This is a genomic window from Caballeronia sp. 11_S32 (assembly GCF_056930355.1).
This window is the reverse complement of sequence record NZ_JBXOWH010000006.1, coordinates 343,762-401,432: the sequence shown is the minus strand read 5'-3', so window position 1 is coordinate 401,432 and position 57,671 is coordinate 343,762. Positions and strand designations below refer to the sequence as shown.

The 57,671-nt window shown below is 59.5% G+C and carries 45 protein-coding genes and 3 pseudogenes (1 of these 48 running past the window's edge); 15 read left to right on the top strand and 33 right to left on the bottom strand.

Translation table 11 applies throughout. From position 1 onward, the window contains the following. Both AC1Z32_RS40580 and AC1Z32_RS40575 read right to left on the bottom strand, forming a co-directional pair. A protein-coding gene (locus tag AC1Z32_RS40580; protein WP_483484480.1) for an acyl-CoA dehydrogenase crosses the window boundary here: on the bottom strand, positions 1 to 960 show its 5' portion. The gene continues 843 nt to the left of window position 1, outside the view; 960 of the gene's 1,803 nt are visible here — the first part of the coding sequence; it begins with the start codon at positions 958 to 960; the stop codon falls past the left edge of the window. A gap of 169 nt (positions 961 to 1,129) precedes the next feature. Next, the gene (locus AC1Z32_RS40575; RefSeq protein ID WP_483484479.1) at positions 1,130 to 2,134 is read right to left on the bottom strand and encodes an AraC family transcriptional regulator; all 1,005 of its coding nucleotides are present in this window, start codon (positions 2,132 to 2,134) and stop codon (positions 1,130 to 1,132) included. Positions 2,135 to 2,607: 473 nt separating this feature from the next. Between AC1Z32_RS40575 and AC1Z32_RS40570 the strand changes: the two genes are divergently transcribed. From AC1Z32_RS40570 to AC1Z32_RS40550, 5 genes and pseudogenes are all read left to right on the top strand, one after another. Next, complete coding sequence (locus tag AC1Z32_RS40570; RefSeq protein WP_483484478.1) at positions 2,608 to 3,282, top strand: histidine phosphatase family protein; 675 nt, start codon at positions 2,608 to 2,610, stop codon at positions 3,280 to 3,282. Between the two features lie 24 nt (positions 3,283 to 3,306). Further along, on the top strand, positions 3,307 to 4,335 hold the full coding sequence (locus AC1Z32_RS40565) for a phosphotransferase (protein ID WP_483484477.1): 1,029 nt from the start codon (positions 3,307 to 3,309) through the stop codon (positions 4,333 to 4,335). A gap of 41 nt (positions 4,336 to 4,376) precedes the next feature. Beyond that, positions 4,377 to 5,135, top strand: a pseudogene (locus AC1Z32_RS40560) (SDR family oxidoreductase); the annotation flags it as partial. Between the two features lie 24 nt (positions 5,136 to 5,159). Then, entirely contained in the window at positions 5,160 to 6,410 is a 1,251-nt protein-coding gene (locus tag AC1Z32_RS40555) for an acyl-CoA dehydrogenase family protein (RefSeq protein WP_483484476.1), read from the top strand. A gap of 75 nt (positions 6,411 to 6,485) precedes the next feature. Continuing rightward, positions 6,486 to 7,385 carry a LysR family transcriptional regulator gene (locus AC1Z32_RS40550; protein ID WP_483484475.1) on the top strand — a complete coding sequence of 300 codons (900 nt, stop codon included), beginning with the start codon at positions 6,486 to 6,488 and terminating at the stop codon, positions 7,383 to 7,385. Positions 7,386 to 7,429: 44 nt separating this feature from the next. Here the strand turns inward: AC1Z32_RS40550 and AC1Z32_RS40545 are convergent, their stop codons facing one another. The 8 genes from AC1Z32_RS40545 to AC1Z32_RS40510 all read right to left on the bottom strand — a co-directional run bounded on the left by AC1Z32_RS40545 (position 7,430) and on the right by AC1Z32_RS40510 (position 16,382). Further along, positions 7,430 to 8,098, bottom strand: coding sequence for a TetR/AcrR family transcriptional regulator (locus tag AC1Z32_RS40545; RefSeq protein WP_483484474.1), 669 nt, complete (start codon positions 8,096 to 8,098; stop codon positions 7,430 to 7,432). A gap of 549 nt (positions 8,099 to 8,647) precedes the next feature. Then, positions 8,648 to 9,334 carry a TetR/AcrR family transcriptional regulator gene (locus AC1Z32_RS40540; RefSeq protein ID WP_062257220.1) on the bottom strand — a complete coding sequence of 229 codons (687 nt, stop codon included), beginning with the start codon at positions 9,332 to 9,334 and terminating at the stop codon, positions 8,648 to 8,650. A 718-nt stretch (positions 9,335 to 10,052) separates the two neighbouring features. Next, positions 10,053 to 11,984 (bottom strand): acyl CoA:acetate/3-ketoacid CoA transferase, encoded by a 1,932-nt coding sequence (locus tag AC1Z32_RS40535; protein ID WP_483484473.1) that lies wholly within the window; start codon positions 11,982 to 11,984, stop codon positions 10,053 to 10,055. Positions 11,985 to 12,035: 51 nt separating this feature from the next. Continuing rightward, positions 12,036 to 12,887, bottom strand: coding sequence for a 3-hydroxybutyryl-CoA dehydrogenase (locus AC1Z32_RS40530; protein WP_483484523.1), 852 nt, complete (start codon positions 12,885 to 12,887; stop codon positions 12,036 to 12,038). 34 nt (positions 12,888 to 12,921) lie between these two features. After that, on the bottom strand, positions 12,922 to 14,106 hold the full coding sequence (locus AC1Z32_RS40525) for an acetyl-CoA C-acyltransferase family protein (RefSeq protein ID WP_483484472.1): 1,185 nt from the start codon (positions 14,104 to 14,106) through the stop codon (positions 12,922 to 12,924). A 111-nt stretch (positions 14,107 to 14,217) separates the two neighbouring features. Beyond that, the gene (locus tag AC1Z32_RS40520; RefSeq protein WP_483484471.1) at positions 14,218 to 14,445 is read right to left on the bottom strand and encodes a hypothetical protein; all 228 of its coding nucleotides are present in this window, start codon (positions 14,443 to 14,445) and stop codon (positions 14,218 to 14,220) included. Between the two features lie 6 nt (positions 14,446 to 14,451). Further along, complete coding sequence (locus AC1Z32_RS40515; RefSeq protein ID WP_483484470.1) at positions 14,452 to 14,622, bottom strand: hypothetical protein; 171 nt, start codon at positions 14,620 to 14,622, stop codon at positions 14,452 to 14,454. A gap of 47 nt (positions 14,623 to 14,669) precedes the next feature. After that, the gene (locus tag AC1Z32_RS40510; RefSeq protein ID WP_483484468.1) at positions 14,670 to 16,382 is read right to left on the bottom strand and encodes an alpha/beta fold hydrolase; all 1,713 of its coding nucleotides are present in this window, start codon (positions 16,380 to 16,382) and stop codon (positions 14,670 to 14,672) included. A gap of 550 nt (positions 16,383 to 16,932) precedes the next feature. Here AC1Z32_RS40510 and AC1Z32_RS40505 point away from each other — a divergent pair. Further along, positions 16,933 to 17,043 (top strand): annotated as a pseudogene (locus tag AC1Z32_RS40505) (IS5/IS1182 family transposase); the annotation flags it as partial. 80 nt (positions 17,044 to 17,123) lie between these two features. Here the strand turns inward: AC1Z32_RS40505 and AC1Z32_RS40500 are convergent. From AC1Z32_RS40500 to AC1Z32_RS40435, 14 genes and pseudogenes are all read right to left on the bottom strand, one after another. Further along, positions 17,124 to 17,477: a BON domain-containing protein gene (locus tag AC1Z32_RS40500; protein WP_483484467.1), complete on the bottom strand. Its 354-nt coding sequence runs from the start codon at positions 17,475 to 17,477 to the stop codon at positions 17,124 to 17,126. A gap of 310 nt (positions 17,478 to 17,787) precedes the next feature. After that, entirely contained in the window at positions 17,788 to 18,729 is a 942-nt protein-coding gene (locus tag AC1Z32_RS40495) for a LysR family transcriptional regulator (RefSeq protein WP_483484522.1), read from the bottom strand. Positions 18,730 to 19,143: 414 nt separating this feature from the next. Beyond that, a complete protein-coding gene (locus AC1Z32_RS40490; protein ID WP_483484466.1) occupies positions 19,144 to 20,199 on the bottom strand; it encodes an MsnO8 family LLM class oxidoreductase in 1,056 nt (351 codons plus the stop codon). 21 nt (positions 20,200 to 20,220) lie between these two features. After that, positions 20,221 to 21,207 (bottom strand): MsnO8 family LLM class oxidoreductase, encoded by a 987-nt coding sequence (locus tag AC1Z32_RS40485; RefSeq protein WP_483484465.1) that lies wholly within the window; start codon positions 21,205 to 21,207, stop codon positions 20,221 to 20,223. A gap of 299 nt (positions 21,208 to 21,506) precedes the next feature. Further along, positions 21,507 to 21,926 carry a nuclear transport factor 2 family protein gene (locus AC1Z32_RS40480; protein ID WP_483484464.1) on the bottom strand — a complete coding sequence of 140 codons (420 nt, stop codon included), beginning with the start codon at positions 21,924 to 21,926 and terminating at the stop codon, positions 21,507 to 21,509. Between the two features lie 86 nt (positions 21,927 to 22,012). Then, positions 22,013 to 22,891 (bottom strand): glyoxalase III HchA, encoded by an 879-nt coding sequence (gene hchA, locus AC1Z32_RS40475; protein ID WP_483484463.1) that lies wholly within the window; start codon positions 22,889 to 22,891, stop codon positions 22,013 to 22,015. Between the two features lie 751 nt (positions 22,892 to 23,642). Continuing rightward, a pseudogene (locus tag AC1Z32_RS40470) lies at positions 23,643 to 23,864 on the bottom strand (UBP-type zinc finger domain-containing protein); the annotation flags it as partial. A 1-nt stretch (position 23,865) separates the two neighbouring features. Continuing rightward, the gene (locus tag AC1Z32_RS40465) at positions 23,866 to 25,725 is read right to left on the bottom strand and encodes a GMC family oxidoreductase (RefSeq protein WP_483484462.1); all 1,860 of its coding nucleotides are present in this window, start codon (positions 25,723 to 25,725) and stop codon (positions 23,866 to 23,868) included. A gap of 547 nt (positions 25,726 to 26,272) precedes the next feature. After that, the gene (gene phaZ, locus AC1Z32_RS40460; protein ID WP_483484461.1) at positions 26,273 to 27,139 is read right to left on the bottom strand and encodes a poly(3-hydroxyalkanoate) depolymerase; all 867 of its coding nucleotides are present in this window, start codon (positions 27,137 to 27,139) and stop codon (positions 26,273 to 26,275) included. Positions 27,140 to 27,508: 369 nt separating this feature from the next. Next, positions 27,509 to 27,970 carry a MaoC family dehydratase gene (locus tag AC1Z32_RS40455; protein ID WP_483484521.1) on the bottom strand — a complete coding sequence of 154 codons (462 nt, stop codon included), beginning with the start codon at positions 27,968 to 27,970 and terminating at the stop codon, positions 27,509 to 27,511. 13 nt (positions 27,971 to 27,983) lie between these two features. Beyond that, the gene (locus AC1Z32_RS40450) at positions 27,984 to 29,618 is read right to left on the bottom strand and encodes a cation acetate symporter (RefSeq protein WP_483484460.1); all 1,635 of its coding nucleotides are present in this window, start codon (positions 29,616 to 29,618) and stop codon (positions 27,984 to 27,986) included. A gap of 38 nt (positions 29,619 to 29,656) precedes the next feature. Further along, positions 29,657 to 29,971: a DUF485 domain-containing protein gene (locus tag AC1Z32_RS40445; protein ID WP_483484459.1), complete on the bottom strand. Its 315-nt coding sequence runs from the start codon at positions 29,969 to 29,971 to the stop codon at positions 29,657 to 29,659. A gap of 51 nt (positions 29,972 to 30,022) precedes the next feature. Then, positions 30,023 to 31,687 (bottom strand): fatty acid--CoA ligase, encoded by a 1,665-nt coding sequence (locus AC1Z32_RS40440; RefSeq protein ID WP_483484458.1) that lies wholly within the window; start codon positions 31,685 to 31,687, stop codon positions 30,023 to 30,025. A 34-nt stretch (positions 31,688 to 31,721) separates the two neighbouring features. Next, positions 31,722 to 33,515, bottom strand: a complete 1,794-nt coding sequence (locus AC1Z32_RS40435; protein ID WP_483484457.1) for an acyl-CoA dehydrogenase — start codon at positions 33,513 to 33,515, stop codon at positions 31,722 to 31,724. A 379-nt stretch (positions 33,516 to 33,894) separates the two neighbouring features. On the opposite strand from AC1Z32_RS40435, the gene AC1Z32_RS40430 reads away from it, so the two are divergent. After that, complete coding sequence (locus tag AC1Z32_RS40430) at positions 33,895 to 36,543, top strand: winged helix-turn-helix domain-containing protein (RefSeq protein WP_483484456.1); 2,649 nt, start codon at positions 33,895 to 33,897, stop codon at positions 36,541 to 36,543. Positions 36,544 to 37,171: 628 nt separating this feature from the next. Further along, the gene (locus tag AC1Z32_RS40425) at positions 37,172 to 37,528 is read left to right on the top strand and encodes a BON domain-containing protein (RefSeq protein ID WP_483484455.1); all 357 of its coding nucleotides are present in this window, start codon (positions 37,172 to 37,174) and stop codon (positions 37,526 to 37,528) included. 655 nt (positions 37,529 to 38,183) lie between these two features. On the opposite strand, the gene AC1Z32_RS40420 is transcribed toward AC1Z32_RS40425, so the two are convergent. The 7 genes from AC1Z32_RS40420 to AC1Z32_RS40390 form a co-directional block, all read right to left on the bottom strand. Continuing rightward, positions 38,184 to 38,489, bottom strand: coding sequence for a DUF4148 domain-containing protein (locus AC1Z32_RS40420; protein WP_483484454.1), 306 nt, complete (start codon positions 38,487 to 38,489; stop codon positions 38,184 to 38,186). 427 nt (positions 38,490 to 38,916) lie between these two features. Further along, positions 38,917 to 41,718 carry a winged helix-turn-helix domain-containing protein gene (locus AC1Z32_RS40415; RefSeq protein WP_483484453.1) on the bottom strand — a complete coding sequence of 934 codons (2,802 nt, stop codon included), beginning with the start codon at positions 41,716 to 41,718 and terminating at the stop codon, positions 38,917 to 38,919. A 20-nt stretch (positions 41,719 to 41,738) separates the two neighbouring features. Further along, entirely contained in the window at positions 41,739 to 42,704 is a 966-nt protein-coding gene (locus AC1Z32_RS40410) for a LysR family transcriptional regulator (RefSeq protein ID WP_483484452.1), read from the bottom strand. Positions 42,705 to 43,176: 472 nt separating this feature from the next. After that, complete coding sequence (locus AC1Z32_RS40405; RefSeq protein WP_483484451.1) at positions 43,177 to 44,856, bottom strand: fatty acid--CoA ligase; 1,680 nt, start codon at positions 44,854 to 44,856, stop codon at positions 43,177 to 43,179. A 50-nt stretch (positions 44,857 to 44,906) separates the two neighbouring features. After that, positions 44,907 to 46,112 (bottom strand): acyl-CoA dehydrogenase family protein, encoded by a 1,206-nt coding sequence (locus AC1Z32_RS40400; protein WP_483484450.1) that lies wholly within the window; start codon positions 46,110 to 46,112, stop codon positions 44,907 to 44,909. A gap of 58 nt (positions 46,113 to 46,170) precedes the next feature. Beyond that, positions 46,171 to 47,205, bottom strand: coding sequence for a phosphotransferase (locus AC1Z32_RS40395; protein WP_483484449.1), 1,035 nt, complete (start codon positions 47,203 to 47,205; stop codon positions 46,171 to 46,173). A 15-nt stretch (positions 47,206 to 47,220) separates the two neighbouring features. Beyond that, positions 47,221 to 47,991 carry an SDR family NAD(P)-dependent oxidoreductase gene (locus AC1Z32_RS40390; protein WP_483484448.1) on the bottom strand — a complete coding sequence of 257 codons (771 nt, stop codon included), beginning with the start codon at positions 47,989 to 47,991 and terminating at the stop codon, positions 47,221 to 47,223. A 499-nt stretch (positions 47,992 to 48,490) separates the two neighbouring features. Here AC1Z32_RS40390 and AC1Z32_RS40385 point away from each other — a divergent pair, with 499 nt between their 5' ends. Then, positions 48,491 to 49,948, top strand: a complete 1,458-nt coding sequence (locus AC1Z32_RS40385; protein WP_483484447.1) for a flavin-containing monooxygenase — start codon at positions 48,491 to 48,493, stop codon at positions 49,946 to 49,948. Further along, entirely contained in the window at positions 49,948 to 50,787 is an 840-nt protein-coding gene (locus tag AC1Z32_RS40380; protein ID WP_483484446.1) for a patatin-like phospholipase family protein, read from the top strand. The genes AC1Z32_RS40385 and AC1Z32_RS40380 overlap by 1 nt, the downstream gene beginning before the upstream one ends. A 158-nt stretch (positions 50,788 to 50,945) precedes the next feature. On the opposite strand, the gene AC1Z32_RS40375 is transcribed toward AC1Z32_RS40380, so the two are convergent. Together AC1Z32_RS40375 and AC1Z32_RS40370 are read right to left on the bottom strand one after the other, a co-directional pair. Continuing rightward, on the bottom strand, positions 50,946 to 51,104 hold the full coding sequence (locus AC1Z32_RS40375) for a hypothetical protein (protein ID WP_483484445.1): 159 nt from the start codon (positions 51,102 to 51,104) through the stop codon (positions 50,946 to 50,948). An 84-nt stretch (positions 51,105 to 51,188) separates the two neighbouring features. Continuing rightward, positions 51,189 to 51,650 carry a GTP-binding protein gene (locus AC1Z32_RS40370; protein WP_483484444.1) on the bottom strand — a complete coding sequence of 154 codons (462 nt, stop codon included), beginning with the start codon at positions 51,648 to 51,650 and terminating at the stop codon, positions 51,189 to 51,191. A gap of 260 nt (positions 51,651 to 51,910) precedes the next feature. Between AC1Z32_RS40370 and AC1Z32_RS40365 the strand changes: the two genes are divergently transcribed. The 5 genes from AC1Z32_RS40365 to AC1Z32_RS40345 all read left to right on the top strand — a co-directional run bounded on the left by AC1Z32_RS40365 (position 51,911) and on the right by AC1Z32_RS40345 (position 57,606). Then, on the top strand, positions 51,911 to 52,942 hold the full coding sequence (locus AC1Z32_RS40365; RefSeq protein WP_483484443.1) for an NADP-dependent oxidoreductase: 1,032 nt from the start codon (positions 51,911 to 51,913) through the stop codon (positions 52,940 to 52,942). A 244-nt stretch (positions 52,943 to 53,186) separates the two neighbouring features. Continuing rightward, positions 53,187 to 53,432, top strand: coding sequence for a hypothetical protein (locus AC1Z32_RS40360; protein WP_483484442.1), 246 nt, complete (start codon positions 53,187 to 53,189; stop codon positions 53,430 to 53,432). Positions 53,433 to 53,778: 346 nt separating this feature from the next. Then, positions 53,779 to 54,438, top strand: coding sequence for a gluconate 2-dehydrogenase subunit 3 family protein (locus AC1Z32_RS40355; protein WP_483484441.1), 660 nt, complete (start codon positions 53,779 to 53,781; stop codon positions 54,436 to 54,438). A gap of 7 nt (positions 54,439 to 54,445) precedes the next feature. Next, the gene (locus tag AC1Z32_RS40350) at positions 54,446 to 56,224 is read left to right on the top strand and encodes a GMC family oxidoreductase (protein WP_483484520.1); all 1,779 of its coding nucleotides are present in this window, start codon (positions 54,446 to 54,448) and stop codon (positions 56,222 to 56,224) included. A gap of 209 nt (positions 56,225 to 56,433) precedes the next feature. Then, positions 56,434 to 57,606 carry a c-type cytochrome gene (locus AC1Z32_RS40345; protein ID WP_483484440.1) on the top strand — a complete coding sequence of 391 codons (1,173 nt, stop codon included), beginning with the start codon at positions 56,434 to 56,436 and terminating at the stop codon, positions 57,604 to 57,606. Positions 57,607 to 57,671: the final 65 nt, after the last annotated feature.

Genomic DNA, 57,671 nt, shown 5'->3' with positions numbered 1-57,671 from the left:
CTTCGCATACGCGGCGGCCTTCTGATAAGCCGCGTCGGACAGCGCGATGCCCTGCAGACCGACGCCGAAGCGCGCCGCGTTCATCATGATGAACATGTACTCGAGACCGCGATTCTCCTCGCCAACGAGATAGCCGGTTGCGCCGCCCTTGTCGCCGTACTGGAGCACGGCCGTCGGACTCGCCTTGATCCCGAGCTTGTGCTCGATGGACACGCAGTGGACGTCATTGCGCGCGCCGAGGCTGCCGTCGTCGTTCAGCAGGAATTTGGGCACGAGGAACAGCGAGATGCCCTTTACGCCTTCTGGCGCATCCGGCGTGCGGGCAAGCACGAGATGGACGATGTTCTCGACCATGTCGTGCTCGCCCCAGGTGATGAAGATCTTGGTGCCGGACACCTTGTAGGTGCCATCGCCCTGCGGTACGGCGCGCGAACGCACGAGCGACAGATCGGAGCCCGCCTGCGGCTCGGTCAGATTCATCGTGCCGGTCCACGCGCCCTCGACCAGCTTCGGCAGAAAGCGCGCCTTCAACTCCGCCGAGCCCGCGGTCAGCAATGCCTCGATGGCGCCGTCGGTGAGCAGCGGGCACAGCGCGAAGGAAAGGTTGGACGCGTTGAGCATCTCGATGCACGGCGACGCGACCAGCTTAGCGAGCCCCTGACCGCCGAATTCCACCGGATGGCTGATGCCTTGCCAGCCGCCCTCGGTGTATTGGCGGTAGGCATCGCCGAAACCGGCCGTCGCCGCGACCTCGCCGTCATGCCACGTGCTCGGGCGCTGGTCGCCCTGCGCGTTCAGTGGCGCGATGACTTCGGCGGCAAGCTTCGCCCCTTCGTCGAGAACGGCTTGCGCGGTATCGGCATTCGAATCGCCGAGACCGCTGAGCTGACGGACGCTTGCAATATCTGCCAGCTCTTCGAGTACGAACATCATGTCCTTGACGGGGGCTGCATAAGTCATCGCCGACTCCAGGTGCATGGCCCGTCAACTGGCAGGCCAAATGGCAACAAATACGGATGTTGCCGCGCATGGTATCAACGGGTCTGCATTTCCCCGTTATCTGAAACTGCCCTTTTATTGACAAAATCTGCCAAACAGAAAATCGACGCCAGCCGATCCACGGCCGCGCTCAGCCGGCTTTCTTCTGTCTGTAGGCGGCCGGCGTGCTGCCGGTCCAGTGACGGAAAGCGCGATGGAACGCGGTCGGATTGTCGAACCCGACATCGAAGGCGATCGCCGCGATCGCATCGTCCGAACGGGTGAGGCGCTGAATGGCGATGTCGCGGCGCACTTCGTCCTTGATCGCCTGGAAGGACGTTCCCTCCACGCCGAGACGCCTGCACAGCGTCCGCACCGAGTAGTGCAGCTGCTGCGCGACGGCGTCGACGGTCGGTGTCTTCGGCAGGGCGGCGGCGATGCATTGGCGCACCTGATGACACACCATCTCGTCGGTGAACGACACGAAAATCCAGTCCTCCGGCGCGCGCTGAAGGAATGCGTCGAGATCCGACTTTCGCTGCCGGATGGGACGATCGAGATAGGCGGCATCAAACGCGATCAGCGTGCGATCGCACCCGAAACGCACCGGTCCCGGAAACAGATACAGCAGGTCGCCGGACTGCGCCGGCCGCAGAAACTCGAACGCCGCTTCGGCGAGCGGAATCTTCTGGCGTATGAGCCAGGAAGCGACGCCATGCACGAGCTTCAGCACGAGCTCCCGCGCAAGCGCGCTTGCCTTCGGGCCCTGCGGATTCGCGACGAATTCGACGATCGCGTAGGCGCCCTCCCGCCGCGACACGAGCTGGAATTCATCGAGGACCAGATGAAAGAACTGGCCGAAACGATGCAGCGCCACTTCGAGACGCGGCGCATCGAGAAGGCTCAGGCACAGGAACTTGAGCGTGCCGTTGCGCAGCGGACGCGCGAAGATCCCCGGCATCTCGTCATCGAGTTCCATGGCGAGCAGGCGGTAGAGCGTCGAAAACTGCTCCTGCGTGACGCGCGCGGCGGGCATGCCGAGCAGGTCGTGCGGAATGCCGGAACGCTCGGCGAGCCGCGCAACCGCGGCCCGGTTGGCACCAGAGAGGAAACCGTTGACGACAGATATCGGAACCGTGGCAGAAAATCGCTTCATGACTTGGTCGTGGCATACACTGAATCGAGCGCGAAACTCGCAAGGCGTCCGGTAAGCCGGGAGGGCAGATCGAGACGCGAAGTCGTGGTTCAACGCTGTCGAGCCATGCGCGAGCGCAGGCTGCAGCAGCGTGTCAAGTATCTCAATCAGCCGTCTTCGAGCACGTTTAAAGGGCAGTATGGCATCGCGCATCAACAACCGGCCTGCTGCCAGGTATCTTCGTGCCGATAAATCCCCCTCGACAGACCACTCGTCTCAAGTCGTGTGCCACCCCGGCTCGGGACGACGCCCTCAGAGACGCCCCTTCATTTACGCTTCATTGAAGCGATTCCCCGCTTCGCCTCGAGGGAGGTTGTCCTGGTATTCGCAATCGCCATCACCGCTACGAATACCCCCTCATTCAAGAAATAAAGTTCGTCAATACCAGTGTCGCCCATAAGCTTGCTTGACCGACTCGGATCGCGGAAGAAGCAATGGCAGAACTCTTTTTGGTACGGCACGGGCAGGCGTCACTGGGCAGCCAAAACTACGATTGTCTTTCGGACACCGGCAAGCGGCAGAGCATCTGGCTCGGCGAGCACTTCGCGCTCAATGGTCTCAAATTCGACCGGGTGGTGACAGGCTCGCTGCTGCGTCACGCTCAGACGCTCGATGCGATTCGCCTGGCCACACCGGGTATAAATGTCGAATGCGAGATTCATTCCGGACTCGATGAATACGATTTTCACGCGCTCTTTCGCGCTCTGCGCGATGAAGATCTCAGGCTCGTCGAATCCGCGAAACGCAGTCCGCGCGAGTTCTTCAAGGCATTGCGGGCGGTCCTGCACCTCTGGTGCGAAGGTGCACTGGATGATCGTGTGCCCGAGACGTGGCGAGCGTTTCAGCAGCGCGTAGCGGTTGCGCGCACTGCCATTCAGCAGAGCGACGCACGACGCGTTCTGGTGGTCACTTCCGGTGGCGTGATCGGCGCGTTCATGCAGCAGATCCTGCAAGCGCCTACTGCGATGGCAATCGAGCTCAACATGCAGATCCGCAACAGCAGCGTCACGCATTGCTTCTTCAACCACGAAACGATTCATCTATCGAGCTTCAACGGCATCGCCCATCTCGACGATCCACAACGTCACGCGTTTCAAACCTACGGTTAATCTACCCGTCAAGCATCGAACGATATGACCAGCGAACGATCTAGCCAGTCTCTCGACATTGACCGGCTCACGCCTTATCTGGAGCAGCATCTCCCGGGCTTTCGCGGGCCGGTGCACGCGACGAAGTTCGCGGGCGGCCAGTCCAACCCGACCTGGCTGCTCGACGCACAAGGCAGCCGCTATGTCCTGCGCCGCCAGCCGCCCGGGACATTGCTCAAATCCGCTCACGCAGTCGATCGCGAATTCCGCGTGCTGAGTGCGCTTGCACAAACCCCGGTTCCCATCGCGCGCGCCTGGCATCTGTGTCAAGACCGCGAGATCATCGGTAGCCTGTTCTATGTCATGAGCTACGAGCCGGGACGCATCTTCTGGAACCCCGCCCTGCCCGAAGTCGATCGCGATGCGCGGCGCGACTATTACGCATCAATCGTCTCGACGCTCGCGGCACTCCATGAAGTCGATCCGGAAAGCGTCGGCCTTGGCGACTATGGCCGAGCGGGCAACTACTTTCAGCGACAGGTCGAACTCTGGACGAAGCAGTACCGCGCCGCCGAAACCGAGCGGATAGCGCCGATGGAGGCGCTCATAGACTGGCTGCCGGCCCATTGCCCGACCCATTCTCCACGCCCGGCGCTCGTGCACGGCGATTTCCGCATCGACAACCTCATCTTCGCCGACGATGCGCCGCGCGTGCGTGCCGTACTCGATTGGGAGCTCTCGACCCTCGGCAATCCGCTCGCCGACCTCGCCTACTTCTGCATGTGCCTGCGGCTGCCATCGAAAGGGCATATCACCGGGCTGCGCGGCCAGGATCGCGATGCGCTCGGCATCCCCGAGGAGGAGGACATCCTCGCGCAGTACTGCGCGTTGCGTGGGCTCAGCGATGTTGGCAACTGGAACTTCTGCCTCGCGTTCAGCTTCTTCCGTCTTGCATCGATCGCGCAGGGCGTCAAAGCGCGCGCGTTGCAAGGCAACGCGTCAAGCGCGGATGCACACGAGGTGGGCCGCATGGTCGAACCGCTAGCACGGCTCGCCGAAGAACTGCTCGCGTAGACGGCACACTTTCTCAATCTGTCAAAAGGAACGACACGACTACGAAACTCTTTGACCTTTCGGGACGCATCGCTCTCGTGACAGGCGCGAGCCGCGGCATCGGCGAGGCCATCGCCGTGTTGCTGGCCGCACAGGGCGCACACGTCATCGTATCGAGCCGCAAGCTGGAAGATTGCGAATCAGTCGCCGCGCGCATTCGCGCGTCGGGCGCGAGTGCTGAAGCATTCGCGTGCCACGTCGGGCGCCTGGAAGATATCGCGGTCATGTTCAACCACATCCGCGAGAAGCACGGCCGGCTCGACATCCTCGTCAACAACGCCGCAGCGAATCCATACTTCGGCCATATCCTCGATACGGACCTTGCCGCCTACAACAAGACCGTCGACGTGAACCTGCGCGGATACTTCTTCATGTCGGTCGAAGCCGGCAAGATGATGAAGGAACAGGGCCGCGGCGCGATCGTCAACACGGCTTCGGTCAACGCGCTCCAGCCGGGCGATCAACAGGGTATCTACTCGATCACCAAGGCGGGCGTCGTCAACATGACCAAGGCGTTCGCGAAAGAGTGCGGTCCGTTGGGCATCCGCGTGAATGCCCTCCTGCCGGGCCTCACCAAAACGAAATTCGCCGGCGCACTTTTCGACGACAAGACCATCTACGAGCGCTGGATCAATTCGATTCCGCTGCGCCGTCACGGCGAACCCGACGAAATGGCCGGCACAGTGCTCTACCTCGTATCCGATGCAGCGAGCTATACGAACGGCGAATGTATCGTCGTCGATGGCGGCTTGACGATCTAGCGAACCGCGCGAAAGGAACCCATCATGTTTTTTGCTCATAGCCCGAAGGTTGAAGACCTGATGCGCCGCGTGCGCATGTTCATGGACGAGCATATCGTGCCGCGGCAACGTCAATGGCACGACGAGGTCCACGCGGGGCACTTTCCCGTCTCATTCATGGAAGATCTCAAAGCCATGGCCAAGGCCGAGGGCCTGTGGAATCTCTTCCTGCCGCATCTGAAGGAAGGCGAGCCGGGCACGCGTCTCACGAACCTCGAATATGCGCCGCTCGCGGAAATCATGGGCCGCGTTTCGTGGGCATCCGAGGTCTTCAACTGCAACGCGCCCGATACCGGCAACATGGAACTGCTTCACATGTTCGCGACGCCCTCGCAGCGCGAGACATGGCTCGCGCCGCTGCTCGATGGCCAAATCCGTTCCGCATTCGCGATGACCGAGCCGGACGTGCCCTCCTCCGACGCCACCAACATCACGACCTCGATTCGCCGCGATGGCAACGACTACGTGATCAATGGCCGAAAATGGTTCATCACGAACGCGGCACATCCGAACTGCAAGCTGTTCATCGTGATGGGCAAGACCGATCCGGATGCAGAAAGCCATCGTCAGCAGAGCATGATCCTCGTACCGGCGGGCACGCCCGGTGTGACGGTCGTGCGCAATATTCCGGTCATGAATCACATCTCGCCGGAAGGTCACTGCGAGATGATCTTCACGAACGTGCGCGTGCCCGCATCGAGCCTGCTCGGCGAAGAAGGCAGCGGATTTGCGCTCGCGCAAGCGCGGCTCGGACCGGGGCGCATTCACCACTGCATGCGCTCGATCGGAGCGGCCGAACTCGCGCTCGAACTAATGATCGAGCGCGCTCAGGAGCGCAAGACGTTCGGCAAGTATCTGCATCAGCATGGCACGATCGGCGAATGGATCGCCAAGTCGCGCATCGAGATCGATCAGGCACGCCTGCTTGTACTGAAGACGGCGTGGCTTCTCGATGAGGTCGGCGCGAAAGCGGCGCGCAAGGAGATCTCGATGATCAAGGCGCTGATTCCGCAGGTGCATACGGCGGTGTGCGATCGCGCGATGCAGGTATTCGGCGCGATGGGCGTGAGCCCCGATACACCACTCGCCGATCACTGGACGTGGGGACGCGCATTGCGTTACGCCGACGGTCCCGACGAAGTGCATCTCCAGGCGATCGCGAAAATGGAACTGGCGCAAGGCAAGGAACGGATCGGCGCAACGGCGGCCTATCTGAACACGCCACCGCGCGACTGAGTCTGGCGAAATCGAAGCAAACGTACGCATCCTCACAGCTCCCGTTTATCATGATGGGCAAACGGAGACTGTGAGATGCGTTCGCCGAAGCTGGATCTGAATCTGTTCGTCGTGCTGGAGTCGATCTACGAGAAGCGCAACCTGACCCGCGCGGCCGAGGCGCTCTTCATCACCCAGCCCGCGGTCAGCAATGCCCTCGCACGCATGCGCAAGGCGTTCGATGATCCACTGTTTGTCAGCACATCGTCTGGAATGGTGCCTACGCCGTTCACGGAGAACATCATCGGGCGCGTGCGTGAAGGATTGCAACTGCTGGAGGCGAGCGCGACGGAAGGCGACGTGTTTGTCCCGGCAACGTCCGAGCGTACCTTCCGTCTAAGCATGCCGGATCTAACCGAAGCGATCCTCCTGCCCGCGCTCGGCGAAGTGTTGCAGCAGCAAGCGCCGGGGATGCGCATCGAATCCTATTTCACGCCGCGCAGTGAACTCAGCAACGCGCTTGCGACTGGCAAGATCGACTTCGCGATCGACGCGCCCTTGATCGATGATCCGCAGTTGCAGCAGGCGCGCCTCGGCTGCGACCGGTACGCCTGCATGCTGCGCCACGATCACCCGTTTGCCGGCGAGGCGCTCACGATGGACGACTACCTTGAGCTCGACCATATCCAGGTGTCGAGTCGCCGCCAAGGAAGCGGCATCGTCGACGCCGAACTGAAACGGCTCGGCAAGCAACGGCGGATACAAATACGTGTGCAGCATTACATGGTCGCGCCGCTCGTTGCCTTGCGAACCGATCTCGCGCTGACCGCGCCCACGCAATTGCTCAAGCGTCACGATGCGCGGATGGTTGAACTGCCGTTTCCCATACCTAGCCTCGAATGGCACTTGTATTGGCATCGAAGCAGCGAGCAGGATCAGGCGAGCCTGTGGTTTCGAAGCAAAATGGTCGAACTGATGAGCGGCAAAGTCAACTGATTCGTTGGCGTCACGGGGGCATGGCTCCGTGCCATGAGCCCTTCTTATCGGCTGCGTGGCGGCACAGCGGCCTCACAAAAAACGCTGCTCGTGTGTCGATCGGCCGCGCCAGATCCTATGAAGGCTAGAAAACCGCACACCAATGCATCGAGTTGCTCACCAGGCACTTCGTAAGGGTCAGCAACGCGCCATGACTGCAAGCCTTCGCCCAGAGCCAGCAGCGCAAGCGCGAGTGTGTCAGCCGACAGCGAAAACTGTGTGCCGTTGCGTGCAATAATTGACGAGATGCAAGTCGCCGTATGCGCTCGCTTCTTGCGTAGCAATGTGCAGAGCTGCGCACGGAAACGCGCGTCGCGGGCGGCGTACATCTTCGCTTCGATCCACAGGAAGAACGACGCGGGCCGATTGCCCAAAAGTCGAGCACAGTCAAAGGACTCCACCAACCCGCCTTCGCGGGCGGTAAGCAGGTCGAAGTTGCGCTGCGATTCCGCTTGGACCTCCTCGTGATCCCGCTGAAGCAATTCGAGCAGCAGGTCCGATTTGCCTTCGAAGTTTGAATAGAACGCACCGCGCGTATATCCAGCCGCGGCTGCGATATCCTCGACACTCGCCGCAGTGAAACCCTTCGTTGAAAAGATGTCGCGCGCTGCAAACAGCAGACTATCGCGCGTCTGATTCCTTCTTTGCTCTCGTGTTAGGCGCTTCGGTTTCATGGGCAGAACCTCTAGTGCGAGTGCGAGGCGTGCTCATGCTGTGCCGCGTTCTTCGTGTGTCGGACGATTTTGTTCCCGTTCCCGAACAACATCATCGTCTTATCCATATTGAACAGTTCGTTGTCGAAACGGCGTAGTCGACCGCCGTCGACCGCTTGTCATAATAATCATGCGCGCCTTCACGCCTGGCATGCGCCGCGCAACCGTGATGAATTGCATACCACACATCGATGCCTTTTCGACGGGCTGTCCGGTCAACTCCTTCAGCGCGCGCTGCGCCGTCGTGATCGGAAGTCCATAACACGGTGCGATCACCACCCCTTGGGGATTGCCGGGCATGCACGCGGCATCACGAAGGGGCTAGATCTGACGGGACGCCGCTCCGCGAACCCGCCCACTGTTGCGCTAGCCGACCAGTCCGCCTCAGCGAAAAACCGCTCGATGTTGTAGATAACAGTACAATACATAGGCAACTGTACCAACTAACTTCATCAAAAAAAACAGGGAATTTCCCTGTCTTCATCGTCACGCCTGCACGTTGCCAGGCCGCTAGGCAGCCTCAACGTCCAAGGACTCTCCCCAGACGAGACTACGAGCGACCGAAAGGAAAGTTGATTCGAATCCTCGCATATAGGCGCGCTTGTTGCGCGCGGTTCCGAGGTGAAGCGTCATGCCGTCGACCATCGATATGAGCAATACGGCGATGTGCGCGCTCTCGGTGGCCCCGCGCTTTGGATTCACAGCACGAATGAGCTCGGTGAACTCTTTCGTCATAGTGTCGTACCACTCGTCGCGCATTTGGGCGCACTCGGGATCCGTGGCGGCGAGCGAAAAGAAATGCCACCATAACGGGATGTTCTTCGAATCCTTCGCGTCCTCAAGGGACATCTCTAGGATGGCCTCGATCGTTCCGCGAGGCGATTCATTGTCCTTAAGCGCACGTTTCAGTGCATCGAAATAGCCTTCGATGACCGGAGCCATAACCGCGCGCAGGATCGCTGGCCTCGTGGGGAAGTAGTACTGGAGATTGCTGACACTGATTCCCGCGCTGAGAGCGACGGCGCGCTGCGAAAATTCCATCGGGCCATTTTCGAGCAGGAGCTTTCGTGCAACTCGGACGATGGCGTTGCGCGTCCGTATGCCTTGGGCTCGCAGGCCGTCGGGCGGCGTTGCCGAAGAAACTGCACTCGATGTGCGCCCCTTACGGGTACTGCGCTGCGGGTTTGGCACGGTCATCGTTCCGCCTCGGTTGCAGCGAGTCTCATCTTGAACGGATGAGATCATGCTGACGGTTCGTTTGGTAAACGTGACTATACCTTACAATCGCGTCAATTCGCGACTGGGCACTCGCGTGGCACGCACTTCGACACTGTGCGAATCGTCGACCATCTGTTTGCGACGCCCAACGCGCCGTTTTTGACGCACCATCGCGGGAAACGACCCGCAGTAATAGTGTTCGCTGACGCAGTCCGGCGAGCAGATGGATTCCGTCGCAAATCCCACTCTACGATCATGTGCCCCACTAGGGGCTGCCGAGCCATTCCTCGTTTTGAAACTCCGCGCGTGCCAGCGTCCCGATAGCCAGTGAGCGGTTTAGTTACGGCGACCGCGTCCCCACCCCACAATCATTTTCGGATCGCGTACTACGCCATCGGTAGCGAGTCGGAGAAAGTGGCAGACAGGAAGTTGTTGATTATACGAGTTTTAATATTGGGGGCAGGACGCGAACCCTTATTGCGCTTGAGTGCTTCTAACCGGAAATTTGCATCAAAATCAAGGCTACCCCTCTTGCGGCGGCACAGCGTGTCGCCGAACCGGGTTGCCGGCGCGAGCCCTCCGCGCCACCGCCGACGATCAGCACGCGGTGAGTCGAAGCGTCCTGTGCCGACAGGGTTTCCGCAATATCGACGTAACCGGACTGCTCCATCGCCACCCCCAATGGCTCTACAAAGGATCAGGCTTCCGTCGTCTGCCACTTCTTTGCAAAGTCCACCGCTTCTCGCTGCGTCTCGAACAGGTGCGCGTTGACCGTACGCTCGGTCAGCGCATCGCCGAGTTTCATGCGCATGAATGCGCTGGTCGTGTAGCGGCTAACGTTGCGGTAGAACTTCTCCTGCAGCTTCTTGACTGCGTCGGCCCACACGTCGACCAAGTCCTCGTGGAGATCGAACGAGTCGTAGTTGGCCACCACGCTGACTTTCTTGCCGAGCGCGGACAACCGCTCGTCGATCACCTTCTCGACCGCGTCGATGTCCTTCCGCGTGCGAATCTTCAAACCTTCGAAGTTCATGAAAAAGGTTTCGCGGCTCGGGTCGTAGGTGAACCGGTCCGACAGCTTGATCGACAGCAGGATATCCTTCAGTCCCATCGGGCCTTCGCCGAAGATCAGCTGATCCATTTCGTGCGGATCCTTGATGATCGGCTTGAACTCCATGTGGGCGAGGATGTCGCGCTCGATGTCGATCCCCGGTGCCACCTCGGTGAGTTCGAGTCCTTCCGGCGTCAGCTGGAACACGCAGCGTTCGGTGATGTAGAGCACCGGCTTGTTCCGCTTTACTGCCTGCTCGGCGCTGAACGTAACCTGCTCGACTCGCTTCAGGAACTTCTTCGCATTGCCTTCCTTGACGATCTTCAGCTTGCCGTTCTCGACCGCCACCTCGAGACCACCCGCGGTGAAGGTGCCGAGGAAAACGACCTTTCGTGCCCCTTGCGAGATGTTGATGAAGCCGCCGGCACCGGCGAGCTTCGGCCCGAAGCGGCTGACATTGATGTTGCCGCGCTCGTCGGCCTGCGCGAGGCCGAGGAAGGTGGCGTCGAGCCCGCCGCCGTCGTAGTAATCGAACTGGCGGTCCATGTCGATTACGACATCGGCATTGAGCGCCGTCCCGAACGCCTTGCCGCCCACCGGCACGCCGCCGATGGCGCCAGGCTCCGTCGTCAATGTCATGTACTTGACGATCTTCTCCTCGTTGGCGACCGCCCCGACGCCTTCGGGCATGCCGACGCCGAGGTTCACGACGGCGTTCACCGGCAACTCGAAAGCCGCGCGGCGCGCGATTATCTTGCGCTCGTCCATCGGCATCGGTTCCGTGCTGCCGAGCGGCACGCGTGCCTCGGCCGAATAGGCGAAGTTGTACGGTCCTGCCAGCGACTGCGGGTGCTCACCGGGCGGCGCGACAACGACGCAGTCCACCAGCGTCCCCGGCACCTTGACCCGGCGTGCATTGAGCGTGCCGGCTTCGGCGGCGTACTCCACCTGCGCGATCACGAAGCCGCCGTTGTTCTTCGCCGCCATCGCGATCGCTAGCGTGTCGAGCGTCAGCGACTCGCGTTCCATGATGATGTTGCCTTCGGGGTCGGCCGCCGTGCCGCGGATGAATGCGATCTGGATGGGTACCGCGTGATAGAACAACAACTCGCGGCCGGCCATCTCGATTACCGAGACGATATCTTCTTTTGTGTGCGGGTTGAGCTTGCCGCCCTCGACCCTCGGATCGACAAACGTCCCAAGGCCCACGGACGTCGCACGGCCGGGAAGACCGGCAGCCATGTCGCGACACAAATGCGCGACCACGCCGAGCGGCATGTTGTACGCCTCGATCTGCTTCTCGACTAGGATTCGCGCGAGCTTCGGGGCCGCGTTGAAGTGCGCACCGATGACACGCTTGAGCATCCCATCGTGCGCCAGGTGGTTTAAACCATAGCGATCACTGAAGTCTCCGGTTGCCACGCCGAAAAACAGCGTGAGCCCCTTGGGGCTAGCGGTCTCGGCAAAGCGATGGCCGAGGCCACTCAGCAACGCTTCCGGCACGCCGTGAGAGGCGAAGCCGCTCACGCACAAGGTGTCGTGATCACGCACGAGCTCGACGGCTTCCTTCACGGACACGAACTTGTCTCTCATCGTCTGTCTCCTGGGCGGTGCTGCGCGGTGCGGCCCTCACGGATACCTGTAGAAGCCCTTGCCGGTCTTCCGACCGAGTTGGCCAGCGGCCACCATTTCCCGGAGCAGCGGCGCGGCGCGGTACTTCGGGTCGCCGAAGCCGTTGCTGAACACCTGCATCACCGCCAGCACGGTGTCCAGTCCGATGAGGTCAGCGAGCGCGAGCGGGCCGATCGGCTGGTTGGTGCCGAGCTTCATTCCGGTGTCGATGTCCTCGGCGCTGGCAATGCCCTCCTGCAGCACCAGGATAGCCTCGTTGATCATTGGGACCAAGATTCGATTGACGACGAAGCCCGGGCTGTTACGAACCTGAATCGGTGTCTTGCCCAAAGCCTTGGCAAAGGCAAGCGTGCGCTGCACTGTATCGGCCGAGGTCTGTAGCCCACCGATCACCTCTATCAGCGCCATCACTGGCACCGGGTTGAAGAAGTGCAGGCCGACGACGCGCTCCGGGTTGGAGACCGCAGGCGCAAGCTGGCTGATCGAGATCGACGATGTATTGGTCGAGATGATCGCGTCGGAGGCGACCATGCCATCAACCTGCTTCAAGATCTTCAGCTTGAGGTCCGGATTCTCGGAGGCCGCCTCAATCACGATGTCGGAGCCTTTCAATGCGGCATAGTCGCTCGTGCCCTGTATTCGGGCGAGCACTTCCTCCTTGCCCACCGACGTAAGCTTGTCTTTTACGACGAGGCGGTCAAGGTTCGCCGCGATTGTCGCGACACCGCGCTCGACTGCAGCGTCCGACACGTCGATCATCACGATCTCCAATCCGGTCTGTGCACAGACCTGGGCGATGCCGTTTCCCATGGTGCCGGCACCGATAACGCCGATTTTCTTGATTCCCATCATCTGCTCCATGAATGCTGAGTTACGCGTGCGTTCAGACGCGCTCGAAGATGGCGGCGACGCCCTGCCCGCCACCGATGCACATCGTCACCAACGCGTAGCGCTTGCCCGTGCGTTCGAGCTCGTAGAGCGCCTTCACCGTCAACAGGCAGCCCGTCGCGCCGATCGGGTGGCCCAAGGCGATCGCGCCGCCGTTCGGATTGACCTTCGCGGGGTCAAGATCGAGGTCGCGAGTCACGGCCATCGCCTGCGCGGCGAACGCCTCGTTCGACTCGATGATATCCATGTCGGATGCCTTCAGGCCGGTCTTCTCGAACAACCGCCGTACCGCGGGTATCGGACCCAAACCCATCACCTGAGGCTCGACACCGGCGTGGGCATAGCCGACCAGCCGGGCCATCGGCTGCATGCCGCGCCGCTTCACGACGCTGCCTTCAACCATCACGATCGCCGCCGCGGCATCGTTCAAACCCGAGGCATTGCCGGCGGTGACGGTCCCGTTTTTCTTGAACACCGGCCGCAGCTTCTGCAATTCGGACATCGAGGCATCCGCGCGCACATGCTCATCGGTGGTGAATGCCACCGGGCCCTTCTTCGTCTTCAGCTCGATCGGCACAACCTGGCTTGAGAAATGGCCGTTGTCTAGCGCATTCGCCGCGCGCCGCTGGCTTTCGAGCGCGAACTCATCTTGCTGCTCTCGCGTGAAACCGTACTGCGCTGCAACATTCTCGGCAGTGATGCCCATGTGGCCGTTCCCGAACGGATCGTGCAGCGCGCCGAGCGCGGCGTCGACAACGCTCGCGTCGCCCATGCGCTGGCCCCAGCGCGCTGTCGGCACAAAGTAAGTGGCGCGGCTCATCGACTCGGCGCCGCCGCCGATCACGCAATCGGTGTCGCCGAGCAAGATGTGCTGCGCGGCCGAGACGACGGCCTGCAGCCCGCTGCCGCACAGGCGGTTGACAGTGAGGCAAGGTGTGCCAACCGGCAGGCCGCCTTCGACCGCTGCGACGCGGGAAATGTACATATCGCGGGTCTCTCCAGGAATCACGCTGCCGACGACGACATGACCGACCTCCTCCGGGAGCACCTTGGCGCGCACGACTGCCTCGCGGATCGCCGTCGCGCCCAGCGCCGTTGCCGCGACGTCCTTCAGCGACCCGCCGTATGTTCCAATCGCAGTGCGAACGGCACCGACGACAAACACCTCACGCTGCGTCATATCGTGTCCTTTTGTTGGGCGTGGGTGCAGCACCGGTTGCGCCTTCCCACAGTGAACTCGCGGATCACTTTGGCCATCTCGCGCATGACTGATCGGGAACCAGTGGCCGCTTCACTTCGTCTTGGTAGCGAGCGACTTCAATTCGTCGATATTCGCCTGGGCTCGCTGCCAGACCGCTTCGAACGCGGCGGATTGCGACTGGAGCACGATCTGCGCCAACTCTGCGACGTTGGTGATCGCATTGCCCGCGGCTTGCCGTACGGCCTCGACCTGCTTGCCGGTCGCATTCGGCTGCGAACTCAGCACATTGCGCAGGTCTTCCACCGATGCGCGCAGCATGTCGGCCTACTTTTGTGCTAAATCTCCAGCACCGCCCTGCGCGATGCGGCCGACCTCAAGCAGGGCTTCGACATCCTTGCGTCGGCCCTTGAACACGGCGTCCATGTCGAAGCCCGGAAACTGATACTGTTGCGCGAGTTTGGCGATGTCGTCGAAGAGTTTGGTGGGGCTGTCCATCAGATGTCTCCTTTAAGGGATTGCTTCGTTTGGAAGCGGTTGTGGCGCTACACCTTGCGCACGTATGTGCCGGGCGCTGCCTCACGCGGCGGATAGTGGTCGTTACCGAGTGCCGTCGGAGCGCTACGCAGTTCGCCGGAGCGCGCCTTGAGCCACCCACGCCAGTCCGTCCACCAGGTATCCGACATGACCTTGGCACCGGCTAGCCATTCGTCGGCGTCGGCAGCCGAACCCGGATTAATCAAAAACTTCGACTTCGGATTGCCCGGCGGGTTGATCAGGCTCTGGATATGGCCGCTCGAACTAACGACGAATGTGTTGGCGCCGCCGAATGCCTTGGAAGTGTTGAACACCCCCTTCCACGGCGTGATGTGGTCGGTCAAGCCGGCAAGGATGTATTTGTCGCAATCCACCTTCGTGAGATCGATGGGGGTTCCGAGCACGCTCATTGCGCCTGGCTTGACCAGCAGGTTGTCCGCGAAGATGTCGAGCAACTGAGCGTGGAAGTTGGCTGCTAGCCGCGTCGAATCGTTGTTCCAGTACAAGATGTCGAAGACCGGAGGGGGATTGCCCATCAGGTAGTTGTTGACCCAGTAGTTCCAGATGAGGTCGTTGGGGCGCATCCACGCGAACACGCGGCCCATCTCCTTGCCTTCGAGCACGCCTTCGGAGCCGGACCTCTTCTTCGCCATCGCGATGGTGTCGGGCGTGACGAAGGTTCCAAGTTGCGAATCGGCCCGATTGTCGAGCACCGCGACCATCAGCGTGGCGGCGTTGACCAGGCGATCACCCTTCGCCGCCAGATAGCCCAGCAGCGCGGACATCGTCATCGCGCCCGAGCAGGCGCCGTGCAAGTTCACGTCGTCGGAGCCAGTAATCGAGCGCACCGCGCCGATCGCCTCGAGCAGCGCCTCGACGTAGGTGTCCATGTTCCAGTTGCGCTGCGCCGACGTCGGGTTGCGCCAACTGATCGTAAAGGTCTGCAAGCCGCTCTTGACCAAGTATTCGATGATGCTCTTGCCCGGCGACATGTCGAACACATAGAACTTGTTGACCTGCGGCGGCACGAGCAACTGCGGCCGCGTATGCACCGTCTCGGTCTGCGGCGCGTACTGGATCAACTCGAGCACGTTGTTGCGAAACACTACCGCTCCGGGCGTCACCGCCAAGTTCCTGCCGAGTTCGAACGCACTGGTGTCGACCTGCGCCGGCATGCCTTGATTCGAGGCAAGGTCCTGCAGCAGGTTCTGCAGTCCCTTAACCGCGCTCATGCCGCCAGTTTCAATGTACTTCTTCACTGCGCCGGGATTGCCGAGCAACGTGTTGGTCGGTGCGAAGGCATCGGTGAGCAACTGAACGACGAAGCTTGCACGCTCCTTGTTTGCACTTTCCAGGCTGGAACGCTCCACCAGGCCGGCGAGCGCGTTGCGCCACGCAAGGTGTCCCTGGAGCAGCGTGCGATAGAAGGGGTTAGAGTTCCACGCCGCGTCTTGGAAGCGCTTGTCGGCGGGGTCGGGCGCGAGATCCAAGTTGCCCGCCATCACGGAAATCATGTCGCGAGCCAGCGCCGCCTCCTGCTCCAGCAGCAGCATCGGTTGCATGATGGCCTGCCCGGCGATGTCCTTCACGCTCGCGAGCATGTCCTCTCCCCGCAGGCCGATGAACGGATTCGGGCCTAGAATCCCCTCGGCGGCGCGAGCGGCGATCGGTTCAGGCGGCGCATCGGCCAATGGCGCGGTCTTGCCCTTGCGAATGGTCATCGCGGCCTCCTCAGCGCGCCGCCATCGCCACACTCATTTTCCGCGACCCACAGCATGTCGCGCCGGGTGTTGCCGAGCGGGTCAGTCATGGTCACATGTCTCCTTCGGCCGAGATAGAGCTCCGGCACTTTTCCTTATCTGTCGTCGTGTTCCCTTATTACCGTCGATGCGGTGCGTCTATTCGATCTCGCTGGACGCTCCCTTCCCTTAACGATTCTCGAGGTCATGTGCTGACGTAGATCGCTTTCAGTTGCTGGTAGCCGCTCATCGCCTCTGGCCCGAACTCAGCTTGAGAGCATCGCGCACCGCGTGATGACTGGCACGCTCCGGCAGCGGCGAAGACCGATTCGTCACCCTCTCGTTCGGCCGATCATCATGAAGCGAGATTACATTGCGTCACGACGCACTTCAGCCCCTCCGCCGGGTGGTAAGGCGGCTGCCGAAGGGTGGGTGCGTTCAACAGCGTTAGGGTGGCGGACGATCGATCGCACCCATCCTATCGGGCTAACTCTCTTAGTTGGCCAGCCCGATAACACAAAAGAATCATCCACGACCAGGTTTGCAGCACCACATCCTCGTAGACGCCAACGGAGTGCCGGTCAATGTGACATTGACCGGCACCCCCACCGTGACCGCCCATTCCATCCGAGGGCAACCTGTGCCGTTGGACGCAACCGGGCGGGCGTTCCCGTACGCATGGACTTTGCACCGACTCGCCGTACGCTGACCGTATGGGCGGTATCATTGCCCTCCTTCGTGGATCGTCAGCACATTCTTCACAGAAGTAACGCCAGAAACGCCTTTTGCTATCGAGCCAGCCTTCTCGATCTGGGACGGATCAGGGACACCTCCGGCCAGCGTCACAGCACCACTTTTGGCGAGTACATTGATGCCTGCGGTATCGACTCCCCCCTTTGAAAGCGCCAGCAAAACTTTCTTGCTAAGTGCTCGATTCGCCTTCCTGACAGTAGACTTGGAAGGGCTTTGTGTTTGGATCGATGTGCCAGCGGCATCGCTGCTTTGTGACCAGGCGTTGACGGATGCGACAACAATCAATGCGACACCTGCCAATCTGACGATTTTCGTTACGTTCATTTTCGCTCCAGTATCAAACGATTTAGCTGATTTAGCGGTAGCCCTACGCACCGGATGATTTTCCGGATTTACGGAAGAGACTTCGTCTCCCCAACGTAGACTTCTCGAAGTGAAACGTGACCAGCTTCAGCTGCGTTGCCTGCTGCGGACAGTCGGCGTCATTGCATCGTTGCGAAGTGCGGCCTGTGTTCACTGACATACAATTGGAAGCAAAACCTTCCGAACAAAATCGGCGCTTTCGATTCATTGTTGGTCTGCTATCGAAGCGTTGTATCGTCTCCTGTCCATAAGATCACATCGAACACTGCGGCTAAAGCTCAACAGCGAGTCGCTGGAGTTCGCGTTCTTCCGCGGCGAGCGCAGGCGTCAAGGTCGTGCGCAGATGTTCGAGAAACGTCCTGATCTTGGCATCGACATAAAAGCGAGACGCGTAAACAGCGTAGACGTTGAGTGTCTGTAATCGGTAGTCGGGCAAGACCCGAACCAGTTTCCCACGTCGTATATCGTCGATGACGGAGTAGATCGCAAGCGATCCGATTCCACGGCCTGCGCGAAGCGCGACTGCCATCGCCTCGGGAAGGTTCACCTGGAAGGGTGTCGAAAGCAGTGAATGCGAAACTTCGCCGTCGGGTCCCTGTAAAAGCCATTCAGTCGCTGGCGCCGCGGGTGTGTCTAAACCGAGGCACACGTGCTCATCAAGCTCATCCGGACTTTTTGGCATTCCCATCTTTGCCACATACGCTGGCGAGGCAACCAGAATGCTGTGGCTCTCGCCAAAAGTCTGAGCAACGTACCCTGAGTCGGGCAGGCTAGGCGCGGTCAGTACCGATAAGTCGTAGCCATCTTCGACGAGATTCGGCACGCGCTGCGAAAGCGCAAGCTCCACAGATACATCCGGATAGTCTGTCTGGTAGGCAACAATGGCTGCCGTCACATGGCTCTGCCCAAGTCCTGGCATCGAATGAATACGAAGCCGACCGTATGGTCTGACCAGCGCTTCTCTTGCCTCCGCATTCGCCTCGTCCACCTCGTTCAGGATCACTCGCAAGCGCTCAAAATAGCGCCGACCGCTTTCGGTCAACGCAAGGCGACGGGTGGTACGATGTAGCAAACGTGTCTGCAGGTGTCCTTCCAGAGTTGAGATCGCCCGCGATATCATGCCTGTCGACGTGTCTGTCTGTTTCGCGGCAGCGGTGAAGCTACCGGCTTCTACCACGCGTACGAACGTACGCATATTATCGAGCATGTCCATCGTATTCTTCGCGAACATAAAACGAAACGCCTGATCGATCTGACGTCCCGACATCGAGTCACTCTTGCGACAGCAATGACCTTTGCTCGCTCTGCAGATTCTTCCATGGCGATACTAACGATTGCATTCAGCCACGTCAGTCCCGTTCGCGAGAGCTAAGCGATAAAGGGGTGTAAAGGATGAGTCGTAAATGCGAACCGCTTTCGCCATTCCTTACGACGCTGGCGGCGGAGATCCGGAACATCCTAGTCAACCCACACAACTGCATTCTTGTTGCCATTGTGCTTTACTTGGATACGTTAGATCGCCCCCCTACTTGGGGGGAATGTTCCAGTACCGTTTTCGAGAAGCCGGCGACATCATTCAATATGGCTAAGATGATCGTCGCGATGAGGAGCAATTGAACTCCTCGATTCAGATGCCCCCCGGGATCAAGTCCGCCAGGGCTTCGAGCGTATATTCCCGGTTCGAAGCGCGGCGCTGGTCGTCCATCGAGAAACCGGCGGCGACGGGATTGACCATGAACTCGTCGACGCCGAGCGAAGCGCACAGACTGGCGACTCGTTCTACTGCGCCGGTCGAATCGTCGATGATCCAGGTTTTGCGAAACATGTCGACGAGGCCGGAATACCGCTCCGGAATCACGCGTTCGTCTGCGGCCTCGACTAGCATCTGCGGAGCCACGGTTTCACCGGAGCGAAACATCGACATGAAGTGGAGTTGGGGCTTGGCAAGGCGCTCTGCTTCCTCCCTCGTACGACCGACGACCACGATGGCCGATAGCAGGATGCGCGGCGCAGTGCAAAACGGGCTCGGCTTGAAGTGGGAGCGATAGTGGTCGAGCGCTTCGGCGATGCCTTCGCCAGTGATGTGATAGCCAAACGCGTACGGCAGGCCCATCTCCGCCGCGAGTTGCGCAGAATACAGCGACGTGCCGAGCACCCAGATCTCCGGTGAGGTCGTGATGCCCGGTGCGGCAAAAACCTGCCGAACCCCGGAGCCGGTATCGACCCGCAGGCCTTCTGGCTGCATCAGCGCGATGGTTTCGGCGATGGCCGTCGGTTGAGAGCTGCCTGCCTCATCATTGCGGCGCCCCCCTCGCAGGAGCGCACTTGCGACCCAGTCAGCCCCGCGCGACCGTCCGAAGCCGACATCGACCCGCCCAGGGAAACACGCCTCCAGCATTGCAGTCTGCTCGGCCACGAGAAGGGGGGTATAGTGCGGCAGCAGCACGCAACCACCGATCCGAATGCGCGCCGTCGCGGATCCGATGACCGCCGACAACACCGCGGTCTGGCTCGCGGCGACCCCGGCTACGTTGTGATGCTCTGCGAGCCAGTAACGATGGTAACCCAGTGTTTCCGCGCGCTGAGCGAGAGCGATCATTGAGGCGAATACGTCGCTTGCGCTCTGACTACTGCGTACGGGACCGATGTCGAGGACCGACATTCGCTTCAGGACGTGGCTCATGGTTTCTCCCGCATCATTCTCTCAACCTTGCGAGAAGGCCTCGGCCAGCAGGCGATAGCCTTCGATCCGATCCCGTGGGGCATGCGTCATGGCTGTAAGCATCACTTCGTCGGCATCATAGGCGGCCGCCCGCTCCTCGATCTGTCTTTTCACCTCCTGCGGCAGCCCGGAGACCTCGCGATTGGCGATCCGGCGCAAATGGGCTTCGCCCTCCGACCCGAACGAGACGGATCGGATCGTGGCCGCCGTCGGGACGGCTTGCGGGTACCGGCCAGAATCCCTCATCAGCCTGAAGAAGTCCGAGGCTCGTTTCAATTCAGCGACCTTCTCCGGCGTAGCGGCGATAACGGCGTTCACTGCGATGATGACCCGCGGCTCCGGACATTCCGCGGAAGGCGCAAACCGCGCCCGGTAGTTACGGATCGCCTCGACATCCGCATCGGGATTGATGAACAAGGCGACGGCGAGCCCCATCCCCTTCTCGGCCGCCAGCAGACCGCTCATCGGGCCGCCTCCCGCCGACAAGAGCCACATGGGCGGAGCCGACGATACGTTCGGCATCGCTATCGCGCGCTTGCACTCGTCATGGAAGAAACTTTCGAGCTGATCGATCTGCTCCGCAAAGGCATCCGGGCCGGCGGGATTGGGGTTTAGCAGCGAGCGTGAATAAGCGTCTCCGCCGCTTGCGCGTCCGAGCCCGCAATCCACCCGCCCCGGGTAGAGTGCCTCCAGCATCCTGAAGTTTTCGGCTATGCGATAGGCGCTGTGGTTCGGCAGCATCACGCCGCCAGAACCGATGCGGATACGCAACGTCTGCGCGCCGATCGAGGACAGCAGGACCTCAGGCGCCGAGCCTTGCAGGATGCTCATGTTGTGATGCTCGGAGAGCCAGATTCGTTCGTACCCGAACTGGTCGACCGCTTTGGCGACTGCGATGGTCTGGGTGATTGCTTCCGCGGCGGATGCCCCTTCCGGGAGCGTCGCTTGTTCCAGCACTGACAGTTTCACAGACGCCTCCGATCCGGCAGAATCTCCGAAGGAATGTCGCCGCTGCCGGCCGTGAGCTGAGCGGAGCTGCTCTCCGCGGCGATGATCTTTTCCGTGTGGGCAGCTCACGGACGCGCTTTCCGGGCGCGTTGAAGGTCGCGCGCGTGACCTCGACGAGTCCAAGCCCCGCCGTCGACAGCGATGCTCGTCCTGTCGCATGTATTGCCTCATTCATGTCAGCACTCCTGACCGTATAGACCATGCGGGGCGAAGACTGCGCCTCGCTCCTCCCTGTGGTCAGTTTTGGATAAGGCTGACCCTTAGGCTAGACTCGTTTTACCGAGCATGCGCAACCAGGCGGCATTGTCCCAATAGGCTTTCATGTCTTGGATTTCCCCTGTCTCATTGCCGTGCACAATGAAGACATGCGGGAGCTCATAGCGCAGGGAACGGTTCGGGATACCAAATCCGTCCTTGGCCTGTGTTCCGCTGATCATCACTTCAGCCGTTACCGTGCGTCCGTCCGCGGAGGGGTAGAGTCCCGTGATCGTGTTCGACAGATCAGGGAAGACGTCAATCAAACCCGACCAAATGCCCCTGCCAGCCTCGAGCACCGGACCGGCTACCTCCGCGGGATAGTAATGGATCGTACCCTGCGGCGCGAACAAGGCCAGCATCCCGTCCACGTCCTGCCGGCGATATCGATCAAAAAACTGTTTGGTTGTCTCGGCCAGCGCCATGCCTCATCTCCGCCGATGTTGTGCCGTCACTTTTGCGAATGCTCCCGACGTCGGCCCTAGCCGACGCCGAACGACTTGACTCGAAATCAGCCTTGTCCAACTTCCTCGAGCAGCGTCTTCGCCGCCAGCTTGCCGAGGTTGTTAGACGCAAGCGGGCTATCGCCCGTCAGCAGCTTACGGTCCCTGTGGACCTTGCCGGTGATGTCAGAGTTGAGAATCTTGACACCGAGAGCTTTGAGGCGCTCGCCGACCAGCCACCGCAACGGGCCCGGGATGTAGCCGATCTCGATATTGGCACCCGTGTCGAGACTATCGGGGAAGACGCAGATTTCGTAGCCCCGGAACATGAAATCCTCTGGCTTTTCTCCGATCGAAGCTGCCAAGAGTCCGGCGGGGCCGTGACACAACGAGATTACGTAGCGGTCGTTATCGCGCGCCCAGAACAATGCCCTCTTGACATCCTCGCTGTCGGGAATGTCATTCAGCACGCCGTGGCCACCCGGGATGAAGACGCCGATATAGCCGGTGTCTTTGCCCAGATCCTTGACGACATCGGAAAGCTTCCCGGGATTCTTCAGCTTGCCTTTGTATTTCTCATAGGTCGCCTTCACTGTGTCGTCCTCATTCGGGAAGGCCCACATCTCAAGCTTTACCGGATCGCCGGACGGCGTGACGACGTCGACCTCGAAGCCTGCGGCATCCAGATGATAGATCGGCAGAAGCATCTCGACCGGATGATTACCGGTCGAGAAGAACTTGCCGTCGCGCGTCATCAGGTAGCGTTCCTGAGTCGCGATCATCAACACCTTCCATTTTCCGCCCGTGTACGGGTTGGCGTAGGTCGTGCCGTCGAAATCGGTCTTGGAGGCGACATATTTCGTCAGTGAATAGGGCGAAGGAAAGAAAGCGTTATCTTCTGCGGGATCCTTCGCAGGAGTACGATTTTCGGCGCTTGCATCGGTCATGGCTTTCTCCATCCAGCGAATTAACAGGTTGCTGAGCCTAGCGGCATCGACAAGTGTAGTACTGAGAGGGTTTCCCTCCATATTTGCGCAAAGTCTCGTTGCAGCGGTACCCACGACTACGGCGAGGGGAACCAGGGCATTGTTCTGCGCAGGATCAAGCGAGCGCATTTTGTCGAGCCCCCTGGGTTCCAGAAGCCATGTCATCTCCTTGCGCGGGCTGGCAGACCTTCCGATAAACAATGACGCGGATGTCGCGCAAGTGACCAGACCTAATGACGCACGACCTCCTAAGGCTCGCCCGCAGAGATAAGGGCGCTTACCGCAGGTTCCACATACCAATCTTAGGGCCCAGTACCTCCGACACAAAAGCCCCCTGAATGGGTAGGTGGAAATTTGAACGGTAAAAATGGCGCGCTCCTGACGTTCGTCGCGGGCAAAAAATCCTGTTACAGATTACGGACAAATTGGCCGATGTTAAGTGGGTGATACGCTCAACACGACTTTGAAGGAATTCCGTCGAGACATTGCCTTATGAAGTTCCCGCGGTGGTGGTCGTTCCGTAGCGTGCAACGAATTTCGGCTCTTATGGCTCACCAGAAATGCGAAGAGAAATTGCCGGGCGGTCGACTCACTCGTTCACAAGGTCCCTCCAATCCGCCGGGACGACACCCTCCGGTCCTGGTACCGGCTGATCGATCGGATGTGCCTGAGGGGGGGCAAGCACGGGTCCTGGAAAAGCGTTACCGGTGCGATAGTCGTAGAACCATTCTTCGCCCGGCTCGAAGCTCTGAATAATGGGATGACCTGTCGCATGAAAATGATGGGTCGCGTGTTGCGAAGGAGATGTGTCGCAACAACCTACGTGACCGCATTGCGCGCAACGGCGCAAATGCACCCACCAGCCACCCGTTTCCAGACATTCTTGACAGCCCGCTCCACTCGGCGGGACGCTCCGATCTATACCGTCACGCATCTCAGGCCTTCTCCACTTTGGTTTCATCCGCATATGCAGCGATGATGACGTCGCTCGCCCTCTCGCTCACCATGTAGACCGCGCTGGCGATGAACAGGCCCGGGATGCGCGGGAACACACTGGCGTCAACCACGCGTAGCCCTTCGACGCCGCGAACCCGGAAATCGCCGTCCAGCACGGCCATAGGGTCATCGACGCGCCCGATCGGGCAGGTGCAGGAGGCATGATGGCCCCAGGCGGTATCGCGCACCCATTGCTTCAGCGCTTCGTCGCCGCTCACACCCTCGCCGGGAATGACCTCCTCCGCAACGATCTCCGGCAGCCGCGCGGCGATGCGGCGCGCGATGGCAATTCCGTCCATCACGCCGCGCAAGTCGTGGGCCTCAGGATCACTGCCTTCCTCGAAATAGGCGAAGTCGATCCTCGGGGGATGACGTGGATCGGTCGAGGCAAGCCGCACCATGCCTGCCGTGTTGCGGGTATGTCCTTTTAGGACGACCATGGTGAAGCAGTCGTGCTTGCCCGCGCTCTCGGCGGCATAGCCCGGGTAATAGCCGTGAAAATCAACCGGTAGCGCAAAGACGAAGAGATCGGGCTCCTCGCCTGCGACGCTCGACCGCGCGACGAAAGCCGCAAGCGAGCCATTCGTACTGTATGGTCCATCGCGTTCCGTCGCCCATTCCTCATAATGCCGGTCGCCTTTTCCATCGCGACCGGGCACGTCAAGGGTCGCATCCTGGAACAGTGAGTAGTCGTGGATCAACCGGTGCACGATGCCGACCTCGTACCGATCCTGAAGGTTGGCACCGACGCCGGGACGGTCCAGTCGCACATCGATCCCGTACTTTTCCAGTTCTTCGCGCGGGCCGATTCCGGACAGCTTGAGGAGCTGGGGCGTGTTGAACGCGCCGCCGGCGAGGATCACCTCGCATCGCGCGCGAAAGCTGATCGGCTCGCCCGGCCCGTGTGCGCGTTCGGTAGCCGGGTCGGCGCCGTAGAGATGCTCGCCATCAAGACACTCGACGCCGACCGCGCGATCGCCGTCAAACAGCACTTTGGATACAAGCGTGTTGTATCGGACTGTCAACCGCTCGGGGTGCGCGGCCTGCACGACCAGGATTCGCTCCCGCGCCCCGTTACGACGGCCATTGTCGATCGCGACCGGGATGAACGACATTCCCTCGCGACGCTCCGATACGAAGCGCCAATCGTTCGGATCGTTGGGCAGCACGGCCTCCACGGGCGTATCGTAGGTGGCCCGGCTTTCCGCCTCGACTGCCTCGATGATATCCAGAAACCAAGGTTCGCGACCAGCCAGATTCGGCGCAGCTCGGGTCGTCTTCAGCCAGCCATCGAAACCGTGGCGTGATGCATCGCCGGGCCGCGCGGGGTTATGTGGATCAGGATCGCGCCCGCGCCACGCCTCAATCCGCTGGAAGCGCGCGCGCATCGCGTCTGCCGACCAATCGGCGTCGCCGGTCAACTCGGCCAATCCGTCCCAGTCGGAATTATGCGGGTAGACCGTGACGAGCGCGCTTATCGCGGTAGAACCCCCTAACGTGCTGCCGCGCGGGTAGAGCACACCGTCGCGTTCGGACACAAACTTCACGTCGCGGCGCTGCTGCATGTCGTTATCATAGTGACGGACGAAGAAATCCCACCGCATCTCGGCGTCCTCGCTGGCGCGCGCCTGCATGATCGGAACGTCGTAGTAGGGGCACCGATGGTCGCTCCCCGCCTCGATTAGCAGCACCGAGAAACCCGCTTCAGCTAGATTGGCCGCCAACGGCCCACCGCCTGCGCCCGACCCCACAATGATGAAATCGTTGACGGCGTCCGGCGCGAGATTCGAGTTGACCATGTTGCCTCCTTTCAACCTCTCTTCGTGTCAGTGACCAGCATCCTGCCTGTGCCACGATATGACTGAGGGTGGTAGCCGGCTCCCTCAAGGTTGCTCGTCGGATGGTAAACTGATCGAAGGAAAACGGAGACGGAAGAAAGTATTGAACTCGGCCTCGTCAGGTTGCGGCATCTCGCTTAGGAGGAGGGCCCGTGATCGATTCCTCTTACGTTTAAGGTCACGCATCCAACAAGGCTAAACAATACGGGATTTCCCCCATGCGTGGCGATTCGCCTATTTTAGGCAAACGACAAACGCACCGACGGCACTGAAGTTTCTGTGACGCTGATGCGAATCGCGATAGCGACAAGATCGCCTCGCTTCTGGGCCGTCGAGTCATTACAACCTTGGAAGCCCCGTCTCGATAATCAGCGATGCAGCCGCACGGATGGTTGTCGCCCGCGTCGTGATAGATGGCAGTGAGACGGCCGTGCTCCCTGCTCTTGCACGGTTTGCTCGACGAGCTCGCACTGTCCTCGAAGTCTGTATGCACGTGTCGCTCGGGCACCTAAGCAGACACCTCGTTTCCCGGCGCGTGAACCTCTTCTGTCAGAAACGATTTGACTAACGAAGCTATTTCGGTTGGACGATTAAGGACGAACAAGTGACCATCGTCAACGATCTGCAGTCGGGCGTTAGGGATCAACGATGTGAGTATCTGTGCATTCAAAATCGGGACGATTGGGTCATCGTTGCCTGCTAGGACCAAAGTCTGCTGCTCTACAAGCCAAAGCCAGAGCAGGCTACTCCATCCCGAAGTAGCAAGGATCTGATACAAGTAGCCTCTACCGCGCGGCGGCCGAATGTGCTCTGCATGGGCTCGGAGCAGGTCCGGCTCTCTGCGGAAGACTCCACCATACAGTTCCGGGCCTACCTTATTCAGAAATTCGGAGTCTGCGTAACGACGTGGGCTCAGCATTTTCGAAAGCACAGAAAGCCTGCCGGGTACCATCAGGAAACCAGGCGATGTTGCGGCGAGAATCAGGCGTCGACAGCGTTGAGAATACCGGTGAGCGAATTGCTGTGCCAGGGCCCCGCCCCACGAAACGCCCATCACATCAATTTGCCCGTCATAGCCAAGACGCGTCATCAATCGGTTCGCCAACTGTGCAAGGCTGTCAAGTCGATAAGGCAACAGTGGCGCTGGAGACCCGCCGACGCCGGGCACATCGAAAATCACAGTCTCAACGCCCTGCAGCGCCGCGGTAAGTGGCTCCATGAGTTCAAGGTTCGCGCCGATGCCGTTGAAGAGCAGCAGTGGCGGCCCCTCAAGCTCACCGGGACGCACTCCAACGCGTAGAACCTGGCCGTCGATGTCGACGTTAAGAATCTCGGTCGGGATGGCTCGAGCCTTCGGATCTATCGTTTCGTCCATATGCACAGAAGGGTTCCGGTTTCAGTCTGTCTCAAAGGGGCACGCACCACAGCACAGGAGTCGATCTTCGGTGCACAGTAGGCCAATTCAAAGATGCAGGCGTGCTCCAAAACCAGGTTGCTTTAACGCGGACCGCGCTTCTCAGGCTGCAATCTTAAGGATGGTTGGCGCCTGCGCTTACCGCTCCTATACACTGCATCTGCCATCTCCAGCGCGCTCGCGAACGCATCATCCACCCGCAGACCGCTGAAAGGATTTGGGCGTGGCAGGCCTGCCACTGCTCGGCCCGCGATGCCGTCGGAAGTCGCACTATGCTGTGCACCGGCGTTATCTTCGCGGCCCTTCATTGCCCTCCGAACGTTGGTCTGCTCAGTCCAACGCCAGAGTGAGCGCCTGCGCAATCAGCGCAGGTTTCGACTCACCCTCGATCTCCAACGTGTTCTCGGTGGTGATTAGCGTACGTCCATCGCCCTTGTGTGTCACGTTTACCAGTGTGATGCGATTTCTGACGCATGAGTCGGCCTTCACAGGCGCCATAAATCGCACCCTGTCCAATCCATAGTTGAGAATAGTAGGGATGCCTGCCGGCTCGACCAGCACCTCGAACCATGTGGGCGCGAGTACGGCGAGAAGTAGGTAGCCATGTGCGACCGTAGCGCCAAAGGGGCTCTCTCGTTCGGCTCTGTCAACGTCCAGGTGGATCCATTGACGGTCGCCAGTGCAATCTGCGAAGGCGCCGATGCGAGGCTGGTCAATTCGTATCCAGCGAGAGACCCCAATCTCCCTGCCAACGAACTGCGGAAGGGTTGCAAGACTTAGTCGACGCGGCATCATCGTTTGTCCTCTAGTGTTTGCTGGCTGCTGCTGCGCCGAAACCCGTCTGTGCACGCACGAACTCCGCATCGAACGCGCTCTGCTCGGCCTTTGCCTTCTTGCTCCGGTCTAGTTTCGAAACCACGTAGATCACGAGGAATGCGAGTGGCATCGAGAAGAGCGCTGGATGATCGTACGGGAAGATGCCTGCAGGATGTCCTAGGACCGACTTCCAAACTGCGGGAGACAGGATCACCAGTCCGACTGACGAAACAAGTCCAATGAAACCGCCCCAGACTGCTCCCTTACTGGTCAAACCTTTCCAGTACATTGATAGCACGAGAGGCGGAAAATTAGCGGACGCCGCAACATTGAACGCGAGCGCCACCAGGAAGGCGAGGTTCTGACCTCGGAAAAGGATGCCGAGGACGACGGCCACCAAGCCGATGACGAGCGTCGCTCGCTTCGTGACACGCACCTCGGAGGCTTCGGTTGTCTTGCCACGACACAACACGTTGGCGTAGATGTCATGTGAGACCGCAGAGGCTCCGGCGAGCGCGAGACCCGACACTACCGCGAGGATCGTGGCGAAGGTCACCGCAGCGAGAAAACCCAGGAACAGGTTGCCTCCCGTCGCCTTGGCCAAATGCATCGCGACCATGTTCCCGCCGCCGAGAAGCTTACCGCCCGGAATACCACCTTCGAAAAACTGCGCGTCTGTGCCGACGATCACGATGCTCGCCAAGCCGATCACAAACATTGCTCCGAACATGTAGCCGATGCAGGTTGTGGCAACAAACACGCTCTTGCGGGCTTCCCGCGCATTGGGCACCGTGAAAAAACGCATCAGGATGTGCGGCAACCCGCAGAGGCCGAACACGGTAGCGAGCGATAGCGAAAGCGCTGACACAGGGTCAGCAAACAAATGCCCGGGTCCCATCAGGTCAGTCCCGCTTCGATGCACGGACACCGCCTTCGCAGCGAGCGACTCGAAACTGAAGCCAAAATGCGCGAGCGACAAGACCATCAGGAGTGTTCCACCGAACATTAGCAGCACCGCCTTGATAATCTGCACCCATGTTGTCGCTAACATGCCGCCGAAGGTCACATAGACGATCATCAGGACACCGACACCGACCACTGCATAGTTGTAGTCGACCCCGAAAAGCAACTGAACCAGTTCGCCCGCGCCCACCATCTGCACGATAAGGTAGAAGAACACCACGATGAGAGAACTAGTGGCTGCCATCCAGCGAGTGCTCACCGGATCGAGACGATACGCAACGATGTCCACAAATGTGAACTTTCCTAGATTGCGTAGTCGCTCCGCCATGAGAAACAGCATGACCGGCCAACCCACGAAGAAGCCTACGACATAGAGCAACCCGTCGTAGCCTCTTGCATATACGAGGCTCACGACACCAAGAAGGGTTGCCGCAGACATGTAGTCGCCGGCCACCGCCAGTCCATTCTGAAGACCACTGATACCACCACCTGCGGTAAAGAAGTCGCCGGCCGTTTTAGTACGAGTCGCCGCCCACCAGGTGATGCCCAACGTAACCCCGACGAATACGAGGAACATCGCAATGGCGGTAACATTAAGCGGCTGCTTCTGTCCGGCTTCGACGGCCGGTCCGGCCCACACGAGGCCTCCAGGAGCGCTCATGAACAGCAGTGCAATCTCCGTTGATCTGTTGCTACGACTCATTCTGCGACCTCACTCAGCAGTTGGACGGTAAGCGTGTCGAACTGGCCATTGGCCCGCCGCACATATATGCCAGTCAGAGCCCATCCGAGCACCAACACAGCGACTGCAATGACCACGCCCACGGTCGTCACCGCGCCCGAGGCGACAGGCCTACGAAGCAGTTCAGGCCAAAATGCCACCAGTGCCGTAAGGCTGAAATAGGCTAGCAGCGCCATAGCCAGTAGTGACCAGGAAAGGCGCGAGCGCTGCCTGACTAGATCACGGAACAGCGCGTGCTGCCGTATGCGTTCTACCGTGTTGACATCTGACATTGATTGTCTCCTTAGGTTGATTCCTCTGGCTCGCGCGACGCCGGAGGTGGCTTAAAGCACATCGCGCGACGTGTATCGTTCTCGTAGTCGTTTCTTATCAATCTTGCCGACACTGGTCTTGTCGATGGCATCGACGAATACCACTCGCTCGGGAACTGCGAACCTCGAGATCGCTCCGCTGGACGAGAATCCGTTCAGGTGTTCTTGTATTGCGGCCTGATCGGCATGTTCGCCGGCCTTGAGAACGATCAGTGCGAGCGGCCTCTCGCCCCACTTCGCGTCCTGCACGCCGATTACTGCCACCTCACTCACTGCGGGGTGGCGAGAAATCAAATCTTCGATCTCCAGTGACGATACCCACTCGCCTCCCGTCTTGATCACATCTTTCATCCGGTCGGTCACTTGCAGATAGCCATCGCTGTCGATCACCCCGATGTCGTTGGTATGCAGAAATCCACCCATCCATAAGCTCTCGGAGGCGCCCGGATTTTTGAAGTAACCTTGAGTCAGCCACGGTGCCCGTACGACAATTTCCCCCGTTGCATTGCCGTCGTGCGGGACGTCGCGCATTTCTTCGTCAACGATCCGCAGCTCCACAAGTGGAATTGGGAGGCCGGTCTTCGTTCGGACGTCTAGCTCGCTTTCAAGGTCGCCGAGCATTGATGTCTTAACCTGAGCCAGCGCCATGATCGGACACGATTCCGACATTCCGTATCCCGTAAAAACGTCGATGCCGCGATCGAGTGCTGACTGCGCGAGCCCTCGGGACAAGGCCGAACCGCCAATAATCACCTTCCAGCCCCGCAGGTCAGCCGCAGCCGCTTTCGGATCTGACAGCACCATATGGAGTAGTGTCGGCACGCCATGCGAGAATGTCACGCTTTCACGTTCAATGAGCTCGATCAAGGATTGCGGCGCATACCTGCCCGGGTAGACCTGCTTGAGACCAAGTGCAGTGGCAACATAGGGCATGCCCCACGCATGCACATGGAACATCGGCGTCATCGGCATATAGACGTCGTCGCGGTGGATGCGTCCTTGCTGTGGGTTGCTTGTCAACGCAGCCATGGTGGCTAGCGTATGAAGGACAATCTGGCGGTGACTGAAGTACACGCCTTTGGGCGCACCGGTGGTTCCCGTAGTATAAAAAGTGGTTGCCCGGGTGTTTTCGTCGAAATCCGGGAAGACATAGTCGGGCGAGGCAGAGGCAAGCATTGCCTCATATTCATCTGCGAAACCAAACGGCAGTGCAGCGCCACCAGCGTCATCGCTCGTGTCATCAATTAGCACGAAACGGTCGATGCTCTCCAGTTGTTCGCGGATGGACTCAAGCACCGGCAGGAAATCGGCGTTGACCAGCAACACCTTGGCTTCCGAGTGATTCAGCGTATACGCGATCTGCTCGGGTGAAAGACGCACGTTCACAGTCAGTAACACGGCGCCCATCATCGGCACAGCGAAGTAGCTCTCAAGGTAGCGATGGCTGTCCCAGTCCATTACCGCGACAGTATCGCCCGGTACCGTGCCCAGTGACTTCAAGCCATCCGCGAGCAGGCCAATTCGGTGACGTAGCATCCAGTAGTCTTGACGCGCTTGATCGCGATAGACGATCTGCCGTTCCGGACACGTCGCTAGCGGCATGTGCAGGAGCTGCTTGATGAGAAGCGGGTAGTCGTAGGCCGATGGGGTGCGCTCAATGAGCAGCGAAGAAGACATAGTGATTTTCCTTGAAACTGGGAGGCGAAAATGCTCAGAATTCGTCTGCCGGCAATGCGAGCACGACACTGGCGCCGTGCATCACGGCGTGCTGAAGTCCCGGAATCTGACTTAGCAGGTGTTCTGCATAGAACCTCGCCGTCACCCGCTTGCCGCGCATAAAGGCGGCATCACCTTCGCCTGCGTCCAGCCTGCGCTGCGCAATCAGCGACGCCCGCGCCATCTGCCATCCGCCACACAGCACACCGGCTAGCTTCAGGAATGGCACTGCACCCGCATGGACCGTTCTCGCGTCCGTCGAGTAGGTGCTGACGATCCAGTCGACGCAAGTTTCAAAGGCTGTGATAGCTACGTCCAGTCGCGTGTGCAGCAATTTGTCGTCTGGGTCACTCGACTCTGCTAGTTCTGCCAGGTCCTCCCTCATCATGGCAATCACCCTTTTCGCGACTATGCCGTCGTCACGCGCAGTCTTGCGCCCGACAAGATCGTTCGCCTGGATACCAGTGGTGCCTTCGTAAATTGTCAGGATGCGCGCATCACGCAGATGCTGTGCGACGCCGGTTTCTTCGACAAAACCCATGCCCCCGTGCACCTGGATCGCGAGGTTCGTCACATCGATGGCTGTTTCGGTTGCCCAGCCTTTGTGGATCGGCACCATGAACTCAACGAACTCGCGAGCCCTTTCCCTTTCGTCTTCCGAGTTCGCCGCGTGCGAACGGTCAATCGCCGCCGCCACGACATAGGCGACCGCGCGCATTGCTTCCGTCATCGCTTTCATCGTCATCAGCATGCGCCGCACATCCGGGTGATGCACAATCGTCACTGCGGCGCCTTTCGGGTCGCCGAGATCTTTGCTCTGGACGCGCTCCTTCGCATAGCGTGCAGCCTGCTGATAGGCGCGCTCGGCGATACCGACGCCCTGCAATCCGACTGCGTAACGGGCTTCGTTCATCATGATGAACATGTATTCGAGGCCGTGATTCGCTTGTCCGACGAGATAGCCAATCGCACCGTCGGCGTCGCCGTATGCGAGTACGGCCGTCGGGCTGGCATGAATGCCGAGCTTGTGCTCGAGCGATACGCAGCGGACGTCGTTTCGCGCACCGAGTGAACCGTCCGGATTAACGAGGTACTTGGGCACCAGAAACAGCGAGATACCCTTGACTCCGTCCGGCGCATCCGGCAGCCGAGCGAGCACCAAGTGCAGGATGTTTTCGGCGAGGTCGTGTTCGCCGTGGGTGATGAAAATTTTCTGCCCGTAGAGGCGAAAATGTTCGCCCTCTGGAACCGCACGTGTTCGCACGGCACCCAGGTCGGACCCGGCCTGCGGCTCGGTCAAATTCATTGTGCCGGTCCAACGTCCATGCACGAGTGGTTTCAGCCACGCCTGTTTCTGCTCTGGCGAGCCGCACAACAGGAGGGCCTCGATGGCACCTGAGGTGAGCATCGGACACAGAGAAAAGCCCATGTTGGCCGCAGCGACCATCTCGAAGACCGGACTGGCAACCAGTTTTGGCAGGGCCTGTCCACCATATTCGTGTGGAAAGGACAGGCCATTCCAGCCCGCGTTGACGAATTGCTCGTAGGCCTGTCTAACCCCCGGTGGAGTTTTCACTTCGCCTTCGCTAAGTGTGCAGCCGTTGAGATCGCCGTCCCGATTGATCGGCGCGAGCACCTCGCCGGAAAACTTCGATGCTTCGTCGAGAATGGCGGCGACCGTGTCGGAACTTGCCTCCTCAAAGCCGGGGAGGCTTGCGACCTCCTCAAGTCCGGCGAGATCGGTAAGAGCAAAGCTCATGTCGCGCAACGGGGCAATATATTCGCTCATGATGCTGGGAAGTTGGGCAGTTCGGTGTAGGCCGCCGCCATGATGGTCTGAGTGCAATCAGACTAGATATGTGGAAGCCGTGAAACAGCCCCTCCGCCGGGGAGGCGCGTCTTGCCGCATCGGGGGGGGCGTCAGGGGGGCGCGAGCGGTCGCTGCGGTTTCACGGGAAAACACGAATTGTCGCCGTGCAGACGCTGACCAGAATGCAGCTATCGTCCACCTACTGAACGACGCTGACATGCGAGCCTTGTCCGATACTGCCAGGCAGAGATGGAGCGTATCGCTGATCCAGACCAAAATGACTCCGCCGCGACCGCCGCGAGGTCCCGTTGCGCGGTCCAAGCTGCTGACTCGACTTGACGCTGGCCGGGATCGCAAGTTGACGGCGGTCATCGCCCCAGCAGGCTTCGGCAAGACAACGCTGCTCGCTCAATGGAGCGAGATGCTTCGCGCCGACCAGCAGTTCGTTGGCTGGCTGAGCCTGGATGAGGATGATGACGATCTGCCGCAGTTCGGCGCCTATCTCGTGGCAGCGCTATACAAGGCTTCGGAAGGACTCTGTACATATGCGCAGCAACTGCTGCGCGATGACCCACTGACGCCCGTCAGGACGATCGTTTCAGTCCTTCTCAACGAAATCGGGGCCTGTGGCCGGCATGTCTTTCTTTTTCTCGATGATTTCGATCGCGTCATGTCGAAATCGGTCCGTGCTTTAGTCTCTCGTCTGCTGCGCTACGCGCCCGAGAACTTTCATATGTTAGTTGGTGCGCGCAGCGAACCCTGCCTGGCTCTTAGCGAATTCTGCACGCGTGAGGAACTCGTGCACATCGATGCGACCGACCTGCGCTTTTCCGATAATGAGGCGAGGGCTTTCTTCACGCAGGCCACGGGTATCACACTGGATTGTTCTAGCGTCGACCTGCTGAACGATGCGACCGAAGGCTGGGTTGCAGGCCTCCAACTCGCTTCACTCACTCTACGCGAGTCGGGCGACGCAGCCCAGGTGGCGTCCAGTCTTGCCGGAGCGCGCTCCGGCGTGGATGCCTATCTCGACAGCACGGTACTGGGACAGTTACCGCCAGCGGTATTGCAGTTCCTGCTGCGTACGTCCGTCCTCGAACGGCTCAGCGCAGGCGCGTGCGACGCCGTGATGGGTGCCGGTGCGCGCAGTTGGGAAAAGCTCGACTGGCTGGAGCAGCACAACGTCTTCATCCGGGCTCTGGACGACGATCGTCACTGGTTTCGATACCACGGGTTGCTGTCTGACGCACTGCGGCGACGGCTGGCTCGTCAGCTCCCGAAGGAGGTACCCCTGCTGCACCGGCGCGCCAGTCGCTGGTTTGCCGGAGAGCGCCTATGGCCCGAGGCGGTACGCCATGCGCTGGCAGCCGGCGACGTTCCCGAGGCTGCCGAATGGGCCGAAAACTGCGCGCGGGTAATGGTGGATCGCAGTGATGTGCGCACTCTGCTCGGCTGGATATCTCGACTGCCGTCCGAGCTCGTGAACCGGCGACCACGGCTGCGGCTCGCCAACGCGTGGGCACTCGCCCTGTCGATGCGTGCGGCCGAGGCAACGCGGGTCGTACAGGCGCTCATCAGTGAAATGACCTCCGACGGTGCAGACGATGGCGACATCGACAATTCAACGTTCGAGGCCGAAATCAACGCCGTTAGGGCCTTAATAGCAGGCTTCGACGATGATAGTCCACTCTCGCTCAAGTTAGGCCGCGTGGCATCGATTTCGCCCTTGCCGGTACCATCGTGGGCCCGCCGGTTTGCTGAAACGGCTCAAGTCTTCGGCCTGCTGTATGAGGGCGAATTCGACGAAGTTCGACGCATGAGATCAGTAGCAAAGACTCATCGCAGCGACCGAGAAGAGCCAATCTATGCCAGTGTCTACCGAGAGAGCATGTTTGGACTCGCCTCACTCGTGGAAGGCCGGCTCGACGAGGCCGCGCAGATCTACGAAGGCGCGCTAGGTCTGGCCGAACATGCCTTGGGCCGCGACTCGGCCGCCGCTGTACTCCCGGCAGGCTATCTGGCTGCACTCTACTATGAGCGCAACGATCCTATTCGCGCGCAGCAGGTCATGGCGGATCGGACCACCCTTGCAATGACGGCGTGTCCCCTGGGCTCGCTGCTGCGATACACGTGTGCGACAGCTAGTCTGCACGCCCGAAACGGCGACCTCGGCTCCGCACTGGCTATCATTGAGGATGCCAGGCAGGCCGCAGCCGCGCGACATTGGCTGCGGCTTCGAGCCGCGTGCGATGCGGAGGCGGTGCGCCTGTACCTGTGCGATGGCCGGTTGGCACAGGCGCGCCGGACCATCGAATCACTGCGCCTTCTCATGCCTTCACAGCCACCACCACAAATGGGGAGCTTTCTCGAGACCTGGGCCAGTTACTGCACGGCGAGGGCACGTCTCGATCTTGCAACCGGACAGCCAGCCGATGCGGTCTCGCTGCTCTGCGGCCTGCACGACCAGCTCGAAGCCGCGGGAATGAGATACCTGAGCGCCCGCACCGCTTTGTTGGCGGCACTCGCGCTTGAGCAGAACGGCGCTGCTGCGACTGCCCTCACGTCACTTGAGCAGGCGTTGCGCTTCGCTCAGACGACCGGGATGATCAGCAGCTTCGTGGACGAAGGCGACCCGCTGCAGGCCCTGATTCGGCGCTGGCAACGCGCCGCTGCTGGCAAACAGGTTGACGCAACGTACATCGCGCACCTGCTTGCGGCTTTCGATGACCGCAGGACACCGCTACAGCACGCACAGGCGGCGGCTAAACCGGTTGCGTCGGCGCTTCTTAGTGCCCGAGAGATCGAAATCCTCCACCATATCGCCCGTGGTTTGTCAAACAAGGAGATTGGTCGAGCGCTGCGCATCGCGCCAGAGACCGTCAAATGGCATCTCAAAAATATCTTTGAAAAACTTAATGTGGGGTCTCGCATCGAGGCTGTGCAGAGCGGCCTCGGGCTGACGGCGCGCGTCATGCACACAACTGAGTCTGCAGAAACTTCGCAGTGAGGTTCGCCTCGAAGGCGTCCGCGTACACCATGTAGTCGTTGACCATAGCGAATGTCGACGACTGCCCGTTGACCATTGCAAAGTAGTTGTCGAGGCTCACCTGCACTGTCCCGTCGTATTGCTGGAGCAGCGCGCCCCTCGATTAACCACGCCTGTATCTTCCAAAGCCGCTTCGACAAGTGGCCGAACTGATTGGCGCAGCTGCCCGGGCATACGGCTTCAACGTCTTCCGCCAATGCCGTGCACATGCCTTGGGCCCGTGCCTAAAACGCATCCGTGTCCTCGAAAGGATCTCCAGCCCTGTCACCGAAGACATCAAGCCAATTTACACCAGATCGCGTACGGCCATGTTTACTGAGCCCGAGGACCTTGCCCAGCAGCACAGCTAGATCCGATGCCCCCCGCTTGGGGGGCTTCTCTCGAACCCAGGAACGTTTCATCCTCATCTAGCCGAACACGACTGTAGCCGACGCCTCCGCGGGTGTCTTGAGAAGTAAGATATGTGAAATTCTTATTGCATACCACGCCAAACGAGAGGCGAACCGGGACTGCGCCATTACTTCGGCGATTTTTAACAGCCTTTGACAACTTTCTGTATATTCACTAATCGATCGATAAGGAGTTCCTCATGAAGCTGCCCGGCTATATCAAGCTTGGAGTACTGATTGCAGCAACGGCGTGCACGCTGAGCGCGCGCGCGCAATCTGACGCTGGATCTGCATCCTCGGTCGGTCCGGCTACCAATACCAAGGCAACCGCACGCGCTCAGAATCACCAGCTTGCTAAAGATGTGCGCCGCGCACTCACACGAAAGAAAGAAATTGACACCTCCCATATCAACGTCTTGGCCAAAGGAGGCGCAGTCGCGCTCGCTGGCTCCGTACCAGAAGCTGGGCAGATTGATATCGCAGGCGCAACTGCAGGGGCGGTCCCTGGGGTTTCTTCGGTCAACAACCAGTTGAGAGTGAGAGAGCCAGGCAACTGAACCGTCGCCAGCGTGGGGGAATACTTCAGTCACAACGCGCGCAGGGGATTTGCGGGACCGAGGCTGATACTCAGGAGGAAGGCTAGCTCGTGTACGCCGATACCAGTCATTCCTTTTGTACTCCCAATCTGATTGCCGAGTCGGCTTGCCAGCCAATGATCGCGCATCATCCTCTGTACACACTGTAACGCAACTTCGGGGACCACGCGAGGATTCCCGCTTTTCCTCGCGCGTGGATGGAGGGCGTGATGACCGCCTCGCGCCGGAGCTAGGACCTTCTCTACGCGCGGCGGGCACCCATTCAACTTCCGCTCGCGACGGGCAATGACGGCCGCAACAGCAGCGTGCACGCTCCAGCCTCGTCGGTGATGCATACTTCACTGCGCCGATTGTCAACGCATCTCCCTAATTCCTTTCTTCCTCATGTGAAGTTGAGTCTGTCCCCCTCTGAGCGCCTCGATAGGTTTAGAAGCCTGCGAGCGCGCGTTTGGACCTGCTTTTCAGAGCATCAATACACGCAGAGATATTTAATTCCGAAGGGTCAAAGTGCATACCGCCAATCTAACTAAGAGACTCGGCTTTCCGCGACCGGGTCAAGCCGCAGGCTAAATGGGCCGTTCGCGACAACGCTGCAATTATGGTGCTCAGCCATGCCTTACGGTCGGCCATACATCGAATCCCAATCGGACCTCGTCAATGTCGGACGACCCGAATCTGCCGGTGCGGACTGAGAGCCTCTAGAGTTATTGGAACCATTCATAGCCGCTACCCTCGCCTCGGCAGACTGAATACTGTCAGGATAATGGGCGTTGTCAGAATTAGCGCTCGAGTAACCCACTTGATTGAGTTGGACCAACTCAGCTTTCACCTGCGCGCGGGTGATCGAGGAACTCGATTGCGCAGAGGCGACAGCGGGTGAGGCAAGCGCAGCAACAATAACGATAGGGAAAAAATTCTTCACGGCAACCACCTTCCTTGGTTACTTAGGTAGCGGACTATCCACCACCAGTTCATAGCTTATCCAAGTAAGACTTGAAGATTAACTGACAATCTCGGGAAAGAATTATTCTAACGAAGCAGGAATACGGTGGCGTTGCCGTCAGATTTGCCGAAGGCAACGAACCGACGCATCAATCCCCGGGCCAGTAGGCGCGTACGCCGCTTCATGCGCAATTTCCCAGACTCTTCTAGCAAGCGCGCGAGTGCAGGCAGATCTGTGCTTGAAAAGGAACCGTTGACACCCGATATTCGAAGCAGTGGAGGCTAAAGACCGCTTCACAAGACAAGTAGACTAACCGCGTAGGAGGAGGGCGTGGAAAGATCCTGAGCTCTGTTTGAGCCGCCAGACTTCCAGATGTCGCGAAAATCTAAACTCGGAGTAGAAAGAACTATTTTGAAGTTCTGCCCTGCCCGGCGGCGCCCCCTCCGCGCCGACTTATAGGCAAATCGAACGCCAGCCCACTGCGCACGGCCTGGATGCGCGAATTGACGTTGAGCTTCTCAAATATGTTCTTCAGATGCCATTTGATTGTTTCAGGAGCAACGCGCAGTGCGCGTGCGATCTCTTTATTCGACAAGCCGCGTGCGACGTAGTCAAGGATTTCCACCTCACGTGCGCTGAGATTACTTGCAGCGAGGCCTGGAGCTGGTCTGGAGAACACCCTGTCCGCATCGGACTCGGGATGCGCCGCAAACGCGACGTTTAGTTCGTCGAGATACCAGACGTTCACGTCTGGAAAGCTGGCATTCCCCGCACGGAGCTTCGCCAAGAGTACCTCGAGGCCCGAACCTTCATCAACAAACGTCCGCACGAGGCCGTTACGTTGGCCGTAAGCGAGTGCATCAGCCAAAATTTTTAGAGCGGTGTCCCCCTCTCCGCAGGCATCGTGAGCAAGTGCAGCAAGAACCGCTGCCTGTGCGGCAAACCACGGCATCCCGCGCTTCGCCAGCGCGCGCTGTAAAGCGAGCAGAGCGTTCGCGGCCTCTTTAGTACGGCCGTCACTCAGAAGGAGACGACTGCGCGCAACTTCGTAGAATCCCCAAGTCTCGACACCGCTGGAATCCGGAAGCGGAACTACGGCCGAGGCCAACGGCCGAAGTGCTTCGCCGTACCGATGGGCCTGCGTGAGTTTCCCTTCCATAAGGCTCAGACGGATACGAGTACCGATGCAGGCGACCTGCAGACGGAGCCATTGTCTTTCGACGGCTACCTTTTCGACGTCGTTAAGCACAAGGTATGCGGCTTCAAAGTTCTCAGAAAGCGCACTGATCATTGCGGCCGTCATCGTAAACCGCAACAACGGCCCTAAAGAGCAAGCCTGCAAGGCGATCGGCAGTCTTTCGCTCTGCAACTCTCGCGCCCTTTTAATGTCGCCCCATTCGTAATAAATCGCGCCAAGATAACCCGCAGGCAGCGCGGCCGCCGCGCATAACCGACCGGCCCGTTCTTCGGCCATATGCAACGCGTTCTCAAAGGTTCGCGATGCGTCCTGCAGGCGACCCGCGACGAACTCGCTGAGACCGGACATGCTTCGCTGATAGGTGTTTGAATATAGCGGCCTGCTTCCGGTGACTGCGGCGTCGTTCGCCCGTAACTTTAAAACTTCGTCTAAGCCGCCCGCATAACTCAAACCGAACATAAGCGTAGTTTGCCCTATCTGCTCCACCCATGAGCCGCGGGCCGGTTGTCCGTCCAGCACTTGACGGCCGAGCCGCAACGACTCCACGCTTTCGTCAGCGAGCCCGGCGATGAGCGAGCGAACGGCGAGCACTTCTAACGCAACCACGTCGTTCACCGAGAGCACACCAGACTGAATGTCTTTTTCGATAGTTTGAATAGCTTGTCGCGCTGCCACAATCTGCAGAGAAAGCGCTAGAGCCCAAGCGTGCGCGAGTCGCAACCGAACGCGCTTCTCCAAGGCAGATTCCGGCAGTCGGGAAATCCAATTCAAGACGGTACGTACATCACTTGCAGCAATCAATTCCATCGCGCAAGCTTCGACCCAATCCGCTGCCAATACGACTTCGCCAGCCGCCAACGAATGCTTGACGGCCTCGGACCATAGGTTCGCCGCGCCAAACCATTTCGCCGCTGAACGATGAAGCCCCACAACAGCATCGGGCTTACGCGACTGTAGTTCATCGCGCAGGTATTGCAACAGCAGCGCATGATATCGAAACCAGGTGCGCTCGCCACCTAACGTCTTGACGAACAGATTTTGTGCGCTAAGCCATTCGAGTGTGTCAAGCGCATCCTCCCTTCCAGTGAGTGCGTTACACAGGGACGGCGTCATGCGTTCGACGACCGAGGTCACAAGCAGAAAATCCCGGACAGAATCAGGGAGGAAGCTCATGACGTTTTCATTGAGGTATGAAGCAATGCCGCCCCGTGCCTGCCCTATTCGCCGAACTACCAGTTCCGGTTCGACATCGTCCCGTACCGCTAGAGCAGCGAGCTGAAGCCCCGACACCCACCCTTCGGTCGCGCCGACGAGGGCCTCGAGGACTGTCGTCGACAGTTCCTTACCGGCTACACGCCTGATGAATTCAGACGCCTCGCTTCGATTGAATCGGAGCACCTCCGCGTCAAGCCAAACCAATTGATCGCGAGACTCGAAGTAGCTAAGTGGCAGCCGAGGCGTCGAGCGGCAGGCAAGCACCAGATGAAGGTTGTCCGGCGCATACCGCAATACGCTGAACAAGGCCTCATGAATCGCCGGCGTTTCCAGCCTGTCGACGTCGTCCAAGAACAGATACAACGGTGTGCCGCTTGCGCCCAATTCGTTCAGCAGTTCGGCGAAAGCCACGTCGATGGGTAACAAGGCCCGATCTCGCAGCTGCTGCTGCGCGCGTTTTCCCACCCCGCCTGTCGCTTCAACAATCGACGCAATAACATAGGACGCGAACGTCGAGGAACTGTCATCTTCGTGGTCAAAACTAACCCATGCCGCATGCGCCCCCTGAGAAAGCAATGCCTTACGCCACTCGGCGAGCAGTGTCGACTTACCGTAACCCGCCGGCGCGCATACCACTGTCAGCTTGCGATCAAGCCCCGCGCGCAGACGTTCTAGCGGTGTGACGCGCCCCACGTGTTGGCGCGTCCGCGCCGGCGCGAACTTTGTGTGAATCAGGGTAGCTGCGGAACCTGCCTGCGCCCCGTCCTGTCTGCAGCCCTCAAGACTGGATTTCATTTACGCTGCCCGCTCCTCTCTTACATAGCAATGCGTCCAGTCGCTCCGTGTGAGCGAGCGAGCCGTTCGACCTCCTGTTCTTCCGTACCTAGCGCTGTCTCAAGTTCCTCGCGCAGATGATCGACGAATGTTCGGATACGCGCATCCACGTGGACTCTTGACACGGATACAGCATAGACTCGCAAAGTCTGCAGCCGGTACTCGGGCAATACCCGTACCAGTGTACCTGCAATCAGATCATCTATGATTGAGTATATGGCGAGTGAACCGATGCCGCTTCCGGCACGCAAGGCGACAGCTAGCGCCTCAGGCTCATTAACCCGAAGAGGCGGCGTTTGCAGGAGATGCACAAATTCGCGATCCACTCCTTGCAAGCGCCATTCGTCCGCCGGAGCTGCTGGCGTGTCCAGGGCAAGGCAGGCATGATGGGACAGGTCAGCGGGAGTGCGTGGCAGGTCATGCTCTTCTAGGTAGGTTGGGGAAGCGACAAGTACGCTGTAGCTGGTGCCGATCGGCTGTGCAACGTACCCGGAATCCGGCAACGACGTTGCCGTTAGAACGGACACATCGAAGCCGTCCTCAAGGAGATCGGGTAGTCGTTGCGAAAGCGTCAACTCGACGGCGACCTGGGGAAAGGCGTTCCGATATGTGATGATCGAGTTCATCACGTGGCGCTGCGCAATACCAGGCATTGAATGCACACGCAACTTTCCGTGCGGATTGACAGACGCGTTTCGCGCCTCGGCGTTGGCTTCGTCCACGTTACTTAAAATGGGCCGCACACGTTCGAAGTACCGCCGCCCACTCTCGGTCAGTGCGAGACGCCGTGTCGTGCGCTGCAACAGGCGCGTTTCCAGATAATCTTCGAGCTGGGCGATGGCACGAGAAATCATGCTCGCTGAAGTATCCATGCGTTTCGCGACGGCCGTAAAGCTTCCTGCCTCCACGACGCGCACAAACGTACGCATATTTTCGAGCATGTCCATCTTGGCCTGCAATATGAAAAACTTGGACACACTGACGTCGCTAGCGCCATGTCCGTTGGAATATTGAACTACCCGAGTCGCGACCAGAGCCCCCCCGAGAGGGGCTTTGTGTCATGCGACGGACCATTTCACCCTGACTTGAACGGGCGCTAAAGCGTCTATTCATTCGGAAGGTCACCGTGAAAATTCGCGAAACCGTCACGCATTTCTTCGAACGTTATTGTGTCTGAAATGTGGATGAAATGCTCGGGTTATGTGCGCCTCACGCCCAATTTGACTATGTTCCGCAGAGCATGACTGGCGCCGCAGCCATTCACGGACGCGCAATTTTGGAATCCCTCATCCAGGCTTTTCGGAATCTCGTCTGGACCCTGCGCTAAGTTCGATGACGCTCGCTGTCAACCGACCGGCGTGCACGGCCATGGGCATCCGCCTTCTGGCCGTTTCAACTGGAAACCAACGTCCTGACACCTTATATGCCGGATTCAGCTTGGTAACGCTCACGCAGACTTCGTTTATTGATCTTGCCCACGCTCGTGCGATCAAGGGACTCGACGATCAAAAGGCGTTGTGGGACTGCGTAGCGGGAAATCAGGCCACGGTCCGCCACGAGCTTGACGTGCGCTTGGAGTTCCGCAGGCGTTACCTTTCCCTCGTGCCCTTTTTCGAGGACAACTAACGCGAGCGGCCGTTCACCCCATTTCGCATCTTTGACTCCGATGACAGCCGCCTCTCGCACCGCCGGATGCCTCGAGAGAATGTTTTCCAACTCCAGAGACGAGACCCACTCCCCGCCGGTTTTGATGACGTCTTTTATCCGGTCGGTAATCTGCAGATATCCGTCGGCGTCGATCACTCCGATATCGTTGGTGTGGAGATAGCCGCCCGCCCAAAGTGCGGCCGAAGCCGACGCGTCCCCGAGGTAACCTAGCGTCGCCCACGGCGCCCGCACGACCACTTCACCGGATGATCTGCCGTCACGAGGCACATCCCGCATATGCTCGTCGACAATGCGAAGATCTACTAGCGGTAGTGGCAAACCGGCTCGCGTGCGAACCGTGTTCACGTTCTGGCCAGCGGATCCACGTGCTTGGGCAAGAGTTAGGAGTGGACAGGTCTCAGACATGCCATATCCCGTGAAAACGTCAATCCCACGCGCGAGTGCCGCGGAGGTTAAACCTTCCGATAGCGGTGATCCCCCTACAATCACTTTCCAGCGTGAGAGATCCACTGACATGCCTTCTGGAGATCCCAGAATCATGTTGAGCAGAGTGGGCACGCAGTGCGAGAAGGTGACAGATTCCCGCTCAATCAGTTGTAGCAACGTCTCCGCAACGTAACGCCCCGGGTACACTTGCTTGAGTCCCATCGCGGTTGCAATGTAAGGCATACCCCAAGCATGTACATGGAACATTGGCGTGATCGGCATATACACGTCCTCGCGATGCACGCGGCCTTGCTGCGGCGCCGTACCGAGAGCGGCCATACCGGCTAGTGTATGCAGTACCAATTGACGATGGCTAAACGAAACGCCCTTGGGAAGTCCAGTGGTACCCGTCGTGTAGAAAGTCGTGGCGCGCGTGTTCTCGTCAAAGTCGGCGAACACAAAGTCGGGAGAGCTGGCTTTCACCAACTCTTCGTACTCGCTCATGAAGTGAGCGATATCGCCCGATACCTCGTGGCCGTCGGCAATGAGTAGGAACTTGCGGACCGTCTGTAGTCGGTCGCGAATGCCTTCCAGCAGGGGCAGAAAATCGCGATGCACGAGTAAAATTTTTGCCGCCGCATGGTTCAGCGTGTATAGGATTTGATCCGCAGACAATCGCACATTCACGGTCATCAGCGTCGCCCCCATCATCGGTACGGCAAAATAGCATTCCAAGTACCGATGGCTGTCCCAATCCATCACTGCTACCGTATCGCCCGGAGCTACGCCGGCCTCGGAAAGACCACTCGCGAGCTGCCCGAGGCGATGACGAAAATCCCAATAGCAGTAACGCATTTCGTCGCCGTACACAATCTGCTGTTCGGGACAAGTCGAGAGGGTCGTATGTAGGAGTTGCTTGATCAACAGAGGATAAGTGTACGCCGACTCATCCTGCTGGCACTGCATGTCGCCGACGTCGTCGGATTCACAAGACTCGATCGTCATGAGATCCTCTTGGGTTTCAAGCGGGCTTCTGGCCGTATGTCTCGCGCCATTTAGGCGTCTGCATAGCGAGCCAGCTCCAATTTCGCTACCGCGTTACGGTGCACTTCGTCGGGACCGTCGGCCAGACGCAGCGTACGGTTGAATGCATACATGAATGCGAGCGGAAAGTCGTCCGACACACCTCCTCCCCCGTGTGCTTGAATTGCCCAGTCGATGACACGGCATGCAACGTTAGGTGCAAGCACCTTGATCATTGCGATTTCGCCGCGAGCGGCTTTGTTGCCGAGACGATCCATGGTGTCTGCGGCCTTAAGCGTCAACAGGCGCGCCGAATCAATCATGATGCGGGCCTCGGCAATTCGCTCTTGGGTGACGGTCTGCTCACCGATGGATTTGCCAAACGCAACCCGTTTCGAAACGCGACGGCACATCAGTTCGAGGGCACGCTCAGCCTGGCCAATAAGACGCATGCAGTGATGAATGCGACCCGGCCCTAAGCGCCCTTGTGCAATCTCAAACCCCCGGCCTTCGCCTAGAAGAATGTTCTCGACAGGGACCCGCACGTTCTCGAAGATGACTTCGGCGTGACCGTGGGGCGCGTCGTCGTAGCCAAAAATGTTGAGCGGGCGTTTGACGTTCACCCCGGCCGTATCACGCGGAATCAGCACCATCGACTGTTGCTGATGTGCGCTCGCATTGAGATCGGTTTTTCCCATGAATATGAAGACTTGGCAACGCGGATCGGGCGCCCCAGACGCCCACCATTTTCGTCCGCTTATCACGTAATGGTCGCCCTCACGGACGATTCGGCTTTCGATGTTGGTAGCGTCACTGGAAGCGACGTCAGGTTCTGTCATCGCGAAGCACGAGCGAATCTCACCGCGCAAGAGCGGGGCGAGCCATTTCTCCTTCTGCTCGGGACTCCCGTACCGCAGCAAGGTCTCCATATTTCCGGTATCAGGCGCAGAGCAGTTGAAGATTTCTGCAGCCCAGAGTACCCGGCCCATGATCTCGCAAAGCGGCGCGTAATCAAGGTTGCTCAGCGTCCCACCATGTGATTTCGGTTGCCAGAGATTCCACAAGCCTGCTGCTTTCGCCTTCTCTTTCAACTCTTCCACAAGCGCGAGCGGCTTCCAACGGTCTCCTTCTTGGACTTCAGCGCTGTGGCGACCTTCGTTCGGGTAAATATACTCGTCCATGAAGCCGACAAGCTGCTGGCTTAACGCCTGTGTTTGCGTGGAATATTCAAGATTCATGTCCGACTGCCTCCATTCTCAAAGCATGGCCGTGACGGTGCACGGCATTAAGTGAATCTTAGCGCCCTTGCGTCGCAATGCTCCATGCAAGCTCAGCAAGCGCTTCGGCTTTTCGACCCGTTTCGGCAGCGTTGCGTGCAGACGCATTCCCATCCAATGCTCGCCTGTAGACACCTTGGAGGATTGACGCAAGCCGAAACATGCTGCATGCGAGATAGAAATTCCACTTTTCTATTTCTGGCCGCTGAGTGCGTCGACAGTAAGCGCGCACATACTCCTCTTCCGACGGAATGCCAAGCCCGGGCAAGTTCAATCCCGAAATGCCACGAAACAGTTCGGGCGGGATGTGCCACGCCATGCAGTTGTATGCCAGGTCCGCCAAAGGATGGCCCAGTGTCGACAGCTCCCAATCAAGCAGCGCTAGCGCACGGGGCTCCGTGGGGTGAAAGATAAGGTTGTCCAAACGGAAATCCCCGTGGACGAGGCGCGTCTCCTCACCTTTGGGAATATGCTGCGGGAGCCACTCCATCAGCCTTTCCATGGCAGCGATTTCGTGTGTCTCGGAAGCTCGATACTGCACCGACCAGCGGTTGACCTGACGCTCGAAGTAGTTCCCGCTTCGCCCGTAATCGGCAAGTCCGATCCGCGCAGGGTCCAAGCCATGCAGAGCGGCGAGCACAGAGTTCATTTCATCATAGATCGCACTCCGCTCTCGCTTCGGCAAATCCGATAACGAGGGGTCCCAGAAGATGCGTCCGTCGACCATCTCCATGAGATAAAACGGAGTTCCAATCACATGACTCTCCGCGCAGAACGCGATCGGTCGAGGGACGGGAAAATCGACGTGACTCAATGCTTCTATTACTCGATACTCCCGTTCAATCGCGTGCGCGGAGGGGAGTAACACGCCTCCGGGCTTTTTGCGCAGCACGTAGCGATGACCGTCGGCCTTAATTTTGTAGGTCGGATTCGACTGTCCTCCCTCGAAGCGTTGCACCTCGACCGGCCCAGAGAAATGTCCGATCGCGGATTGGAGAAAGTCATTGAGTCGTGCAACATCAAAATCGTGCTGCTCGTTGGGAGGGGTGCTCATAGCTAACCTAGGCTCTCACAGGGAATTGATACTGTGGCCACCATCGACCGCAATTGAAGTCCCCGTTATGAATGAGGACGCATCCGAAGCAAGCAGCAATAACGCGCCATCAAGACTGTCGGGGTGCCCAAACCGTCGCTGCGGGATACGTTTGCGTAACGCAACGCCCGCTTCCGACTGAAGAAAGCCACGGTTCATGTCCGTTTCGATGTAGCCGGGCTCGATAGCGTTTACGCGGATATTATGGCGTGCCAACTCAAGTGCCATGGCCTCGGTGAGGCGTAACAGGGCTGCCTTGCTAGCGATATAGGCAGGCACCTGCTGCGCAACGCGGCGGCCTAAGATCGAAGCAATATTGATGATGCTCCCGCCGTCGTCCTGTTCGGTCATCTTTCGAGCGACCGCTTGCGCGACGTACCACGCCCCATTCAGATTAACGTCAATCACTGAAGTCCAGTCGACCGGCGTCATATCGAGAAGCGGTCTCGTTTTTGTCACACCCGCGTTGTTGACGAGAACATCGATAGATCCAAAACGCTCCACGACCTTGGTGAGTACGCCTTCGACCTGCTCTTCGCGTGTGATGTCAAGTTCGAAAGGCGCGACGTCGAGGCCTTGCTCAACCAGAGCCTCAGCCTCAGTCCTTCCCACTTCAATCCGCCGCCCCGCCATGGCTACACGCGCGCCTCTTCTAGCAAGCATGTTGGCAAAGTGGAGGCCAAGCCCTCCGAATGCACCAGTCACAAGTATGGTTTTGCCCGAGATGTCAAACAGAGAGTCGTTCATATATTCCGTCCAGCTGATATGGCGCCACATTCAGTCAAGCATTTGCGCGGCACGAGGCGCTTGATTGAACCTCGGGCAGGATGAACCTGCATTGAAAGAGTATCCAATCGGTGAGATGCATCCAGCCCCCCTCTCGGGGGGCGGTTGATACTTATGCACCTCTAGGAAATATGATTTGCCTACTCGGGTTGTATTCGACGGCTCGAGCCACGGCATCATATTGGCAGTGGAAAACGCGCGTTCGTTGACGACGTCCTCCAACAGGCACATCACCCGGTCGGTCCGCACCGTGAGCGCCTTTGACACGCCTCGCTTCGCGCCAACCCCAACGCCCGTTCCGGGCTTTCGTCGCGCAACCGCCGAAACATATCGAACGTGCTGCGTGTAGTCAGCGCCTTGTACTGGCTTCGCGCGCATCTGGTCGCGTCGACGCTCGCCGTCAACTCAGCGACAGGTTCGGAATGTTCACTAGCATCAACCTTGAAGGAGAATTGAACAGATGGGTAGCAAGCGAATCATCATCATTGGCGCAGGAGCAGCCGGGATCCGAATGGGCATCCGGCTGCGAGAAATGGGCATTTCGTCGTTCCAGATTTTGGAAAAAGGGGAGTCCGTCGGCGGAACCTGGCGTGATAACCGATATCCCGGCGTGGCGTGCGACGTGCCGGCGCAATATTATTGCTACCCCTTCGCTCCTAACACCGCTGTGACGAGCACGTTCGCGACAGGTGCTCAACTGTGGGACTACTTCCGAGACGTCGCGACACGGTTTGAGATCGACAATCACATTCGGTTCGGCGTTGACGTCATCGCCGCGGAATGGAACGAAGGGGAGTGGCTGCTCAATACTGCCAATGGCGAAACCATTCGGGCAGATATCGTTGTTGGCGCGGTCGGCCGGTTGCGCGTCCCACGCTTCCCCGTCATCGAAGGACTGGACGACTTCGCTGGCCCCGTCGTCCACTCGGCTCAATGGGATCCTGAGCTTTCCCTGAACGGCAAACGCATCGGGATCATCGGGACCGGCTCGTCCGCAGTGCAGATCGTGAGCGCGACCGTCGATGCAGCTGCGCACGTGGATCTCTTCCAACGGACGGCCCAGTGGGTATATCCCTGGCGCAACGAGCCAATCGATCCACATGAACTGGAGCGTGCCCGGTCGTCCGAGACCGAAGCGGCTCGCGCATATGGCAAGGCGCGCGAACGTTTCCAAGATCTGTTCGAGGGCATCGTCACGGAGGCCAACGCCTCCGCGCGCGACAAAGCATGTTTGGATGCGCTGAATGCGGTCAAGGATCCGGTCCTCAGGGCCAAATTGACGCCCAACTATGCCATCGGGTGCAAACGTCTGGTCGTTTCCGGCACATTCTATGACGCTATCCAGCGTCCGAACGCATCCGTCGTCACCGAGAGTATCACGCGGGTGGAACGGGACGGAATCCGGTTGGCGGACGGCTCCTTGCGCCCGTTGGACATACTCGTGCTCGCGACCGGCTTCCACGCGGACAGCTATCTCCGTCCTATGCAAGTGACGGGTGAGAACGGAATGACGCTCGATGATATTTGGGGAAAGGTTTTCCTGAACTACAAATCCGTTGCCTTGCCGTATATGCCGAACTTTTTCATGGTCAACGGTCCGTTCTCGCCGGGTGGCAGTATCTCGATCATCGAGATCATTGAGAACCATGTGAATTATGTGGCTCAGTTGATCGAAAAAGTGATCAGCGACGATGTCGAGATCGCGCCGCGTCTGGATAGCGCAGAAAAGTTCATCGACGACGCCCGCGACCGCGCGAAGCAGACCATCTGGTACACGGGCGGCTGTACAAGCTGGTATCTCGACGCAAGTGGCGTCCCTCTCGTCAATCCGCTCACAATGACGCAACTGGAAGAGACGATGCGCGACGTCGCCTTCTCAGACTTCAACGTCCGCTCAACCAGTGTGGAGGCCGCCTAGTGGAGCCCGTCTGCAAGGAGCGGGCGGTTGTCCTCGGTGGCGGCGGCGTCACCGGCATCGCTTGGGAGATCGGGGTGATCGCAGGTCTCGCCCGTTCTGGCATCGATGTTGTCGCAGCCGCGGATGTCCTGATCGGAACATCTGCAGGGGCCACCGTCGCCGCCCAGATCTCGTCGTCCACATCGGTATCTGCCCTCTTCCGCCGGCAGATTGATGGGAGCGTTGCAGCGGAGCCAGTCCTCGACCTCGACGTGCGCCAACTGATAGCCCGGTTCTCGGAGATTATGAGTTCCGAGCCGGATGGTGAGCGCGCAAGAGCAAGAATCGGTGCGCTTGCACTCGCTCAGGATCGAGTGCCCGAAGACGAACGGCGTCGCATCATCGGGAACCGTCTCCCGTCCCACGCGTGGCCGGAGTGGGGTCCGGAATTGTGGCTTACGGCGGCCGACGCCTTGACCGGCAAGCTTCGCGTTTTTGATAGGAACTCCGGTGTCAGCCTGGTCGATGCTGTCGCCGCGAGTTGCGCCATTCCTGTTGTCTGGCCGGCAGTGTCGATCGACGGGCTGCGGTATATTGATGGCTCGTTCCGGTCCGCTACGAATATTGACTTAGCCAATGGATTCGCTCGTGTGCTGGTCCTGCAGCCCATGGATTTAGGGGCAACGGCAGACGTCCGGACGTTGGAGGATAGGTCGGTCGTCCATCTAATACGACCGGATCCGGTTGCATCCGCCGCCATGTCCGAGTTCCTTGATCCAGCGGCGGCGGCCAAGAGCGCGAGAGAGGGCTACCGTCAGGGGCGCGCTGCGGCACCATCGCTGGGGCCCTTCTGGCTCTAAAGTCCTGAAAGTTGCCCGGCTCGGCCCGAGCGCGTTGGATGATCCGGGCATTTTGTTGGGCGTGGGATAGGCCGAGGGTAGGTCGACCTATCGGCGCGACGCTATCAAATACTTTTGGAAGTTAGCGATGAAACACACGCCATGCTCAGCGGAGACGATCATAGCGGCACCCAATCGACCGAGCGTGCGAGCACGGTAGAAAAGCTACGTACCGTGCCGGTGTGCAGATGCGCGGCGGTGTTCACCGCGCGAAGCGGGCTATCGATGAATCCGCTTTCGACGGCGCGAATATCACATCCGGCAATTTGTTTCAGCATGATGTCCGCATGAGGGATCGACTGCGAGGTCGCCGTCGTCAGCGCGTCGAGGCCCTGCTATCGGCGACGTTTGCGTTGGTCCCGTCACGCGATCTGGGGCAGCGAGCGGCGAAATGGCTTCGGTGAACTGGGCAAGCGTCCTGCAAGCCTTCGAGCGCGTCGAATGCCGTCACGCACGGGTCGACGGTGATGTATTCGTCGAGATTCTCTGCCGAGGATAGGCGTGGGATCGGCCCTTCCGCTGGTGTAAACGATGCTGCATTGCAGTTCAGGCAACTCCCACGCGCTTCGCATCGGAACATGCAGCTCAAGCGCCTGCTGCAGCTCTTCCTGCGCCGTGCAGCATAGACATCCGTTGGCGATCTCGGACTTTTCAGATGAGGCATGAGCCAGTCGTCGATAGAGCGCAGCCGAATTCGTCGATGGTGACGAGCGTGGAACCCACAAAGCTGCCGCCGCAGATAGCGCTTCAGCAACAACGTCGTGTCGACCGCCGAGGAAACCGGTCACGACATTCAGTTCGAGGTGCGGTACGAGTCCGATCATATCGCGAAAGGAGGCAGAAAGATTGCGTCAACTGCGTCGACGTGAATCCTGGCCGCGCCGTTCAGCGACTTGAACAAGTGCGGAAAGCGCTAACGGTGCGATTCACACGTCGCGAGCAACGATGATTCTCCGCTTGCGCCGCATTCGACGCTGGCCACCGACCTATAATCCGAATGCACTGACAATCACCGGCTTGCGCATCCTGTCCGCTTCGACATCCGACTCGCGCACCGGCGACGCAACCCATTGAGGATTCACGCATGTCACGAGACCCGATCGTCAATCGCCGCGTCGTGCTTCATTCGAGGCCCCACGGCACCCCTTCTCACGACAATTTCCGCCTCGACGAAGCGGCCGTACTCCCGCCCGCTGATGGCGAAGTGCTGCTTCGAACGCTCTATCTGTCACTGGACCCCTATATGCGCACGCGCATGAACGATACGGCTTCCTACGCGCCGCCCGTCGCGCTTGGCGAACCTATGGTGGGGGCGACTGTGAGCCGCGTCGTCGCCTCGAAGCATGCGCAATACGAGGTGGGCGACATTGTGCTCGCCCATGCCGGCTGGCAGGACTACACGCTATCGGACGGCGACGGTCTTGCGCGTATCGACGGCATCGAGCATCCCTCGCACGCACTGAGCGTGCTCGGCATGACGGGCTTTACCGCGTATTGGGGCTTGCTGAAGATCGGCGAGCCAAAGCCGGGCGAAACCGTGGTCGTGGCGTCGGCGAGCGGCGCGGTGGGCGCCGTGGTCGGCCAGATTGCAAAACTTAAGGGCGCGCGCGTCGTGGGTATTGCCGGTGACGCCGAAAAATGCCGCTACGTAGCGGAGCAGCTTGGCTTCGATGTCTGCCTTGACCGCCACGCGCCGGATTTCGCTGCACAACTGGCCACGGCCTGTCCGCAGGGCATCGACGTCTACTTTGAGAACGTGGGTGGCGCCATTCTCGAAGCGGTCCGGCCGCTGCTCAATGTGGGCGCGCGCATTCCGCTGTGTGGCCTGATCTCGCAATACAACTCAAGTGAAGCGCCAAAGGGGCTCGACCATTTGCCTGGCTTCCTCGAGATGCTCCTTTTCAAGCGCATCCACATCCAGGGCTTCATTATCGGCGACCACTATGCGAGCGACTACGACGAATTCTTGCGCGACATGAGCGCATGGGTCGCCCAGGGCAAGGTCAAGGTGCATGAGGATTTCGTCGAAGGACTGGAGCACGCGCCGCAAGCATTCCTCGGCTTGCTCGCAGGCAAGAACTTCGGCAAGGTCGTCGTTCGCGTGGCGCGAGAATAGCCTTCTGCGCGCCTCATTCTGACACGCTAACGATAGCCGGCACGTACTATCGGAATCCCTAAATGGAAGGTCCTGATGATCGCGTCCGATGGGCACTAGATTCTCATGACCCACGGCAGGATGTTCTCGACCGGCAAGCACCCGGTAGAGATGCTGCTGCCCAAGTACCACACGGATCAGGCCAACTTCGAAATCGAAATCGCAGCGCCCTGGGGGAAACCCAGTCAAGCTCGAGCTCTGGGCGATGCCGCAAGAGGACGATGCAGTGCAGAGCACGTATCACAAGTACCTGCCCAAGTCCAAACAACCGCTCAAGCTCGCAGTGTTCGTGCTGGGCGGGCATGATGAGCTCGCGGGCACTCCCCACTGCAAGGAGGTCAAGCAGGTGCTTGAGTGGGAGATGGATCTTGAGTCCATCGTCACGTTGTGCCACGGACCGTCCTGCCTGCCTTCCGCCGCTGTGGGATCCGCTTCCCGCGACAGCACATGAATGTGTGCAAGCTGCGGTGGCATTCGCCCGTGGGAACCACCCGGGCGAATGCAAGCGCATTTAAGGTTCAGACACCCCTCCCCGAACAGGGGGCTGCCATTTCGTTACGCGACAGCTAGCCTGCCGTATATCGTCAACGGTTGTCGCGACGCGCAAAGGCTGGAAGGAAAAATCTTGGGCTTATGCCCGTCGAGGGGCGCATCGCCCCAGCTGGCCGCGATACTGAGGGTTATGCGCGCGACGATACCGAGCAACTGCGGGAGATCCATCGATGTGCGACCCCCAGTCCCCCTCTGACACGCCACCGCAGCCCGGCAGACGTGAGTTTCTCCGGCGGATAGCGATCGTGCCCGCCTCCGTGGCGCTCGGCTCCTGTCACCCTGGTGACGATGCCGCATTGCAGTCGACGACTCAGGCAATCTCACTTGAGGACTATCGTCCGAAGTTTTTTTCGCATGACGAGTGGCCCTTCGTGCTCGCCGCTGTGGACCGGCTGATTCCATACGACGAAGAGGGACCGGGAGCAATCGACCTGAATGTGCCCATGTTCATCGATATGCAACTTGAGACGGGCTTCGGTTATGCCAGTCATTGGTACATGCACGGCCCCTTTCGCGCCGCATCACCGCTCTTCGGCTATCAATTTAGGCTCACGCCACGCGAGCTGTATAAGGCCGGCATTCGTGCGACGGACGAAAGATGCAGACGCGAATTCGCCGGCAAGCGGTTTGCCGATCTCTCGCGATCACAACAGACCGACGTGCTCGAACGCCTGGAATCCGGCGTAATGGCCTTCGAAGAAATTTCGTCGAGCGACTTCTTCGCATTTCTGCTTGCTAACACGAAGGAGGGCTACCTGTCAGATCCGATACATGGAGGCAACAAGGAGATGGGCAGTTGGAAAATGATCGGCTTCCCAGGAGCTCGAGCGGACTTTCTCGACTGGGTCGGTACAGGCACGCGCTATCCGTATGGCCCGATCGACATCGACGGTCGACCGGATTGAGGTGCGAATGCCCCAGATAACGAAGCCCGAAGTGGACGCGGTCCTCGTAGGCATGGGTTGGACCGGCGCTATCATGGGTATCGAATTGGCCGAGGCCGGCCTCACGGTCGTAGGCCTCGAGCGCGGCGAAAGCCGCGACACGAGTCCAACATTCGCGTACCCGGCCATTGCCGACGAGCTCACCTATATTCAGCGACACAAGCTGATGCAGAATCTCGCGCGCGAAACGGTCACGATCCGGCACTCGCCAAACGACGAAGCGCTGCCCTACCGACAGCCCGGAGCGTTCCTGCTCGGCACGGGCGTAGGCGGCGCCGGCGTTCACTGGAACGGCACGACCTGGCGCGCGAATGCGGCCGACCTGAAGATTCGCTCCCTTTACACGCAGCGCTACGGCTCACGGTTCATTCCGGACGACATGACGATCCAGGACTGGCCCTACACGTCGGAGGAACTCGAGCCGTACTTCGAGCGCGTCGAGGCCCTCATGGGTACTTCTGGCAAGGCCGGTAACCTGCGCGGCAAGATCGTTGGCGGCGGCAATCCGTTCGAAGCGATACGTCAACGTGACTACCCCTGTCCCCCACTCGCCGACAACTATCCTGCAACCCTGTTCAGGCGGGCGGCAAGTCAGGTCGGCTTCCATCCGTTCCCGATTCCTGCGTCCAATGCATCGATTGCGTATCAGAATCCGTATGGAATGCAACTTGGTCCGTGCAACTTTTGCGGTTACTGCGAGGGATTCGGCTGCTACATGTATGCAAAGGCGTCTCCGCAAACCTGCATCCTGCCCGCCCTGTTGGTGAAGCCAAATTTTGAGTTGCGCGATCGCTCCCATGTGACGCACGTCCAACTCGATTCGTCCAGCAGACGCGCCACGGGCGTAACTTATCTGGACGCTCAGGGCCGCGAGGTCTTTCAGCCCGCGCGCATAGTCGTGCTCTGCGCATTCCAGATGCACAACGTGCGCCTGCTGCTGCTCTCGCGTATCGGGACGCCGTACGATCCGGTGAACGGAAAAGGGACGGTCGGCAGAAATTTTGCGTATCAGAAGAACAGCGCAATATCGCTGTTCTTCGACAAGGATGTCCACATCGATCCATTCATCGGGGCCGGCTCGGGCGGCCAAGCATTCGATGACTTCAACGCAGATCACTTCGACCATGCCGCAGCGGGTTTCGTAGGCGGCGCGTATATCAGCGCCATGGTCACTGGCGGCCGCCCGATTGGGCAGACGCTGCTGCCCGAAGGCACGCCGAACTGGGGAACGCGGTGGAAGAAGGTCCTCAAGGATAGCTACCTCCATTCGTTCTCGATCGGCACGGCAGGCTCGGTTATGTCGTATCGTACCAATTACCTGGATCTCGATCCGACGTACCGCGACGCGTACGGCCTGCCACTGCTGCGCATGACCTTCGACTGGCACGACAACGAAATGCGCATGACCCGTTTTGTGACCGATAAAGCCGCGCTAGTCGCGCATGCGATGAAGCCGAAATCAATGTCGGTCCATGTCGGCAAGGTCGGCGACCACTTCGACACGCGGCCTTACCAGACGACACATACAACCGGCGGGGCGGTCTGTGGCAACGATCCCGAGACGAGCGTCGTGAACAAATATCTGCAATCGTGGGACGTGCACAACGTGTTCGTGACAGGTGCCTGTGCCTTTCCGCAAAACTGGGCCTACAACCCGACCGGCATGGTCGGCGCGCAGGCGTACTTCGCGGCGCGCGCGATCCGCGAAAACTATCTGAAGAGCCCGGGTCCGTTGCTTCCGACATAGGAAACGCCATGCGTGCGCCACGTACGAAGCTTGCTGGAATGTCATGCGGGCTGCTGCTTGCGCTATTCATGACAAACACCTCGCCACAATCCGGTAGGAGCGCGGGGGATGCCGAGCTTGTGACACGCGGAGCGTATCTCGCCCGCGTTGGCGACTGCGTCGCTTGCCATACGTCGCAGCGCGACCAGCCGTTCGCTGGCGGACTGCCAATGGCCACACCGTTCGGCACAATCTATTCGACGAACATCACACCGGATCCAACCCACGGAATCGGCAAGTACACGTACGACGATTTCGCGGCGGCGATGCGCGAAGGCATCGCGAAAGATCGACACCCGCTCTATCCCGCAATGCCTTACCCCTCGTTCTCCAAGGTGAGCGACGACGATATCCATGCCCTCTACGCCTATTTCATGCACGGCGTGCGCCCGGTCGATCGCGCGAATACCAAAACGCAACTGCGCTTTCCGTTCAATTTCCGCGCACTCCTCATGGGATGGAACCTGCTGTTTCGCCCTGACGGAATATATAGTCCGGACCCCACACGCGGCGCCGAGTGGAACCGCGGCGCCTACCTCGTGCAAGGACTCGCACACTGCGGCGCCTGCCATACGCCTCACGGCCTAACGGGTCAGGAGAAAGCCTTCGACGAGCGAGGTCAAGACCTATACCTCAGTGGATACACGCTCAGTGGCTGGCACGCGCCAAGCCTGAGGTCCGGGAAATTGTCTCAAGAGGACATGGTTCAATTTCTACGAACCGGGCGAACTCATGGCAGCGCCGCGTTCGGCGGTATGTCCGAAGTCGTGGAGAACAGTACGCAATACCTTTCTGCGGCCGATCTGTATGCCATTGCAGACTATCTAAACAGCCTCGCGCTTTCACGTGACTCGCATTCGATGCAAGCACAACCCGTTCATTCGAGTGGGCCGCGCGCGCCGGGCAGCGCAATCATCGCGCTGCGATCGGGTGCCGCACAAACAAACGGCGCGCTGTTGTACCTCAACAACTGCAATGCGTGCCACCGGTCAGACGGAGGTGGCGCGATGAAGGCATTTCCCGCCCTCGCCGGTAATGCTGTCGTCGTCACCGACGATCCATCGTCGGTCATTCATGTGATCCTGACGGGCTCGCGTATGCCGGGGACGGCGTCGGATCCCACGCCACTTGCGATGCCTGCATTCGGCTGGCGCCTTACCGACGCACAGGTTGCCGAACTCGCGACATTCATTCGCGGCAGTTGGGGGAATAGCGCTGGCCACGTGAGCGCTGCGGACGTCACATCCGTACGGCACCAGATCGACCCCGCCCAATTCAACCTCATTCGCGCGGGCGTCGCGAATGAGGTCGGCGACGAAGCCCGCGACCCAGTCGGGCGATAACATAAGGTGCCTTCCCAGGGTACGCAGGACCACGAACCCTACACGCGGCCGAAGAGCGGTTCGGT

Coding starts and splice junctions, on each gene's coding strand:
- AC1Z32_RS40575 (WP_483484479.1), bottom strand. CDS start 2,134: ATGAAGCGATTTTCTGCCACGGTTCCGATATCTGTCGTCAACGGTTTC.
- AC1Z32_RS40570 (WP_483484478.1), top strand. CDS start 2,608: ATGGCAGAACTCTTTTTGGTACGGCACGGGCAGGCGTCACTGGGCAGC.
- AC1Z32_RS40565 (WP_483484477.1), top strand. CDS start 3,307: ATGACCAGCGAACGATCTAGCCAGTCTCTCGACATTGACCGGCTCACG.
- AC1Z32_RS40555 (WP_483484476.1), top strand. CDS start 5,160: ATGTTTTTTGCTCATAGCCCGAAGGTTGAAGACCTGATGCGCCGCGTG.
- AC1Z32_RS40550 (WP_483484475.1), top strand. CDS start 6,486: ATGCGTTCGCCGAAGCTGGATCTGAATCTGTTCGTCGTGCTGGAGTCG.
- AC1Z32_RS40545 (WP_483484474.1), bottom strand. CDS start 8,098: ATGAAACCGAAGCGCCTAACACGAGAGCAAAGAAGGAATCAGACGCGC.
- AC1Z32_RS40540 (WP_062257220.1), bottom strand. CDS start 9,334: ATGACCGTGCCAAACCCGCAGCGCAGTACCCGTAAGGGGCGCACATCG.
- AC1Z32_RS40530 (WP_483484523.1), bottom strand. CDS start 12,887: ATGGGAATCAAGAAAATCGGCGTTATCGGTGCCGGCACCATGGGAAAC.
- AC1Z32_RS40525 (WP_483484472.1), bottom strand. CDS start 14,106: ATGACGCAGCGTGAGGTGTTTGTCGTCGGTGCCGTTCGCACTGCGATT.
- AC1Z32_RS40520 (WP_483484471.1), bottom strand. CDS start 14,445: ATGCTGCGCGCATCGGTGGAAGACCTGCGCAATGTGCTGAGTTCGCAG.
- AC1Z32_RS40515 (WP_483484470.1), bottom strand. CDS start 14,622: ATGGACAGCCCCACCAAACTCTTCGACGACATCGCCAAACTCGCGCAA.
- AC1Z32_RS40510 (WP_483484468.1), bottom strand. CDS start 16,382: ATGACCATTCGCAAGGGCAAGACCGCGCCATTGGCCGATGCGCCGCCT.
- AC1Z32_RS40500 (WP_483484467.1), bottom strand. CDS start 17,477: ATGAACGTAACGAAAATCGTCAGATTGGCAGGTGTCGCATTGATTGTT.
- AC1Z32_RS40495 (WP_483484522.1), bottom strand. CDS start 18,729: ATGGACATGCTCGATAATATGCGTACGTTCGTACGCGTGGTAGAAGCC.
- AC1Z32_RS40490 (WP_483484466.1), bottom strand. CDS start 20,199: ATGAGCCACGTCCTGAAGCGAATGTCGGTCCTCGACATCGGTCCCGTA.
- AC1Z32_RS40480 (WP_483484464.1), bottom strand. CDS start 21,926: ATGGCGCTGGCCGAGACAACCAAACAGTTTTTTGATCGATATCGCCGG.
- hchA (WP_483484463.1), bottom strand. CDS start 22,891: ATGACCGATGCAAGCGCCGAAAATCGTACTCCTGCGAAGGATCCCGCA.
- AC1Z32_RS40465 (WP_483484462.1), bottom strand. CDS start 25,725: ATGGTCAACTCGAATCTCGCGCCGGACGCCGTCAACGATTTCATCATT.
- phaZ (WP_483484461.1), bottom strand. CDS start 27,139: ATGGACGAAACGATAGATCCGAAGGCTCGAGCCATCCCGACCGAGATT.
- AC1Z32_RS40455 (WP_483484521.1), bottom strand. CDS start 27,970: ATGCCGCGTCGACTAAGTCTTGCAACCCTTCCGCAGTTCGTTGGCAGG.
- AC1Z32_RS40450 (WP_483484460.1), bottom strand. CDS start 29,618: ATGAGCGCTCCTGGAGGCCTCGTGTGGGCCGGACCGGCCGTCGAAGCC.
- AC1Z32_RS40445 (WP_483484459.1), bottom strand. CDS start 29,971: ATGTCAGATGTCAACACGGTAGAACGCATACGGCAGCACGCGCTGTTC.
- AC1Z32_RS40440 (WP_483484458.1), bottom strand. CDS start 31,687: ATGTCTTCTTCGCTGCTCATTGAGCGCACCCCATCGGCCTACGACTAC.
- AC1Z32_RS40435 (WP_483484457.1), bottom strand. CDS start 33,515: ATGAGCGAATATATTGCCCCGTTGCGCGACATGAGCTTTGCTCTTACC.
- AC1Z32_RS40425 (WP_483484455.1), top strand. CDS start 37,172: ATGAAGCTGCCCGGCTATATCAAGCTTGGAGTACTGATTGCAGCAACG.
- AC1Z32_RS40415 (WP_483484453.1), bottom strand. CDS start 41,718: ATGAAATCCAGTCTTGAGGGCTGCAGACAGGACGGGGCGCAGGCAGGT.
- AC1Z32_RS40410 (WP_483484452.1), bottom strand. CDS start 42,704: ATGGACATGCTCGAAAATATGCGTACGTTTGTGCGCGTCGTGGAGGCA.
- AC1Z32_RS40405 (WP_483484451.1), bottom strand. CDS start 44,856: ATGACGATCGAGTCTTGTGAATCCGACGACGTCGGCGACATGCAGTGC.
- AC1Z32_RS40400 (WP_483484450.1), bottom strand. CDS start 46,112: ATGAATCTTGAATATTCCACGCAAACACAGGCGTTAAGCCAGCAGCTT.
- AC1Z32_RS40395 (WP_483484449.1), bottom strand. CDS start 47,205: ATGAGCACCCCTCCCAACGAGCAGCACGATTTTGATGTTGCACGACTC.
- AC1Z32_RS40390 (WP_483484448.1), bottom strand. CDS start 47,991: ATGAACGACTCTCTGTTTGACATCTCGGGCAAAACCATACTTGTGACT.
- AC1Z32_RS40385 (WP_483484447.1), top strand. CDS start 48,491: ATGGGTAGCAAGCGAATCATCATCATTGGCGCAGGAGCAGCCGGGATC.
- AC1Z32_RS40375 (WP_483484445.1), bottom strand. CDS start 51,104: ATGCTGAAACAAATTGCCGGATGTGATATTCGCGCCGTCGAAAGCGGA.
- AC1Z32_RS40370 (WP_483484444.1), bottom strand. CDS start 51,650: ATGATCGGACTCGTACCGCACCTCGAACTGAATGTCGTGACCGGTTTC.
- AC1Z32_RS40365 (WP_483484443.1), top strand. CDS start 51,911: ATGTCACGAGACCCGATCGTCAATCGCCGCGTCGTGCTTCATTCGAGG.
- AC1Z32_RS40360 (WP_483484442.1), top strand. CDS start 53,187: ATGCCGCAAGAGGACGATGCAGTGCAGAGCACGTATCACAAGTACCTG.
- AC1Z32_RS40350 (WP_483484520.1), top strand. CDS start 54,446: ATGCCCCAGATAACGAAGCCCGAAGTGGACGCGGTCCTCGTAGGCATG.
- AC1Z32_RS40345 (WP_483484440.1), top strand. CDS start 56,434: ATGGCCACACCGTTCGGCACAATCTATTCGACGAACATCACACCGGAT.